Source organism: Bradyrhizobium sp. CB3481, from assembly GCF_029714305.1.
Classification (GTDB): Bacteria; Pseudomonadota; Alphaproteobacteria; order Rhizobiales; family Xanthobacteraceae; genus Bradyrhizobium.
Window position 1 is genome coordinate 3838144 of the sequence record NZ_CP121647.1, and the last position, 56416, is coordinate 3894559.

Annotated in this window: 55 protein-coding genes, 3 tRNA genes and 1 pseudogene (2 of these 59 running past the window's edge); 45 read left to right on the plus strand and 14 right to left on the minus strand. The window is 62.8% G+C overall.

The window, feature by feature from the left end:
• The 5 genes from QA643_RS18645 to QA643_RS18665 form a co-directional block, all read left to right on the plus strand.
• A protein-coding gene (locus QA643_RS18645) for a PAS domain-containing sensor histidine kinase (RefSeq protein WP_283034534.1) crosses the window boundary here: on the plus strand, positions 1 to 865 show its 3' portion. Its footprint begins 1010 nt before the window's first position; 865 of the gene's 1875 nt are visible here — the last part of the coding sequence; its start codon lies beyond the left edge, outside the window; the stop codon is at positions 863 to 865.
• 894 nt (positions 866 to 1759) lie between these two features.
• Complete coding sequence (locus tag QA643_RS18650) at positions 1760 to 3241, plus strand: DUF4118 domain-containing protein (RefSeq protein WP_283034535.1); 1482 nt, start codon at positions 1760 to 1762, stop codon at positions 3239 to 3241.
• The gene (locus tag QA643_RS18655) at positions 3238 to 3936 is read left to right on the plus strand and encodes a response regulator (RefSeq protein WP_283034536.1); all 699 of its coding nucleotides are present in this window, start codon (positions 3238 to 3240) and stop codon (positions 3934 to 3936) included. Before QA643_RS18650 ends, QA643_RS18655 begins: the two co-directional genes overlap by 4 nt.
• A 32-nt stretch (positions 3937 to 3968) precedes the next feature.
• On the plus strand, positions 3969 to 4391 hold the full coding sequence (locus tag QA643_RS18660) for a hypothetical protein (protein ID WP_283034537.1): 423 nt from the start codon (positions 3969 to 3971) through the stop codon (positions 4389 to 4391).
• Between the two features lie 26 nt (positions 4392 to 4417).
• Positions 4418 to 6316 (plus strand): potassium transporter Kup, encoded by a 1899-nt coding sequence (locus QA643_RS18665; RefSeq protein ID WP_349253290.1) that lies wholly within the window; start codon positions 4418 to 4420, stop codon positions 6314 to 6316.
• A 188-nt stretch (positions 6317 to 6504) separates the two neighbouring features.
• On the opposite strand, the gene QA643_RS18670 is transcribed toward QA643_RS18665, so the two are convergent.
• From QA643_RS18670 to QA643_RS18685, 4 genes are all read right to left on the minus strand, one after another.
• Entirely contained in the window at positions 6505 to 7293 is a 789-nt protein-coding gene (locus tag QA643_RS18670; RefSeq protein ID WP_283034539.1) for a hypothetical protein, read from the minus strand.
• Positions 7294 to 7476: 183 nt separating this feature from the next.
• The gene (locus QA643_RS18675) at positions 7477 to 8007 is read right to left on the minus strand and encodes a DUF992 domain-containing protein (RefSeq protein ID WP_283034540.1); all 531 of its coding nucleotides are present in this window, start codon (positions 8005 to 8007) and stop codon (positions 7477 to 7479) included.
• Positions 8008 to 8198: 191 nt separating this feature from the next.
• Positions 8199 to 9608 (minus strand): type I glutamate--ammonia ligase, encoded by a 1410-nt coding sequence (gene glnA, locus QA643_RS18680; protein WP_283034541.1) that lies wholly within the window; start codon positions 9606 to 9608, stop codon positions 8199 to 8201.
• Between the two features lie 138 nt (positions 9609 to 9746).
• Entirely contained in the window at positions 9747 to 10085 is a 339-nt protein-coding gene (locus QA643_RS18685; protein WP_027537227.1) for a P-II family nitrogen regulator, read from the minus strand.
• 107 nt (positions 10086 to 10192) lie between these two features.
• Here QA643_RS18685 and QA643_RS18690 point away from each other — a divergent pair, with 107 nt between their 5' ends.
• Positions 10193 to 10372 (plus strand): hypothetical protein, encoded by a 180-nt coding sequence (locus tag QA643_RS18690; RefSeq protein ID WP_283034542.1) that lies wholly within the window; start codon positions 10193 to 10195, stop codon positions 10370 to 10372.
• 115 nt (positions 10373 to 10487) lie between these two features.
• Positions 10488 to 11987 carry an NAD(P)H-hydrate dehydratase gene (locus tag QA643_RS18695; protein WP_283034543.1) on the plus strand — a complete coding sequence of 500 codons (1500 nt, stop codon included), beginning with the start codon at positions 10488 to 10490 and terminating at the stop codon, positions 11985 to 11987.
• 147 nt (positions 11988 to 12134) lie between these two features.
• On the opposite strand, the gene QA643_RS18700 is transcribed toward QA643_RS18695, so the two are convergent.
• Together QA643_RS18700 and QA643_RS18705 are read right to left on the minus strand one after the other, a co-directional pair.
• A complete protein-coding gene (locus tag QA643_RS18700) occupies positions 12135 to 13223 on the minus strand; it encodes an enolase C-terminal domain-like protein (RefSeq protein ID WP_283034544.1) in 1089 nt (362 codons plus the stop codon).
• A gap of 9 nt (positions 13224 to 13232) precedes the next feature.
• Positions 13233 to 14465, minus strand: a complete 1233-nt coding sequence (locus tag QA643_RS18705) for a multicopper oxidase domain-containing protein (RefSeq protein ID WP_283034545.1) — start codon at positions 14463 to 14465, stop codon at positions 13233 to 13235.
• 225 nt (positions 14466 to 14690) lie between these two features.
• On the opposite strand from QA643_RS18705, the gene QA643_RS18710 reads away from it, so the two are divergent.
• From QA643_RS18710 to QA643_RS18740, 7 genes are all read left to right on the plus strand, one after another.
• Positions 14691 to 14775: transfer RNA gene (locus QA643_RS18710), tRNA-Leu, on the plus strand.
• A 167-nt stretch (positions 14776 to 14942) separates the two neighbouring features.
• A complete protein-coding gene (gene tig / locus QA643_RS18715; RefSeq protein WP_283034546.1) occupies positions 14943 to 16307 on the plus strand; it encodes a trigger factor in 1365 nt (454 codons plus the stop codon).
• Between the two features lie 292 nt (positions 16308 to 16599).
• Positions 16600 to 17232: an ATP-dependent Clp protease proteolytic subunit gene (locus QA643_RS18720; protein ID WP_283034547.1), complete on the plus strand. Its 633-nt coding sequence runs from the start codon at positions 16600 to 16602 to the stop codon at positions 17230 to 17232.
• Positions 17233 to 17679: 447 nt separating this feature from the next.
• On the plus strand, positions 17680 to 18954 hold the full coding sequence (gene clpX, locus QA643_RS18725; protein ID WP_283034548.1) for an ATP-dependent Clp protease ATP-binding subunit ClpX: 1275 nt from the start codon (positions 17680 to 17682) through the stop codon (positions 18952 to 18954).
• Between the two features lie 302 nt (positions 18955 to 19256).
• Positions 19257 to 21683 (plus strand): endopeptidase La, encoded by a 2427-nt coding sequence (gene lon / locus QA643_RS18730; RefSeq protein ID WP_283034549.1) that lies wholly within the window; start codon positions 19257 to 19259, stop codon positions 21681 to 21683.
• 88 nt (positions 21684 to 21771) lie between these two features.
• The gene (locus QA643_RS18735) at positions 21772 to 22173 is read left to right on the plus strand and encodes a GFA family protein (protein WP_283034550.1); all 402 of its coding nucleotides are present in this window, start codon (positions 21772 to 21774) and stop codon (positions 22171 to 22173) included.
• Positions 22174 to 22301: 128 nt separating this feature from the next.
• Positions 22302 to 22378 (plus strand) — tRNA-Val (locus QA643_RS18740).
• Between the two features lie 322 nt (positions 22379 to 22700).
• On the opposite strand, the gene QA643_RS18745 is transcribed toward QA643_RS18740, so the two are convergent.
• Complete coding sequence (locus QA643_RS18745) at positions 22701 to 23357, minus strand: hypothetical protein (protein WP_349253280.1); 657 nt, start codon at positions 23355 to 23357, stop codon at positions 22701 to 22703.
• 773 nt (positions 23358 to 24130) lie between these two features.
• Here QA643_RS18745 and QA643_RS18750 point away from each other — a divergent pair.
• Together QA643_RS18750 and QA643_RS18755 are read left to right on the plus strand one after the other, a co-directional pair.
• On the plus strand, positions 24131 to 24991 hold the full coding sequence (locus QA643_RS18750) for a methyltransferase domain-containing protein (RefSeq protein WP_283034552.1): 861 nt from the start codon (positions 24131 to 24133) through the stop codon (positions 24989 to 24991).
• Between the two features lie 266 nt (positions 24992 to 25257).
• Positions 25258 to 25473 (plus strand): hypothetical protein, encoded by a 216-nt coding sequence (locus QA643_RS18755; RefSeq protein WP_283034553.1) that lies wholly within the window; start codon positions 25258 to 25260, stop codon positions 25471 to 25473.
• Between the two features lie 31 nt (positions 25474 to 25504).
• Here QA643_RS18755 and pepT read toward each other — a convergent pair whose 3' ends face one another.
• Positions 25505 to 26761: a peptidase T gene (pepT, locus tag QA643_RS18760; RefSeq protein WP_283034554.1), complete on the minus strand. Its 1257-nt coding sequence runs from the start codon at positions 26759 to 26761 to the stop codon at positions 25505 to 25507.
• Positions 26762 to 26846: 85 nt separating this feature from the next.
• Positions 26847 to 27146, minus strand: a complete 300-nt coding sequence (locus QA643_RS18765; protein ID WP_283034555.1) for an HU family DNA-binding protein — start codon at positions 27144 to 27146, stop codon at positions 26847 to 26849.
• A 280-nt stretch (positions 27147 to 27426) separates the two neighbouring features.
• Here QA643_RS18765 and QA643_RS18770 point away from each other — a divergent pair.
• Positions 27427 to 27503: transfer RNA gene (locus tag QA643_RS18770), tRNA-Asp, on the plus strand.
• Between the two features lie 96 nt (positions 27504 to 27599).
• Here the strand turns inward: QA643_RS18770 and QA643_RS18775 are convergent.
• The 3 genes from QA643_RS18775 to QA643_RS18785 form a co-directional block, all read right to left on the minus strand.
• Complete coding sequence (locus QA643_RS18775) at positions 27600 to 27794, minus strand: hypothetical protein (RefSeq protein ID WP_283034556.1); 195 nt, start codon at positions 27792 to 27794, stop codon at positions 27600 to 27602.
• 252 nt (positions 27795 to 28046) lie between these two features.
• Positions 28047 to 29339 (minus strand): MFS transporter, encoded by a 1293-nt coding sequence (locus QA643_RS18780; protein ID WP_283034557.1) that lies wholly within the window; start codon positions 29337 to 29339, stop codon positions 28047 to 28049.
• Between the two features lie 38 nt (positions 29340 to 29377).
• Positions 29378 to 30562: an aromatic ring-hydroxylating dioxygenase subunit alpha gene (locus tag QA643_RS18785; protein ID WP_283034558.1), complete on the minus strand. Its 1185-nt coding sequence runs from the start codon at positions 30560 to 30562 to the stop codon at positions 29378 to 29380.
• Between the two features lie 190 nt (positions 30563 to 30752).
• Here QA643_RS18785 and QA643_RS18790 point away from each other — a divergent pair, with 190 nt between their 5' ends.
• The 23 genes from QA643_RS18790 (at position 30753) to QA643_RS18900 (ending at position 51324) form a co-directional block, all read left to right on the plus strand.
• A complete protein-coding gene (locus tag QA643_RS18790) occupies positions 30753 to 31265 on the plus strand; it encodes a MarR family transcriptional regulator (protein WP_283034559.1) in 513 nt (170 codons plus the stop codon).
• A 199-nt stretch (positions 31266 to 31464) separates the two neighbouring features.
• Positions 31465 to 31830: an NADH-quinone oxidoreductase subunit A gene (locus tag QA643_RS18795; RefSeq protein WP_283034560.1), complete on the plus strand. Its 366-nt coding sequence runs from the start codon at positions 31465 to 31467 to the stop codon at positions 31828 to 31830.
• On the plus strand, positions 31821 to 32411 hold the full coding sequence (locus tag QA643_RS18800; RefSeq protein WP_283034561.1) for an NADH-quinone oxidoreductase subunit B: 591 nt from the start codon (positions 31821 to 31823) through the stop codon (positions 32409 to 32411). The genes QA643_RS18795 and QA643_RS18800 overlap by 10 nt, the downstream gene beginning before the upstream one ends.
• 11 nt (positions 32412 to 32422) lie before the next feature.
• Positions 32423 to 33034, plus strand: coding sequence for an NADH-quinone oxidoreductase subunit C (locus tag QA643_RS18805; protein WP_283034562.1), 612 nt, complete (start codon positions 32423 to 32425; stop codon positions 33032 to 33034).
• Positions 33035 to 33036: 2 nt separating this feature from the next.
• A complete protein-coding gene (locus QA643_RS18810) occupies positions 33037 to 34233 on the plus strand; it encodes an NADH-quinone oxidoreductase subunit D (protein WP_283034563.1) in 1197 nt (398 codons plus the stop codon).
• Positions 34233 to 35189, plus strand: a complete 957-nt coding sequence (locus QA643_RS18815) for an FkbM family methyltransferase (RefSeq protein ID WP_283034564.1) — start codon at positions 34233 to 34235, stop codon at positions 35187 to 35189. The genes QA643_RS18810 and QA643_RS18815 overlap by 1 nt, the downstream gene beginning before the upstream one ends.
• Before the next feature lie 11 nt (positions 35190 to 35200).
• The gene (gene nuoE, locus QA643_RS18820) at positions 35201 to 35812 is read left to right on the plus strand and encodes an NADH-quinone oxidoreductase subunit NuoE (RefSeq protein ID WP_283034565.1); all 612 of its coding nucleotides are present in this window, start codon (positions 35201 to 35203) and stop codon (positions 35810 to 35812) included.
• Between the two features lie 48 nt (positions 35813 to 35860).
• Positions 35861 to 36025: a hypothetical protein gene (locus tag QA643_RS18825; RefSeq protein ID WP_283034566.1), complete on the plus strand. Its 165-nt coding sequence runs from the start codon at positions 35861 to 35863 to the stop codon at positions 36023 to 36025.
• A 21-nt stretch (positions 36026 to 36046) separates the two neighbouring features.
• Positions 36047 to 37372 (plus strand): NADH-quinone oxidoreductase subunit NuoF, encoded by a 1326-nt coding sequence (gene nuoF, locus QA643_RS18830; RefSeq protein WP_283034567.1) that lies wholly within the window; start codon positions 36047 to 36049, stop codon positions 37370 to 37372.
• Positions 37373 to 37444: 72 nt separating this feature from the next.
• Positions 37445 to 39520: an NADH-quinone oxidoreductase subunit NuoG gene (gene nuoG, locus QA643_RS18835; RefSeq protein ID WP_283034568.1), complete on the plus strand. Its 2076-nt coding sequence runs from the start codon at positions 37445 to 37447 to the stop codon at positions 39518 to 39520.
• A 10-nt stretch (positions 39521 to 39530) separates the two neighbouring features.
• Positions 39531 to 40601, plus strand: coding sequence for an NADH-quinone oxidoreductase subunit NuoH (nuoH, locus tag QA643_RS18840; protein WP_283034569.1), 1071 nt, complete (start codon positions 39531 to 39533; stop codon positions 40599 to 40601).
• A gap of 7 nt (positions 40602 to 40608) precedes the next feature.
• Entirely contained in the window at positions 40609 to 41103 is a 495-nt protein-coding gene (gene nuoI / locus QA643_RS18845; RefSeq protein WP_028345787.1) for an NADH-quinone oxidoreductase subunit NuoI, read from the plus strand.
• A gap of 116 nt (positions 41104 to 41219) precedes the next feature.
• Entirely contained in the window at positions 41220 to 41858 is a 639-nt protein-coding gene (locus tag QA643_RS18850) for an NADH-quinone oxidoreductase subunit J (RefSeq protein WP_283034570.1), read from the plus strand.
• Positions 41855 to 42163: an NADH-quinone oxidoreductase subunit NuoK gene (gene nuoK, locus QA643_RS18855; RefSeq protein WP_057856672.1), complete on the plus strand. Its 309-nt coding sequence runs from the start codon at positions 41855 to 41857 to the stop codon at positions 42161 to 42163. Before QA643_RS18850 ends, nuoK begins: the two co-directional genes overlap by 4 nt.
• 10 nt (positions 42164 to 42173) lie before the next feature.
• A complete protein-coding gene (gene nuoL, locus QA643_RS18860) occupies positions 42174 to 44240 on the plus strand; it encodes an NADH-quinone oxidoreductase subunit L (RefSeq protein ID WP_283034571.1) in 2067 nt (688 codons plus the stop codon).
• Positions 44240 to 45751, plus strand: coding sequence for an NADH-quinone oxidoreductase subunit M (locus tag QA643_RS18865; RefSeq protein WP_283034572.1), 1512 nt, complete (start codon positions 44240 to 44242; stop codon positions 45749 to 45751). The genes nuoL and QA643_RS18865 overlap by 1 nt, the downstream gene beginning before the upstream one ends.
• Positions 45752 to 45762: 11 nt before the next feature.
• On the plus strand, positions 45763 to 47199 hold the full coding sequence (gene nuoN / locus QA643_RS18870; protein WP_283034573.1) for an NADH-quinone oxidoreductase subunit NuoN: 1437 nt from the start codon (positions 45763 to 45765) through the stop codon (positions 47197 to 47199).
• 60 nt (positions 47200 to 47259) lie between these two features.
• On the plus strand, positions 47260 to 48066 hold the full coding sequence (locus QA643_RS18875) for a biotin--[acetyl-CoA-carboxylase] ligase (RefSeq protein ID WP_283034574.1): 807 nt from the start codon (positions 47260 to 47262) through the stop codon (positions 48064 to 48066).
• A complete protein-coding gene (locus tag QA643_RS18880) occupies positions 48066 to 49736 on the plus strand; it encodes a ribonuclease J (protein ID WP_283034575.1) in 1671 nt (556 codons plus the stop codon). Before QA643_RS18875 ends, QA643_RS18880 begins: the two co-directional genes overlap by 1 nt.
• A 71-nt stretch (positions 49737 to 49807) precedes the next feature.
• Positions 49808 to 50212, plus strand: a complete 405-nt coding sequence (mce, locus tag QA643_RS18885; RefSeq protein WP_283034576.1) for a methylmalonyl-CoA epimerase — start codon at positions 49808 to 49810, stop codon at positions 50210 to 50212.
• A gap of 5 nt (positions 50213 to 50217) precedes the next feature.
• A complete protein-coding gene (locus tag QA643_RS18890) occupies positions 50218 to 50493 on the plus strand; it encodes a DUF1467 family protein (RefSeq protein WP_283034577.1) in 276 nt (91 codons plus the stop codon).
• Between the two features lie 280 nt (positions 50494 to 50773).
• A complete protein-coding gene (locus tag QA643_RS18895) occupies positions 50774 to 51055 on the plus strand; it encodes a hypothetical protein (RefSeq protein ID WP_283034578.1) in 282 nt (93 codons plus the stop codon).
• Positions 51056 to 51093: 38 nt separating this feature from the next.
• Positions 51094 to 51324: a hypothetical protein gene (locus tag QA643_RS18900; protein WP_283034579.1), complete on the plus strand. Its 231-nt coding sequence runs from the start codon at positions 51094 to 51096 to the stop codon at positions 51322 to 51324.
• 65 nt (positions 51325 to 51389) lie between these two features.
• On the opposite strand, the gene QA643_RS18905 is transcribed toward QA643_RS18900, so the two are convergent.
• Complete coding sequence (locus QA643_RS18905; RefSeq protein WP_283034850.1) at positions 51390 to 51629, minus strand: PilZ domain-containing protein; 240 nt, start codon at positions 51627 to 51629, stop codon at positions 51390 to 51392.
• A gap of 523 nt (positions 51630 to 52152) precedes the next feature.
• Here QA643_RS18905 and QA643_RS18910 point away from each other — a divergent pair.
• The 4 genes from QA643_RS18910 to QA643_RS18925 all read left to right on the plus strand — a co-directional run bounded on the left by QA643_RS18910 (position 52153) and on the right by QA643_RS18925 (position 55328).
• Positions 52153 to 52506, plus strand: a complete 354-nt coding sequence (locus QA643_RS18910) for a hypothetical protein (RefSeq protein ID WP_283034580.1) — start codon at positions 52153 to 52155, stop codon at positions 52504 to 52506.
• 31 nt (positions 52507 to 52537) lie between these two features.
• A complete protein-coding gene (locus tag QA643_RS18915) occupies positions 52538 to 53146 on the plus strand; it encodes a class I SAM-dependent methyltransferase (RefSeq protein WP_283034581.1) in 609 nt (202 codons plus the stop codon).
• 140 nt (positions 53147 to 53286) lie between these two features.
• Positions 53287 to 54594, plus strand: a complete 1308-nt coding sequence (gene mtnK / locus QA643_RS18920) for an S-methyl-5-thioribose kinase (RefSeq protein WP_283034582.1) — start codon at positions 53287 to 53289, stop codon at positions 54592 to 54594.
• A gap of 254 nt (positions 54595 to 54848) precedes the next feature.
• Positions 54849 to 55328: a hypothetical protein gene (locus tag QA643_RS18925; protein ID WP_283034583.1), complete on the plus strand. Its 480-nt coding sequence runs from the start codon at positions 54849 to 54851 to the stop codon at positions 55326 to 55328.
• A 20-nt stretch (positions 55329 to 55348) separates the two neighbouring features.
• On the opposite strand, the pseudogene QA643_RS18930 reads toward QA643_RS18925, so the two are convergent.
• Positions 55349 to 55485: pseudogene (locus tag QA643_RS18930) on the minus strand (ABC transporter permease); the annotation flags it as partial.
• A 95-nt stretch (positions 55486 to 55580) separates the two neighbouring features.
• Here QA643_RS18930 and QA643_RS18935 point away from each other — a divergent pair.
• On the plus strand, positions 55581 to 56416 hold the beginning of the coding sequence (locus QA643_RS18935) for an adenylate/guanylate cyclase domain-containing protein (RefSeq protein ID WP_283034584.1). The gene runs 2560 nt beyond the window's last position; 836 of the gene's 3396 nt are visible here — the first part of the coding sequence; its start codon is at positions 55581 to 55583; the stop codon falls past the right edge of the window.

A 56416-nucleotide genomic window follows, 5' to 3' on the forward strand; every position in this document is an offset into this window, starting at 1 on the left:
CAACCTCGCGATCAATGCCCGGGATGCGATGCCGGACGGCGGCAGCCTGCTGTTCCGGACGGGAAATCTCACGCGCGGCGCGCATGAGCCTGATATGGGCGGGCTCGGTGCCGGCGACTATATCGTGATCGAGGTGATCGATACCGGGGCGGGCATTCCGCCCGACGTTCGCGAACGGATTTTCGAGCCGTTCTTTTCGACCAAGCAGTTCGGCGTCGGCACCGGGCTTGGGCTGAGCATGGTATTCGGATTTGCAAAGCAGTCCGGCGGCAGCGTCGTGGTCGAGAGCGAGGAGAGCAAGGGCGCCTGTTTCCGGATACTTCTGCCTAAGGCCGAGGTGGGAGTTTTGGATGCGCCTGACGCGAGCGATGCGCCGGCGGAAGCAGACGGCGAATGGCGCGGCGGGACGGAAACCATCCTTTGCGTCGAGGACGACGACGTGGTGCGCGCACATGTCATCGGCCGGCTCGAAAGCTTGGGCTATCAGGTGATTGCCGCCGCCAATGCGGCGCAGGCGCTGGAGGTGGTCCATGCCGGCACGGCGTTCGACATGCTGTTCACCGACATCGTGATGCCCGGCGCCATGAATGGAAAGCAGCTCGCGGAGGAGGTGATGAAGCTGCGGCGGCCGCTCCGCGTGCTCTATACCTCCGGCAACACGTTCGATGCGTTTAGCGGAAGCGGACGCCTCGGCGAGGGCGTGCTGCTGCTGGCAAAGCCCTACCGCAAGGCCGAGCTGGCGCGCATGATCCGGCTCTGCCTCGACCGCGCGATCGACCACATGGGCGACCCGATCCCGCTGCCCTACTCGGTGCTGCCGGATGTCGAGCGGTTTCTGAGGGAGAATCCGCCGAAGCAGGAGTAGGGTGTTTTGGTTCGCTCCACTACACCTGCAATGATGCGGGAACGGTCCGGCGCCCTCCGCTGTCATCCTCCGCGTAGGCGGAGGATCCAGTACGCCGCGGCCTGTCGGTTCTATCACTGGCGTCTCTGGGACACTGGGTCCCCCGCCTTCGCGGAGGACGACGACTGAGTGTGAGGCGGCGTTCTCGCGACACGAATTGCCCGAGGTTTGCATCGTCTTTGCCCCCATCGAAATGAGGGCGCAGGGAAGACCGGGTGCGCGCCGCACCCGCGGTCTCGTGTGCCATTATGCGCATAGCAATAGGTGCACACGAGCATACAGGTTCGGCGGGAGCATCCCGGCCTTCCCTGCGCAATGGCTTTACGGCTTACTTCGTGCTCTTCCCGGAGAACGGCTCTTTCGCCTCCGTCGCCCGCAAGCCGCTTTCGCATCTTGAAGACTTAACGCCAGCACCACGGCGCCAGAACCACACGACTTCACCGTACGCCTCAGCCACACTCGTCCGTCATGGCATCGGCGTCCATCGCATCTCCCCGCGCGTCAGTGACGATGGCCAACGCCCCTCATGTCGCGATGAGACGGCCGCTCTTATGCCGCTGATTTGGGTGAAAACGGAAGCGAAATATTTCTGATTTTCAGTAATTCTTGGCTTGACTGCCATTTCTGTAAATCCGAAGTGATTTGCCCGTCGGATCGGAATTGGGCTTGCAACGGCAGCACGACACCTGCGATACCGCCGTTTGCGCCGGAGGAGCTTTTCTTCACGGCAGATCTTGCTAAATCTAGGATCGACGCTGGCGACAGCCAAGTCGAACCGAAAGCGAGTGTGCCTTGTTGCGGCCCCCAATGATCGAGCGAGACCGGCGGCCATCGTCGCCGAGGACACATCTTGCCGTGGCAATCCTCTCCTCGACGGTTGCCGTTGCGATCGCTACGCTTGTCGGCCGCGTATTTACGGCGATGGTACCGCTGCCGAATATCTCGATGGTCTTTCTGCTGGCCGTTCTGTTTTCTGCGGTCAGTTTCGGAAAGTGGCTTGCCATCTATACATCCCTCCTTTCCTTCCTGGCGTACGATTTCTTCTTTATCGAGCCGCTCTATACATTCCAGATCACCGAGCCTTCGGAGTTGCTGTCCTTAATCATATTCCTGATTGTTGCGGTCGTATCGGCCACCCTTGCTGGACGGATTCGCGATCAGGCCCGGGCAACAACCGAACGGATGATTGCAACGCGACGGCTCTATGAATTTACCTGGAAGCTGTCGGGACTCACCAGTATCGACGCCGTCGCTGACGGAGCTGCTGGCGAAATTCATGTGAGTCTGCGGCGTCCCGCGGTCATTCTGCTCAATCAGAAGGGTGAGCTTTCGCTGGCCGCGGCCTGGCCGCCGGAAGACAGTTTGGATCCGACGACCTGGGATGCCGCGCGGCTGGCATTCGCGCGCAACGAAGCTGCCGGCTTCGACACCGGAAGCTTGCCCGACAACCGCTGGCACTTCATTCCGCTTCGCACTCAGCGGGGATCGTTCGGCGTCGTCGGGGTCGCAAGAAGCGCGAGCAATGATCTGTTCGATGCCGAGGGCCGCGCGCTGCTCGCGACGCTCGCCGAACAAACGGCCGCGGCGTTCGATCGCATCTTTTTGGCCGAGGAGATGATGGCGGCACGCGGCGCTGCCGAGGCGGAGCGCGTACGAAACATCTTGCTTGCTTCGGTCTCCCACGATTTTCGTACTCCCCTTGCATCGATCCTGGGATCGGCAACGAGCCTGCTCGATTTTGGTGAAAAGCTGGATGCCGCCGCCAAAACTGGGCTGCTCCGGGAAATCAAGACCGAAGCTGAGGGGCTCGACGAAATGGTCCGAAATCTGCTTGCCATGACTCGGATCGATGCCGGCGCGCTGGAGATACGACGGGACTGGATCGACTTGCGGGAAGTCGTCGAACGAGTGATAAACCTCGCAAAACGGCGCGGGGCCGCCTTGACGGTCGAGGTGGAGTTACCGCGAACACTTCCGCTGATCCGCGCCGATGCAAGCTTGATTGAGCAGGCCGTGGGAAATGTGGTGAATAATGTGGTGTCACACGCCCCACAAGGAACGCGGCTCGTGGTCGATGCGATCGTCGGTCGACAATCGATTTCGGTCCGCGTCACCGATAGCGGACCGGGCATCGCCGCGGATATTCTGCCCCACGTGTTCGATAAATTTGTGCAGGGAGGCGGCGCTGGCGGGCGGCGTGGTGGAACCGGTCTTGGACTGGCAATCGCTAAAGGTATCGTCGAGGCGCATGGCGGCACGGTTGCGGCCGAGAGTCCGGTGCAGGAAGGCAGAGGAACCCGGATGACGCTGACATTTCCCGTTGGGTCGCCGCCATGACCGGCCGTATCCGCGCACTCATTGTCGATGACGAACCGGCCATCCTTCGATTGCTGAAGCCGGTACTGGAAGCCAACAATTACCAGTTCATCAGCGCCGGGACGGTCGCTGAGTCGATCAAGTGCATTGCAACTGAAAGTCCTGATATCGTTGTGCTCGATCTCGGGCTGCCCGATGGCGACGGCAAGGACGTGATCCGGCAAGTGCGGCAGTGGTCCGATGTGCCGATCATCATATTGTCGGCGCGCGACCGTGAGGCCGAGAAGATTGAAGCGCTGGATCTCGGTGCGGACGATTTCGTTAACAAGCCATTCGGAGTCGGCGAACTTCTCGCAAGAATAAGGACGGCGCTTCGACACCGAATGGAGCGTGTCGCCGAAACGCCGGTGCTGCGAACCGCGGACGTTGAAATCGACAACGTCCGCCATTGCGTCACCCGGGCCGGCGCGGAGGTCAGGCTGACCCCGAAAGAATTCGAACTGCTTTCATTTCTCGCCAAACATGCCGGCAAGGTGGTAACGCATCGGCAAATATTGGCGGCCATATGGGGTCCCGCCCACGCCACCGATACCCAATACCTGCGGGTCTACATCGGCCAGATCAGGCAAAAAATCGAGAAAGATCCCGGCGACCCCCGCATCATCATTACCGAGCCGGGCATTGGTTACCGGATCGCCGAAATCGGTACGCGATAGGCTTCTGCCCTTCAGCCAAAACGGCGCTTACCTTGACCGTGCCCGCCATCGGCGGCGTCTTTATGTGTTCTTTATGCAGCGGGCTGGATTTCCGCATTGAGAGTTTAGCCGGGTCCTTCGATATCGGAAGCATGAGCCAGCTTCTCGATGAGGACCTTCCTTCAGTGAAGCATCCTGAAAGACAGCATGAATGGTTGGACGAATCCGGCGGACTGCCGGCTGTCGGCAACGTGCTGCCGGTGGTTCTCGGCCTCATCGGAATAGGCGTAGTTGTCTGTGCGATGTGGGCGCTGGGGCCGCCCGCCGGCGGCGAGGCCGGGGAAAAGCTGACTCCCTGCGTCGCAATCGCCGACGAGCACGCACGACTGGCTTGCTACGACCAGATCGCCGCTCTTCATCAGCCTGCAAGGGGCGCTTTTGCGCCTGCTCAAATCTTCCGCGAGGGATCGCAATGACCGAGACTGTCTCCACCGCAGCAGACTTGACCGCTCCTGAACCGCAGCAGCTGGCCGCGCACGAACATCCTCGCGCAGGGTTCTGGGCGCTCACGCTCGGGGCAATCGGCGTTGTCTACGGCGATATCGGAACCAGCCCGCTATACGCTCTTCGAGAGTCGGTCATGGCCGCCGTTGGCCCCAACGCCCCTGCCAGCGAAACGGTCGTACTCGGCATCCTCTCGTTGATCATCTGGGCGCTGCTTTTGGTGGTGACCGTCAAGTACGTCGTCATCCTGCTGCGTGCGGACAATAACGGGGAGGGGGGCACGCTCGCATTGATGGCGCTGGCAAATCGCGCCGTCGGTGGCAGTGGGCTCCTGGTGCTGCTCGGCATTATCAGCGGCGCGTTGTTCTATGGCGACGCGATGATCACGCCAGCACTCTCGGTGCTGTCGGCCATCGAGGGCCTGAAGCTGGCAACTCCGGCGTTCGAACCCTATGTCGTTGCGATCACGGCGCTCATTCTCGTCAGCCTGTTTGCCGTGCAATCGCGCGGCACGGCGAAAGTTGCGGCGTTTTTCGGACCGATCACGCTCATCTGGTTCACTGCTATCGCGGCCGCAGGCGTGCCGCAAATAGTGCGAAATCCCACGGTGCTGCTGGCCTTCAATCCGCTCCATGGTTTGAGCTTTCTGCTGACCCACGGCGTGATCGGATTCATGACACTGGGTGCGGTCTTTCTCGTTGTGACCGGGGCGGAGGCGCTCTATGCGGACCTTGGTCATTTTGGCAAGCGACCGATCCGTGCCGCATGGCTCGTCGTGGCGCTACCGGCGTTGACGATCAACTACCTTGGTCAGGGTGCGCTGGTGCTCGCGGACGCCAAGGCGATCGAGAACCCCTTTTTCCTGCTCTATCCGGAATGGGCCCTGCTGCCGATGATCGCTTTGGCGACAGCAGCGACGGTTATCGCCAGCCAGGCGGTCATCACGGGCGCTTATTCGATCACGCAACAGGCAATCCAACTCGGATTGTTGCCGCGCCTTGAAATCCGGCACACTTCGGAATCATTGATCGGCCAGATCTACATGCCGAAGGTCAATACGCTGCTGCTGATCGGCGTCTTGCTGCTCGTGGGGCTGTTTCGCTCTTCAAGCGCCCTGGCATCCGCTTACGGCATCGCCGTGACGGGGACCATGGTGGTCACGGCGATGATGGCCTTCGTGGTGATCTGGAAGGTCTGGCGCTGGTCGGCGGTCGCGGCCGGCGCGATCATCGCACCGCTTCTGGCGCTTGATCTGACGTTCCTTTCGGCGAATTTGCTGAAGGTGTTCGAAGGCGGCTGGATGCCGCTGGCGTTGGGGTCGGTGGTGATGCTGCTGATGTACACCTGGCGACGCGGCAGCCGGCTGCTGTTCGAGAAATCGCGCAAGCTGGAATTCCCGCTCGCCGATCTCGTGGCGATGCTGGAAAAGCGCCCGCCGCAGCGTGTCTCCGGCACAGCGGTATTCTTGACCTCCGACCGCGAGCGCGCGCCGACCGCGCTGATGCACAGCCTGAAGCACTACAAGGTGCTGCATGAGAAGAATGTTATCCTCACCATCGAAACCGCGCCGACGCCGCGGATCGACCCGGCCGAGCGGGTGCGGATGGAGCAGCTCAGCGAGACGTTCTCGCGGGTGACGCTGCGCTTCGGCTTCATGGAATCGCCCAACGTGCCCAAGGCGCTGGTAATCGCCCGCAAGCTCGGCTGGCAGTTCGACATCATGTCGACGTCGTTCTTCCTGTCGCGCCGCGCGCTCAAGCCTGCCGCCCATTCCGGCATGCCGCGCTGGCAGGATCTGCTGTTCATCCGCCTCAGCCGCTCCGCGAACGACGCCACGGACTATTTCCAGATCCCGACCGGGCGCGTGGTCGAGGTGGGGACGCAGGTCACGATTTGATAGGGCCCTGCGCCGCATGTGTGCCCACCAATACAAAGGCGCTCCGTCGGGAGCGTCTTTTGCATTTCTCGTAAGCCGTGATGCCGGCGGGAAACCCGCACGTCCCGGGTGCAGCGATCTGCGGGTCCGGTGCAGATGCGTCGCGTCGCTCGTCCGGGGACGTTTGCGTTCGCTCCCCAACCCGCGGACTAGTTGCCCAAACCGAGGCTTTGCAGGAACGTCGGTGGCTGGGGATTTTGCACAGACGGATCCGGTAATCGCGGGTCGGTTGCGGGCGAGACTTGTCCCCGTGCATCTTGCTCCTCGCGCGCCTTGGCTCGATGGTTTCGCTGGGCCCGGATTTCCGCGCGTGCATTTTGCACGGAGCGGACCCGCCGGTGCTTCTTCCGGGCCTGCGCCGGGGCCTCTTCAGTTACTCGCACGGGGGCGGGTTGGGCGGCTGCGGCCTTTGTCCGCGCCTCTTCCTCGTCCGCCCAAGCCTGGAATTGCTTGAACAAGGCCTCGGTGATGGGCTGGCCGACCTCGGCTTGGCTCTGCTGGGCAGCTTGGCCCTGTTCGGCAACCTGACTCTGCTGGGTAGGTTCCTGGCTCTGCTGGGCAGGTTCTTGGTGCTGCTCGGCAGCCGCCGCAATTTCCTCGCGCGTCGGCGTGTCGGTTGTCGTCGTCGTCAAATCCTGCGTGCTGGCGATTGCGATCGATTGAATTGCGCGCGCCGGCGGATCGGCTTCGGGCTGAACCGCCGGCTTGTCGCTCGCCCAATCCGTCAGGTTCGCAACCAGCGTTGCCGGATTGTCGATCGATAGAACGGCGATGCCGATCGCAGTCACGGCTGCGGCCGCGATACTCGCCTTGAGAATTCGGGACGAGATGATCGCGATGTCCTGGGCCTTTCCGATATCCGGCTGCCCGGTTTCTTCCGCAGGCTCGGAGAGAAAGATTGGAGGACGATCCGGCTGGAACCCATCGTTTGTCGCCATTTGAGTGATGCCGCCTCTTGTTGATGGCCTCCACGTACCTCGCCAGCGAGGTCTAAAAGCGACAATCGCCGCCACGATTTAGGAGAAGTCTTGGCTTCACTGAGATATTGGAACCGCATCCCACGATAAAAACAAAAGGCGCCCCGGATGGAGGCGCCCTTCGCGTCTTGTGTCAGCGTGTCGTCACTGGACCGTACGACGTGCGGGCGCACTCGCCGGCCGAAGCTCAAGCGTGGATACGCCTGCGGCAATATTCACGCCCGTCTGTCCTTGCATGGACACCGGCTGCATGATCACCCTGCGGTCCGAGCCTCCAACCAGGACGTTGGCACTCGCGCCGGCCCCGACCGTGCCGCCGGCGGTCGCACCCGTATAGGTTCCCGCCAACGCCGCCCGGCGCAGCGGGGGCGGCGCAAAAACAGCCCAGGCCATCCGGCCGGCGGAGGTGGCACCGATGTCGAGGCCGAGCGTGCTGACGGTGCCCTCGTAGGCCTCGCGCGCCCTACCTCTCGCCGATGCATAGATGCAGCTCAGTTGCCGCTGCCCCCCGATAACGAGGCCGACACCGGGCGATATGTTGCAGGTGAGCGTGCCGACCCTCGCCCGACCGGCGTCCTGAGCCGTGGCCGGAGTCAGGGCGAGGGCGAGCGCCAGAGCGGCGCATGTGGCTGCGAGACTATTCAACGTTGTTCTATTCGGAGTTGCTATGTTCATGGGCGTCCCTCCCTAGACGCATTCCGGGTGGAACCCCACAACGCGCCATGACATTGCGATGTTCCGGTTCCCCTTGTCATTCCGTGCGCCTTAAGCGCAGAAGCACCAGCCGCAAGAACAAAAAAGGCGCCCCGAATGGAGGCGCCTTTCGCATCTTGCGGCAGTGCTGTCGGCGGCGAGCCGCCGACAGTTCACTGCGAATAGTACATATCGAACTCGACCGGGTGCGGGGTCATCTCAAAACGTTCGACCTCGGTCATCTTCAGTTCGATGAAGCTGTCGATGAAGTCGTCGTCGAACACGCCGCCGTTCTTCAGGAACGCGCGGTCCTTGTCGAGGTTTTCCAGCGCCTCGCGCAAGCTACCGCACACCGTCGGGATCTGCTTCAGCTCTTCCTTCGGCAGATCGTAGAGGTCCTTGTCCATCGCCGGGCCCGGATCGATCTTGTTCTTGATGCCGTCGAGGCCGGCCATCAGCATCGCGGCGAAGCCGAGATAGGGATTGGCCATCGGGTCGGGGAAGCGGACTTCGACGCGCTTGGCCTTCGGGTTTGCCGTGTAGGGGATGCGGCAGGAGGCCGAACGGTTGCGCGCGGAGTAGGCGAGCAGCACGGGGGCTTCATAGCCCGGGACCAGGCGCTTGTAGGAGTTGGTCGACGGGTTGGTGAAGGCGTTGATCGCCTTGGCGTGCTTGATGATGCCGCCGATATAGTGGAGGCAGGTCTCCGACAGGTCGGCATATTTGTTGCCGGCGAACACCGGCTTGCCTTCCTTCCAGATCGACTGGTGGCAGTGCATGCCCGAGCCGTTGTCGCCATAGACCGGCTTCGGCATGAAGGTGGCGGTCTTGCCGTAGATGTGCGCGACCTGGTGGATGCAGTATTTGTAGATCTGCATCTGGTCGGCCATCAGGGTCATGGTGTCGAACTTCATGCCAAGCTCGTGCTGGGCGGAAGCGACCTCGTGGTGATGCTTCTCGACCTTGACGCCCATCTTGGCCATGGCGCCGAGCATTTCCGAGCGCATGTCCTGCACCGAGTCCTGCGGCGGCACCGGGAAGTAGCCGCCCTTGGTGCGGATGCGGTGGCCGAGGTTGCCGCCCTCATATTCAGTGTCCGAATTGGTCGGCAATTCCGACGAATCCAGCTTGAAGCCGGTGTTGTAGGGAGTGGTCTGGAAACGGACGTCGTCGAACACGAAGAACTCGGCCTCGGGGCCGAAGAACACGGTGTCGCCGACGCCCATCGACTTGACCATGGCTTCCGCCTTCTTGGCCATGCCGCGCGGATCGCGGTTGTAGGGCTCGCCTGTGGTCGGCTCGAGCACGTCGCAGATGATGACCATGGTGGTTTCGGCGAAGAACGGGTCGATCGTCGCGGTAACCGGATCGGGCATCAGGCACATGTCGGATTCGTTGATCGCCTTCCAGCCGGCAATCGAGGAACCGTCGAACATCTGGCCTTCGGCAAAGGTGTCCTCTTCGATCATGCTGACGTCGAAGGTCACGTGCTGCCACTTGCCGCGCGGATCGGTGAAGCGCAGATCGACGTATTTTACGTCGTTGTCCTTGATCGACTTCATGACGTCTTTGGCGGTCTTCATGAGTACCCCTTTTGGCTACGGACGGTTTCCAGGACGCGACATTTCGCAGACGATCGCAACAGATGCCGCGAAGGAAATCGGGCTGCGGGAGCAGCCCTTTTCTTGATTTTTAGCCGCAAAATTCGGATACCACCGCCCTTAGATAGCGTCCAGCCCGGATTCGCCGGTTCTGATCCGGATCGCTTCCTCGATGTTCGAGACGAAGATTTTGCCGTCGCCGATGCGCCCGGTCTGGGCGGCACGGCGGATCGCATCGATCGCCTTCTCGACCAATTCGTCCGAAATCACGATCTCGATCTTCACCTTGGGCAGGAAGTCGACGATGTATTCCGCACCGCGATAGAGCTCGGCGTGGCCCTTCTGCCGGCCGAAGCCCTTGGCTTCGGTCACCGTGATGCCCTGCAGTCCAACTTCCTGAAGCGCCTCTTTCACCTCGTCGAGCTTGAATGGCTTGATGATGGCTTCAATCTTCTTCACTGAGCGCCTCCCGGGCATTTCCAAAATTGCAGATAGGTCGATGTCGCAGCCTGGTGAACTTTCCCTGGCGCTGTCTGGTTTGATCCTTGCATCCCGGAAAGCCGGAAATGATCCAGCAAAACCGGAATTGCTCATTCTCGCTGCTCACTTGCGACGATCTTGAGCTCGGTACTCCAACCGGCTTCCTCAAAAGCAGGGTCTATGCCAAGTTGTTAATGCGTCTGATTTCGGAACGTTATCAGACTTTTAACAGGCAAGTGGAAGAGGTCGGGCCGGCCAACGCATGATAGCGAAGCTTATAAAATAGGCAAATCGATCAATTCATGTGCAGCCAAGGACGGAGCAAGCCGCTAACACGGCGAAATGTGCCTCTGTAAAAGGCTGACGGATCGAGGATTCGGCATGGAAGTGTTGACCACGACGGAGATGGAGCGCGCCGACGAGCTGACAATCGCCGCCGGCACGCCCGGCTTTGCGCTGATGATGAGCGCGGGTCAGGCGGTGGCGGAAGCCGCGATGGACCTCGTCGAGGAGGGGCCGATCGTGGTGGTCGCCGGCCGCGGCAACAATGGCGGCGACGGCTTTGTCGCCGCGGCCGAGCTGGCCGCGCGCGGCCGCGACGTCTCGGTCATTCTCCTGTGCGAACGCGACAGCCTGCAGGGCGATGCGGCGCTCGCTGCACGCGGCTGGAAATATCCGGTGCTGCCGTTCAACCCACAGGCGATCGGCAAGCCGGCGCTGATCATCGACGCGCTGTTCGGCGCCGGGCTCAACCGGCCCGTGAAGGGCGATCCGCTCGAAATGATCGAGGCGATCAACGCCAACGGCGCGCCGGTGCTTGCCGTCGACCTGCCGAGCGGGATCAACGGCACCTCGGGCGCGGCGATGGGGGCTGCGATTAATGCCGCGGAGACCGTGACCTTCTTTCGCCGCAAGCCCGCGCATCTTCTGATGCCGGGACGAAAACATTGCGGCCGCGTGCGCGTCGCCGATATCGGCATCGATCCGCGCGTGCTGGAAGAGATCCGGCCGCAGACGTTCGAGAACGTCCCGGACACCTGGCAAAAATCCTTCCCGGTGCCTGATATCGATGGGCATAAATATGCCCGCGGCCATACTGTCGTGCTGTCGGGCGGGCTGGCCTCGACCGGCGCGGCGCGGCTGGCGGCGCGCGGGGCGCTACGGGCAGGGGCGGGGCTCGTGACCGTGGCCTCGCCGCGCGATGCGCTCGCCGTGAACGCCATGTCACTGACGGCGGTGATGGTTCGCGCCTTCGACACCGTGGTGGAGTTCGCCGAACTGGTCGGCGACCGGCGGCTCAATTCCATTGTGCTCGGGCCGGGTGCCGGCATCACCGAGCGCACGCGCGACCTCGTGCATACCGCACTGTCGACCAAACGCGGCCTCGTGCTCGACGCCGACGCGCTGACGAGTTTTGCCGAGGCGCCGGAGCGGCTGTTCGAACAGATCAAGGCGAGCGAGGACGCACAGGTCGTCCTCACCCCGCATGAGGGCGAGTTTCCGCGTCTGTTCAGCGATATCAGCAACAAGCATCCGGGCCGCTCCAAGCTGGAGCGGGTGCGCGACGCCGCCCAGCGCGCCGGCGCGGTGGTGCTGCTGAAGGGGCCGGATACGGTGGTGGCCTCGCCCGACGGCCGTGCGGCGATCGCCGCCAACGCACCGCCCTGGCTTGCGACCGCCGGCGCCGGCGACGTGCTGGCCGGAATGATCGCAGGGATGCTGGCGCAGGGCGTGCCGGCCTATGAGGCCGCGTGCATCGGCGTCTGGATGCACGGCGAAGCCGGCCGTGAGGCGGGACCGGGCCTGATCGCGGAAGACCTTTCCGAAACGCTGCCCGCCGTGTTCCGACGGCTCTATGACGAGTTCGGGATTGAGTATTAGTTGCTGCGTTCCCCGGATGCTGCGCAGCGCGCCGCTTGCGGCGTGATGAGCTGCTGATCCGGGGTCCACGAGTTGTCGCGTCATGTCAGGTCCCGGCTCTGCGGAGCAGCGTTTCACGCTGCACCGCGTCCGGGACACGAGACAGCGTCAGTACAAGCTCAGGTACTTCGCGACCGTCGCCTCATTCCATTCCAGCCCGAGGCCTGGGCCCCGCGCGGTCACCGTGCCATCGACGATCTCGGCGGGCTTGGCGAGGATGACGCTGGCGAAATCGAGATATTCGAGCCAATGCGCGGTCGGCGTCACCGCCAGCATGTGGGCGCTGGCTTCGGCAAACAGATGGCTCGACATCGGGATGTTGGCGGCTTGCGCTTGCGCGGCGACGGCAAGCCAGCCGGTGATGCCGCCGCACTTCATCAGGTCGGGCATGATGAAGTCGCTGGCGCCTAGCGCGATCGCTTCGGCGAAGCCGCGCGGGAACCACCAGTTTTCGCCGGCCTGGATCGGCGTCGGCGAGGTCGCGCGCACCCTGGCGTGGCCTGAGAGATTTTCCTGCGGTACCGGCTCTTCGATCCAGTGCAGATCGTAAGGCGCGAGGCGCGCGATACGGCGTGTCGCCTCCGCTGTAGCGAGCGACTGGTTGAAGTCGATCATCAGCGCGACGTCAGGGCCGATCAGCGCGCGCACGCCCTTGACGACGCGCTCGTCATTGGCGGCATCGCCGTCGCCGCCCTTGATCTTGATGCCGCGAAAACCCTGTTCGAGGGAGCGGCGCAGCGCGCGCTCGTCGGTGACCGGATCAACCACGCCATAGCTGTCATAGGCCGGAATCGGCTTTGGCGAACCGCCGAGCAATTCAACCACCGGTTTGCCGGCGATTTGTCCGAGCGCATCCCAATAGGCCATGTCGAGGCCGGATACCGCCATGCCGACCAGGCCCTGCCAGCCGAGCAGTCGGAACTTTGCATCCATCGCCGCCATCAGATCGTAGGGCACGAGAGGCTTGCCAACCAGCTCGCGCCCGATGTCCTCGAGCAGATGCACCAATGGCGCCAGTGTGATCTTGGCGTAGGCGAAGATGTAGGAGTGGCCGGTAACGCCCTGATCGGTTTCGACGTCGATCAGGACCAGCGGCCCGGCATCGATCACGCCAAACGCGTTCTTGACGGGACGCTTGAGCGGAACGACGACGCCGCGTGCCTTGACGCCGCGGATGGCGGGGACCGGTTTACTCATTTTGTTTCCTCATTCGACAGCATACCATCGCACGAAGCGCGGTGCGGCCCAATCGGTCGCAACGGATTCGATCAGCCAGTGCCCGGCATGTTCGGCCGCAAAGGCGATGCGGTGGGTCTGACCGGGCTCGATTGCCAGCGTATCCAGCCAAAACGGCTTCCAGCCGTCGTCGAGTTTGTCGAGCAGGCGGAAATGATGGCCATGCAGACGGAAGACGGTTGCGACGTCGGTGCGATTGGTCAGTGCCAGCACGACAATACGGCCCGCCTTGACGCGGAAGGCCGGCTGTGGCGACGCGGCAAGGCTTGCAATCACAGTCCACTCAGGCCCGCTCAACGCGATATCGGCGCGGAGAGCGTCCTTGAGATCAAGCCGCGCCGGCAGCCCGTTTGACGACAGGGGCGAAGGAGGCGGTAGCGGTGCCGCACGCGCCGGCGCCTCGCTCGACACGATGATAGAGCCGACGGTCCGGGCTTGCCGCCCATCGTGCAGGAGGATCTTGAGCTGTGTGCCTGGCTGTCCCGTCACGTCGACAAAAGCGTCGACCCGGCTGCCCGGTGCCAGCACCAGCGCGCCGTTGCGGGCCAGGAATGGCTCGGCGGGCTGGCTGTCGATCGCCATGACGGTGACGTCAACGGACTCCAGTTTCACGGCGACGACCGTGCGCCGGCTGCCATTGACGAAGCGAAGTCTCAAGCGCTCATTGGATCGGGCTGCGACGTCCAGTGAGGGTTTCCCATTGAGTGTGTAGAAAACCGTGGTTTCGGTCGGGTCTGTGCCGGGCACGGCGGCGGTCGCATCCGCCCGTAACCGCCATTCCTCGAGCAAAAGCACCTCGTCGTGATCGACGCTGACGGGCTCGTTTTCGGCGACCACCACGGGCTGGCCTCGGGCCGGTCGAGCGTTTTGGTTGGCGAACACGCTCATGTCGCACAGGAAGGTCCCGGCGTGGCGCAATGGAATCCGGACGTTTTCCCAGCCTGAAGCGGCCAGCAGTCGGCGGCCGGCGAGCAGCTCGATGGCAGGAACGCCGTCGATCCCGCGCCAATCGAGGCCCACCGGGACGGTTAGCTCATTGGCGAATTCGACCTGAAGATTTTCGCCGCGGCGAAAGCGTAGCTCCGGAGCCGCGAGCATCCAGACCGGCGTTTCCGGACCTTCGGAACGGAGCTTGAGGGCGCCCTCGCGGGCCTGGATCGCGACCGCCGGGCGCCCTTGCGCGGCGCTGCCGCCCGGCAGCATCAGGCCGAGTGAGGCAGCTCCAAACCCCGCCATCAATGCACGCCGATCCATCCGAAAACTCCCTTGCCATGAGGCCGATCCGGACCATTTCTAACGTAAGGTGTCCAGTTGCGGCGGTTTGGCCCAATGCGACGGGGATGCGCCATTTTTTTGCTGCGAAGGCGCGGCCCCATGCTATAAGCCGCCGCCCGCGGGCATCGCGGCCGGGCCTATGATGCACTTCACGCGGGCGTGGCGGAACTGGTAGACGCGCTGGATTTAGGTTCCAGTGACGAAAGTTGTGGGGGTTCGAGTCCCTCCGCCCGCACCAAGCGCTCTATCCAAGCGTTTGCATGACTATTCCTGGAGGGCCCGCTCCCCATTGGGGGAGCCAAGGCTCGCCGAACCACCGGCGTCAGGCTCAAAAGGCCACGCCTCTGACATTTGAACACTGCCGGGCTGCGTCCAGCCCGGCGCAAGCGGAAGAAGATTGATACCATGCAGGTCACCGAAACCCTCGCCGAGGGATTGAAGCACGAGTTCAAGGTCAGCGTTCCCGCATCGGATCTCGACGCCAAGGCCGATGCCAAGCTGGTCGATCTCAAGGACAAGGTGCGCCTCAACGGCTTCCGTCCCGGCAAGGTGCCGGTCGCCCACCTCAAGAAGGTGTATGGCCGCTCCGTGATGGCCGAGACCATCGACCAGACCATCCGCGACACCAACACCCAGATCTTCACCGACCGCGGCTTCCGTCTCGCCACCGAGCCGAAGATCACCATGCCGACCGAGACCAAAGAGGTCGAGGAGCTGCTCGCCGGCAAGACGGATTTGACTTACACGGTCGCGATCGAGGTGGTGCCGACCATCCAGCTCGCCGATTTCAAGACCTTCTCGGTCGAGAAGCCGGTGGTCGACGTGACCGACGCCGAAGTCGATGAGGCGATCAAGCGGATCGCCGATCAGAACCGCCCCTATGCGGCGAAGGCGGAGGGCGCCAAGGCCGAGAAGGGCGACCGCGTCACCATCAACTTCAAGGGCACCATCGATGGCGTGGCGTTCGACGGCGGCACCGGCGAGGGCATCCAGGTCGTGATCGGCGCCGGCCAGTTCATTCCCGGTTTTGAGGAGCAGCTCGAAGGCATTGGCGCCGGCGAGACCCGCGCGCTGAAGGTGTCATTCCCGAAGAACTACGCCAGCGAGAAGCTCGCGGGACAGCCGGCCGAGTTCGAGACAACCGCAACCGCAATCGAAGCGCCGGGCGAAACCAAGATTGATGACGAGTTCGCCAAGACGCTCGGCCTTGAATCGCTCGACAAGCTGAAGGAAGCCGCGCGCGAGCGTCTGGTCGCCGAGTTCGCCGGCGCGACGCGCCAGCGCGTCAAGCGCGCGCTGCTTGATCGTCTTGACGACAGCCACAAGTTCGAGGCGCCGCCCTCGCTGATCGAGGAAGAGTTCAGCCTGATGTGGAACTCGATCAAGGCCGAGATGGAATCTTCCGGCAAGACCTTTGCCGATGAGAACACCACCGAGGACGCGGCCAAGGAAGAATACCGCAAGATCGCCGATCGCCGCGTGCGGCTCGGCCTCGTGCTCTCGGAGATCGGCGAGAAGAACAAGATCACCGTGACCGATGACGAAGTCGGCCGCGCGGTGATCGAGCGGGCCCGTTCGATGCCCGGCCGCGAGAAGGAAGTCTGGGATTACTATCGCAACAATGCCAATGCGCTGGCTCAGCTTCGTGCGCCGATTTATGAAGACAAGGTCGTCGATTTCATTCTCGAGCTCGCCAATGTGACCGAGAAGAAGGTCTCGCGCGAGGACCTGTTCAAGGACGACGACGCCGACGAGAAGAGCGCAGCCTGATCGATCTGGCCAGGCGGATGTTAACGATGAACGCCGAAAGCGGCGGGACCCGGCATCCGCCGCTATGAGATCGCCTGCGAATCAGCTTGAACTCGGCTCAATCGGCTCTCGATTGGCCGGTCTTGTCGCCGGGAAATTGGCGCATATCTGTGAGCGGCTCGCGAAAGCGGGCTGTGAGTTGAAGTCCTGCATCACGGGACGTTCGTCCGCGCACGGCAATCATGCCGCCTGGCCTGCCTTGCCGATGGATGTTCGCCTCCGTCCAGTCCCTACCTAACCCTTGGGGTAACCAATGCGCGATCCCGTTGAAACCTACATGAATCTCGTTCCGATGGTGGTCGAGCAGACCAACCGCGGTGAACGCGCCTACGACATTTTCTCGCGCCTCTTGAAGGAACGCATCATCTTCGTAACCGGCCCGGTCGAAGACGGCATGTCGACGCTGGTTGTCGCGCAGCTTCTGTTCCTGGAAGCCGACAATCCGAAGAAGGAAATCTCGATGTACATCAACTCGCCCGGCGGCGTGGTGACATCGGGGCTTGCGATCTACGACACGATGCAGTTCATCCGTCCCGCGGTATCGACGCTGTGCACGGGGCAGGCGGCCTCGATGGGTTCGCTGCTGCTGGCGGCCGGCGAAAAGGACATGCGCTTCACGCTGCCGAACTCGCGCATCATGGTGCATCAGCCGTCCGGCGGCTTCCAGGGCCAGGCCACCGACATCATGCTGCACGCGCAGGAGATCTTGAATCTCAAGAAGCGCCTCAACGAGATCTACGTGAAGCACACCGGCCAGCCCTACAAGGCGATCGAGGATGCGCTCGAGCGCGACAAATTCCTCACCGCCGAGATGGCCCGCGACTTCGGCCTCGTCGACAAGGTGATCGACAAGCGTCCCGAAGAGGCGACGCCAGCGAAAGTTTAGTGAAGGGAAAACCCCGTAAGGTAACGGGTTGCGACACCCCGCATTGACCTTAATGGCTGGTTGAATCGGCAATTTCGGCCGAAAGCGCACGGCTATGCCCCCGCATGGGCTGAAAGTTCCGCTTTCGTGCCGGTTTTGCCGCGTGGCAATACCGCAACGCTCGGTCGATTTCGTGAACTTCGGCCCGTGCGAATGCCACAAATCACGGTATTGTCACGGGTAGCCATTCCGGCCCCGATTAGCGAATTCTTGATAGTCGGGTGTCAGCATGGTTGGCTGTGTGAACTGGGTTAAGATCGCGGGGGATTTGAGAAGCCGTGATTCGCACGGTGGGTAATTGAGTTAGGGTCTTTTCTGGTACGGAATTTGCTCTATCTACCTTCAGGTCCGGTAAAGTGCCGGAATGGGTCGATCGGGTAACGGATCGAACGGCGGACGGAGACAGGAATGAGTAAGGTTGGCACGAGCGACTCCAAGAACACGCTGTATTGCTCGTTCTGTGGAAAGAGCCAGCACGAAGTCCGCAAACTCATCGCAGGTCCAACCGTTTTCATCTGCGACGAATGCGTTGAACTTTGCATGGACATCATCCGTGAGGAGAACAAGTCCTCGCTGGTGAAGTCGCGCGACGGCATCCCGACGCCGAAGGAAATCTGCAAGGTGTTGGACGATTACGTGATCGGCCAGAACCATGCCAAGAAGGTGCTGTCGGTCGCCGTTCACAACCACTACAAGCGGCTCAATCACCAGACCAAGCACAACGACGTCGAGCTTGCGAAGTCGAACATCCTGCTGATCGGTCCGACCGGTTCGGGCAAGACGCTGCTGGCGCAGACGCTGGCGCGGATTCTCGACGTGCCGTTCACAATGGCGGATGCGACGACGCTGACCGAAGCCGGCTATGTCGGCGAGGACGTCGAGAACATCATCCTCAAGCTGCTGCAGTCGGCCGACTACAATGTCGAGCGCGCGCAGCGCGGCATCGTCTATATCGACGAAATCGACAAGATCAGCCGCAAGTCCGACAATCCCTCGATCACCCGCGACGTGTCGGGCGAGGGTGTGCAGCAGGCGCTCTTGAAGATCATGGAAGGCACGGTTGCTTCGGTGCCGCCGCAGGGCGGCCGCAAGCATCCGCAGCAGGAGTTCCTGCAGGTCGACACGACGAACATCCTGTTCATCTGCGGTGGCGCGTTCTCGGGGCTGGAGAAGATTATCTCCGCGCGCGGCCGTTCGACCTCGATCGGTTTCGCCGCCCAGGTGCTGGCGCCGGAGGATCGTCGTACCGGTGAAATCTTCCGTCACGTCGAGCCGGAAGACCTCCTGAAGTACGGCCTGATCCCGGAATTCGTCGGTCGTTTGCCTGTGGTTGCGACCCTGGAGGACCTCGACGAGAATTCGCTGAAGAAGATCCTGGTCGAGCCGAAGAACGCGCTGGTGAAACAATACCAGCGGCTGTTCGAAATGGAGAACATCGAGCTCACGTTCGCCGACGAGGCGCTTGGCGCGGTCGCCCGCAAGGCGATCGAGCGCAAGACCGGCGCGCGCGGATTGCGCTCGATTCTCGAGGCCATCCTGCTCGAGACCATGTTCGATCTGCCAGGCCTGGAAGGCGTCGAAGAGGTCGTGATCTCGCGCGAAGTGGTCGAAGGAACCGCCCGTCCGCTCTACATCTATGCGGATCGTTCGGACCGCGCCGTCGAGAGCAGCGCCAGCGCCTGAGCGCGCTCGCCAAAAGTTGTGTGAATAAAGCGGCCGCCGGACCTTCCGGCGGCCGTTTTGTTGCCGGTATTCCACACGGGTTTGGCCCGAAATAGTGGGCATTTTTCCGTGACTTGACACCCCCATACCCGATAGCCACCTAATGCTCGTGGTGGCGGAAATCACGTTCGAGATTCGTCGCAAAATCCTCCGGTAAAGGCGGCTGCGAAGCAGCTGAAATGACCGGAACTTACGGCACCTTGTGGCAGTTGCGCAGCCTTGAGCGGATTGCGTGCAAGGGGGCAAAACAAAAGGAATAGGCCATGACGACCCCAAAAACCCGGCCAACCATCGTTCTCGGCGAAAGCCATTCGTATCCGGTGCTGCCGCTCCGCGATATCGTCGTATTTCCGCACATGATCGTGCCGTTGTTCGTCGGCCGCGAGAAGTCGATCCGCGCCCTCGAAGAGGTGATGAAGAACGACGCGCTGATCCTGCTCGCGACGCAGAAGAATGCGTCCGATGATGATCCAAACCCGGAATCGATCTACGAGGTCGGCACGCTTGCCAGCGTGCTGCAGTTGCTGAAGCTGCCCGACGGGACCGTGAAGGTGCTGGTCGAGGGGCTCGAGCGCGCGCGCGTGCAAAAGTATTCGGACCGCAGCGAATACTATGAAGCGACCGCGGTCGCGCTCGCCGACACCGACGCCAATTCGGTGGAAGCCGAAGCCCTGGCACGCTCGGTCGTGTCCGACTTCGAAAGCTATGTGAAGCTGAACAAGAAGATCTCCGCCGAAGTCGTCGGCGTGGTTCAGGCGATCACTGACTTCGCCAAGCTGAGCGACCAGGTCGCGCAGCATCTGGCCGTCAAGATCGCGGACCGTCAGGGTATCCTGGAGACGTTGTCCGTCACGCAGCGCCTGGAGAAGGTGCTGGGGCTGATGGAGAGCGAAATCTCGGTGCTGCAGGTCGAGAAGCGCATCCGCTCGCGCGTCAAGCGCCAGATGGAGAAGACCCAGCGCGAGTATTACCTGAACGAGCAGATGAAGGCGATCCAGAAGGAGCTCGGCGACGACGAAGGTCGCGACGAGCTGGCCGATCTGGAGGAGAAGATTGCCAAGACCAAGCTTTCCAAGGAAGCGCGGGAGAAGGCGCAGCACGAGCTGAAGAAGCTGCGCCAGATGTCGCCGATGTCCGCGGAAGCGACCGTCGTGCGCAACTATCTCGACTGGCTGCTGTCGATCCCGTGGAACAAGAAGTCCAAGGTCAAGAAGGATCTCGAGCAGGCGCAGGCCGTGCTGGACTCCGATCACTACGGGCTCGAGAAGGTCAAGGACCGCATCGTCGAGTATCTCGCGGTGCAGTCGCGCGCCAACAAGCTGACCGGACCGATCCTGTGCCTCGTCGGACCTCCCGGCGTCGGCAAGACCTCGCTCGGCAAGTCGATCGCGAAGGCGACAGGGCGCGAGTTCGTGCGCGTCTCGCTCGGCGGCGTGCGCGACGAAGCTGAGATCCGCGGTCACCGCCGCACCTATATCGGTTCGATGCCCGGCAAGATCATCCAGTCGATGCGCAAGGCGAAGACCTCGAATCCGCTGTTCCTCTTGGACGAGATCGACAAGATGGGCGCCGATTTCCGCGGCGATCCGTCATCGGCGCTGCTCGAGGTTTTGGACCCCGAGCAGAACTCGACCTTCAACGACCACTATCTGGAGGTCGACTACGATCTGTCGAACGTCATGTTCATCACGACCGCGAATACGCTCAATATTCCGGGCCCGCTGATGGACCGCATGGAGATCATCCGGATCGCCGGCTACACCGAGAACGAGAAGGTCGAGATCGCGCGCAAGCACCTGATCCCGAACGCCATCTCCAAGCATGGCCTCGACTCGAAGGAATGGTCGATCGACGACGATGCCTTGCTCTTGATGATCCGCCGTTACACCCGCGAAGCGGGCGTGCGTAACCTGGAGCGTGAGCTCTCCACACTCGCCCGCAAGGCGGTGAAGGAGCTGATGATCTCCAAGAAGAAGTCGGTCAAGGTCACCGAGAAGACCCTGGAGGACTTCCTCGGCGTGCCGAAGTACCGCTTCGGCGAGATCGAGAGCGAGCCGCAGGTCGGTATCGTCACCGGCCTTGCCTGGACCGATGTCGGCGGCGAGCTCTTGACCATCGAAGGCGTCATGATGCCCGGCAAGGGCAAGATGACGGTCACGGGCAATCTGCGCGACGTGATGAAGGAATCGATCTCGGCGGCGGCATCCTATGTCCGCTCGCGGGCGATCAACTACGGCGTCGAGCCGCCGTTGTTCGACCGGCGCGACATCCACGTCCACGTGCCGGAGGGGGCAACCCCGAAGGACGGACCGTCGGCGGGTGTCGCGATGGCCACCGCGATCATCTCGGTCATGACCGGCATTCCGGTCCGCCACGATGTCGCGATGACCGGCGAAATCACGCTGCGCGGCCGCGTGCTGCCGATCGGCGGTCTGAAGGAGAAGCTGCTGGCTGCGGCCCGCGGCGGCATCAAGACGGTGCTGATCCCCGAGGACAACGCCAAGGATCTCACGGAGATTTCCGATGCGATCAAGGGCGGCATGGAGATCATCCCGGTCGGACGGCTGGATGAGGTGGTCGCCAGGGCACTGGTTCGCACGCCCACGCCGATCGTCTGGGAAGAGGATACCAAGGTGGCCGTGAAGCCCGACGCGGGCGACGAAGCCGGCGGCGGCCTGACCGCCCACTAAGGATCGAACTTGGAAAGTGATAAAACGGCGCCTTCGGGCGCCGTTTTTGTTGCTGCGGATCGGGTCTGAGCCAGCGGAGTTGACGGAGATGGAAATCGACGGGCAATGCCATTGCGGACGGGTGACCTATCGGGCCGAGATCGACCCGGCGAAGGTTTCGATCTGCCACTGCACCGACTGCCAGAGGCTCACCGGCTCGCCGTACCGCGTCACCGTGCTCTGCTCCGCCGAACAGATCCGGCTGACCGGCGCGAAGCCGAAGATCTATCCAAAGAAGGGCGACAACGGCCGCACGCGCTTCCAGCACTTTTGCGAGGCCTGTGGCTCGCCGCTGTTCTCGAGCGGCGAGGGCGGGGCGGACGATTGGGGCATCCGCTGGGGCAGCATCCGCCAGCGCGGCGAGCTCAAGCCGGCGCGGCAGATCTGGTGCCGCTCCGCCGCGCCATGGATCGACGAGATCGGCACATTGCCGGGGCGGCCGGCAGACTGAACAGGGGTTTCGCGCGCTGCCGTCGTGGCTCAGCGGTTTCGCGGCAAATCTGCCGGTTTCGGGCCATTTGTCGGCACCAGCCTCGCTTGCGTTCACACCTTCCGGCGCTGTAGATAGGGGCGGCTCACGGGCGGCTAGCTCAGCTGGTTAGAGCATCTCGTTTACACCGAGAGGGTCGGGAGTTCGAATCTCTCGCCGCCTACCAGCCTTCGCCCTGCGGGCTACGGCTCGGCAAGCCAGCCTTCGCGGCACGGGTGTCGCGAATACTACTCCGCAGGGCGAAGGCTGTCGCGCCGAAGCTCGAAGAGCGTAGGCGGACCGATGCCTTCCGCCCTCTTCTTCAGCTCTGTGGGGCTCGCGTTGCGGAGCTCGGCTCGGCCAGCCAACCTTCGCGGCAGTGGTGCCGTGTCAGGACAAGAAAAGGCGCCGCTGCTGTTACTTCGCCGCGCGATCTGTGCCCGGAGACCTGGCACAAGAATCAAAACGCGGGGCCGAAGCCCCGCGCGCTATCCTCTCTCCGTCCTCAATCAGCCTTGCGGACTGTGCGTGGTTGCCGGGGAGGTTAACGGGGCTCCGCCGAGCGAAATGGGTCCGAAGGGTTGAGGCTGCCGAACCATCTTTTTCCGCATCGTGCGGGATAGCCGGTTACGCGCGTGCTCGGTTCGAATGGAGGAGGTCACTTCCGGGGTGATTGCATTCTGCAGCGTGTCGACCTTCGCCATCAGCTTGGAAATCTGCGCGGAGATCTTCTTCACGTCTTCATGTTGATCCGTGATCTGAGAAGATATCTTCTTCACGCCGGCCTGCTCGTCGCCGACGCTCTGGCGCAGCGAGGCAAGCGCAATGGAGTCCTGCTGCAGGAGAGCGGTGTTTTGCTGCAGCAGGAGGTTATTATCTTGCAGCGCGGCAACGTGCTGCTGCTGGGTCGACTGAATATCCCTCAATGCAGCCACAGCGGGATCCGGCGTCGGATCGGAGGCTTTCGGAAGCGGAAGCAGTTCGGCCAAATGGCTGATGTCAGGCAGGGAGAACTCGGACGGCGACAGGGTATAGATGGCCGCACTGGTGTTTATTCCGAGAGCGAAGATGGCGAGCGCCAGGACCGACTTCCGGCCCGTCTGCTTGGTCGACGCGGTGGAGTTGGATTGTTCGATGTTGTCCTGCTTTTCCGATGTCGTGGTCACGTGCACTAACCCCCAATGAGCGAAACAAAAAAAGGAGCCGTCGCTGGATCGTCCGTTGCGACGGCTCCTTTACGCGACACTCAACGAGAACTGTCCGGGATAATAAGCTGATGAGATTAATTCCACGTTACGGCGCTTCGGCCCGGCAAGAGCCAGCCGGGTCGTAGCGCGGGGCGGTGCCGAGCGATGTCGCACCACCCCGCAACTCCTAACCTCTACAGTCGGCCTCTGCACGTCTCGCGATACCGGCGGCAATTTCCTTCGCCGCGTTCGCCAAGCTGATCCTTGTTGAGGCAAGCAGATCTCAATTCGGCGCACACGTCCCGCCGGACCGGCCGTCCGCAGGCCTCCCGATATCTGCGGCAATTTCCTTCGCCCCGCTCTCCCAGTGCGTCCTTGTTTTCGCAGGCGCGCCTCAATTGCTCGCATTGCCCACCTCCTCGATCCACGCGGACGCCTCCCGGTCCAATCTCTATGGATTGAGAAAAGGCTGAAACCGGAATTACAAAAAGAGCGGCTGCCGCCGCGGCTCCAAATGCATATTTGCGCATTCCATTCATCTTGGTCCCTCCAGGTGCTAGTGCCGGTCGATTGCCTTGCGGCAATAGATCACGCGAAAGGCGGGATATCGTTCCGAACTAAATGCACGAAGGTATAGTTATGACCCAAAATCTTGGGATAGATAAACGAACATAGCGGCATCACGGCAACGATACGGCGGTGATGCGGCGTCAATGGTCACGATGAACGTTCGAAGTCAAAGGGAGCGTGAAATGGATACACCGGCAAGCCACGATCAGAACGCCGATCAGGTCGCCTACTGGAATGGTCCTGCCGGCCAGCGCTGGGCGGACCGGCAGGTGGCGCAGGACGTGCTGCTGAGGCCCGTTGCCGATCTTCTCATCAATCGCGCCGGCTTCGAGCCGGGCGAGCGGGTGATCGATGTCGGTTGCGGCAGTGGCGCCACCGCGATTGCGTTCGCGCGAGCGGTCGAGCCGACAGGCTATGTGCTGGGTATCGACGTGTCGGGCCCGATGCTGGAGCGGGCGCGGCAGGCGGTGCCGAAGGATCTGCCGATCGATTTCGTGCTGGCCGACGCCACCGTCTATCCGTTCGAACCGGCGAGCTTCGACGTGCTGGCCTCGCGGTTCGGCGTGATGTTCTTCGCTGACCCCGTGCTGTCGTTTGCGAACATGCGCAAGGCGCTGCGGCCTACGGGACGGCTGGCGTTCGCGTGCTGGCGCGAGCCGCGCGAAAATCCGTTCTTCATGGCGCCGCTTGCGGCCGCCTACAAGCACGTGCCGAAGCTGCCGCAACAGGGACCGGAAGACCCCGGGCCGTTCGCGTTTGCCTCGGAAGAACGCGTGCGCCGCATCCTCGGCGAGGCCGGCTTTACCGGGGTTGAGATGGAAGCGTGTCCGCTGCTGCTGGATGCTGCGATCGGCCGCGGCCTCGACGGCGCGGTGCAGAGCGCATTCGAAATCGGCCCGGTCAGCCGCGCGCTGGAGGGGCAGCCGGAAGATGCCCGCGCCGCCGTTGCGGCGTCGATCCGCGAAGCGTTGACGCCGTTTGTGAAGGGAGACGCGGTGCTGCTGCCGGCCTCGGTGTGGATCGTGACGGCGCGGGCCTCGTAACCGTCGCGCCGTCATTGCGAGCCAACGGGTCGCGAATGCGCGCCCGATGACAGGCTCCGCGAAGCAGTCCATGCCTCGGCGCACGCAGAAGCATGGATTGCTTCGTCGCTGTCGCTCCTCGCAATGACGGGGTGAGAGTTGCGCGCACCCGGATGCACGAGGGTCTCTGCGGGCCTTGCAATTAAACGCCGGATCGCCACCGCTGCGCCACCAAATTGCCTGACGACTCAACGATGCTGTTGCTCAAGGCGGGCTGAAGGATGCGCATGGGTGCAACAGTGATGCGCGTACCCGATCCAAATCTGACGCCAGCCCGGGCCGGGTTGATCATGATCGGTGTGCTGGTGCTCGGCGTGATCTTCGTACGCGTCCTCACGATGTCCGAGCAGAGTGAGGTCCGCACGGACACCACGTCCGGGAACGCTGGTCGAGCCACCGTGGACGTCGGGGGGATCAAAGGCCTGCGAGGATCGCTGCCGTAAAAGAAGTCGGTGGCGTTGGAAGTGCGGGCCGCTACGCCCGCTCTTCCCAGATCATGGCGAGATGCACGATCGTCTCCGCTGCCTTTTCCATGTCCTGGCGACTGACCCATTCGAGGCGCGAGTGGAAGGCGTGTTCGCCGGCGAAGATGTTGGGGCAGGGCAGGCCCATGAACGAGAGCCGCGAGCCGTCGGTGCCGCCGCGGATCGAGCTTCGCGCCGGCGTAAGTCCCGCGCGCTTGATCGCCTCGATCGCGTAATCGACAGTTTCAGGGTGACGGTCGATCACCTGCTTCATGTTGCGGTATTGCGGCTTGACCTCCATCCGGTAGCTGGAGTGCGGATAGTCTTTCATCACGGTTTTGACGATGTCTTCCAGCAGGGCTTCCTTCTGCTGCAGGCCTTCGTCGGTGAAGTCGCGGACGATGAAGCCGATGGTGGTCTTCTCTAGCTCGCCCTTGATGCCGATCGGATGCAGGAAGCCTTCCTTGCCCTCCGTCGTCTCCGGTGAACAGGTGTCCTTGGGCAGGCGGTCGATGACGGCAGCCGCAATCTTGATGGCATGCTCCATCTTGCCCTTGGCAAAGCCCGGATGGGTCGAGACGCCCTCGATGGTGATGGTGGCGCCGTCGGCCGAAAAGGTCTCGTCCTCGATATTCCCCGCGCTTTCGCCGTCCATCGTATAGGCGAAGTCGGCGCCGAGCTTTTTCAGGTCGACCTTGTCGACGCCGCGGCCGATCTCTTCATCCGGTGTGAACAGAATCTTGATCGTGCCGTGCTTGATCTGCGGGTTCTGGACCAGGAACTGCGCGGCATCCATGATCTCGGCAACGCCCGCCTTGTTGTCGGCCCCGAGCAGCGTGGTGCCGTCGGTCGTGATGATGTCATGCCCGATCTGGCCTTTGAGCGCCGGATGGTCGGCGGCGCGGATCACCTGGGTGGGATCGGCTGGCAGCACGATGTCGCCGCCCTGATAGTTCTTGACGATCTGCGGCTTGACGTCGGCGCCGGAACAGTCCGGGGAGGTATCCATGTGCGAGCAGAAGCAGATCACCGGCACCTTCTTGTCGGAAGTGGCCGGGATGGTCGCATAGACATAGCCGTGCCCGTCGAGATGGGCGTCGGTAAGCCCCAGCGCCTGCAGCTCCGACGCCAGCAGGCGGCCGAGATTCTTCTGCTTCTCGGTGGAAGGGCAGCTCGGCGAATTCGGGTCGGACTGGGTGTCAATCACGACATAGCGCAGGAAACGCTCGGTGACGTCGTGGGTGAAGGCGAGGGAGGAAGCGGGCATGACGATCCGGAAAAAGTAAGCGACAGGAAGGCTCTATAGCAGAAAGTGCCGCGCCGGGCGGAACCACTATTCCGCTACCGATGCCTCAGATCGCTTCCTTGAGTTCCTTGACCGGACGGAAGGTGACCTTCTTGCTGGCCTTGATCGGAAGCGGTTCCCCGGTGGCGGGGTTGCGGCCCATGCGGGCGGCGCGCTTGCGGACCTGGAGGATGCCGAGCCCGACGATCCTGATCCGGTCGCCCTTCTTCAGGTGCCTCGTGATGGTGTCGACCATGTCGGTCAGAAACGCCTCGGCGGCCTTCTTCGATAATTCATGGGGCTCGGCGAGCGCGGCGGCCAGATGCTTGAGGGTGATGGTGGCCGGAGCCGCTGCCTTCTTCGCCATGTCTGGCTTCTCCTCGTTGCCGGGAATAACTTCTGAGCGCGTTTGGCGCGCCGGAAATGCCTCGTGGGGTGACGTGAAACCCCTGAAATCCACGGAGGGTTTCATGAAACCGGGATGATGCCGGGCTTTAACGATTCGATAAATTGCCGCCACCGCGGTTTTGCCCCGAAAACAGGCCGTTATTCGTGTCTGGTGCGGATATTCGCAACGTCCTTGACTAAGCGGAAGCGGCCCTTTATGCCCTCGGTCCTGCGCGGATCAGGATCTGATTACGGCATCCGCGGGAGTAGCTCAGTTGGTTAGAGCGCCGCCCTGTCACGGCGGAGGCCGCGGGTTCGAGTCCCGTCTCTCGCGCCATTTCTCGATGGCTTGATACTAGTCTCCCGAAGACCGCCGCAAACAAAAAGGCCGCCCCGAAGGCGGCCGTTTTTATTCCGATCGCTTCGATATCGATTAACGAACCGTCGAGGTGCTCGAGCTGGTGACGACCACCGGCTTGCCGGCCTTCACGACCTGGGCGGTCTGCTCGTAATTCGCGCCGGTCCGGGCGGTGATGCCGAAGGCGGCAACCGCAATGCCTGCCACCAGCGCGACGACCACGATCTTCAAATGGGTAGCGCGATCTGCCGAATGAATGGAGTGGTTCATAATATGCCTCCCGGACGCCTTTGACGTCCTGTGTTGGCGAGAGAAGTACGCCGCGTGTGTTTCAGGATCGTTTCGCGGTTTCGGCAAAATGGTTTCATTCGGCCGGTTTTTTGGCCGGTTTCTTGCCAAATCATCCGTGATGTAGATCACATACGGGCGTGTAGCCGGCGTCGATGCGGGCCAGCCGGAAGGCCTGGCGTGATAAAAACAGCAATAAAAACAAGATTTAAGCTGGAAGGGCGAGCCTTTGTTTCAGCTCGCCCGCTCGATATCGCCGCGGATCGACCGGGCGGCCCAGATGAAAAGCAGCGCGCCGACCGTGGAGGTGACCGCGGCGGAGAGCAGCGAATACCGCACGGCCTCGGCGCCAAAATCGTTCTTCATGATGTCGTTGAGCATGCCGACCGCGAGCGGGCCGATACCTTGGCCGAAGCCGGCGGCGGTGAGCAGCATGATGGCGGAGGCCAGCGCCCGCATGCTGGGTTTGGCGACGGTCTGCGCGATCGCGAAGATCGGGCCGAGCTGGAAGCCGACCAGGAACGAGGTCGCCGCCAGCGTCGCCACCATCGTGGTGAAATCAGGTGTCAGCATGCACAGCGCAAACACCGGCCCGGCGAGGCCCGAGGTGACCGCAGGCGCCCACAACTTCCAGCGATCGTCGCGGCGGCTGATCTGGGCGACGACGACCCCGCCGAGCAATGTGCCGGCGATGCCGCACAGTCCCTTGAAGGTGCCGGCATAGGTGCCGATCTCGGCGCTGGAGAGGTGATGCACGCGCGCCAGGAACGGCGGAATCCAGGCCGAGGTCGCGTAGTTGGTGTAGGTGGTGAGACAAAAGCCGACCAGCAGGATGACGAAGGTCTGCTGCGAGGCGAGGAAGGAAAGCGTCGGCCCGAACGGCTCCGGCGTGAACGTCTCGGCCATCGCACCGCGCTTCGGCTCGGACACCGTCAGCCACAATATCGCGGCCAGCGCGAGGCCGGGCAGGCCGGCGACATAGAACGCCATCCGCCAGCCATAGTACTGGTTGACGTAGCCGCCGATGAAATAGCCGAGGAAGACGCCGAGATAGGTGCCGATGGCATAGATGCCGAGCGCGCGCGGGCGCTCGTTCTTGCTGAAGAGGTCGGCGATGATCGATTGCGAGGCTGGCGTGCCGCCGGATTCGCCGATCCCGACGCCGATCCGTGCCAGCGCCAGTGTCGCCACGCTTTGCGCCATGCCGCAGAACACCGTCATCGCGCTCCAGAATGCCAGCGCGATCGAGACGATGTTGCGGCGGTTGAAGCGGTCGGCAATGCGCGCGATGGGAATGCCCAGCACCGAATAGAACAGCACGAAGCCGAAGCCCGCGAGCAGGCCCATCGTGGTGTCGCTGAGCGCAAACTCCTTTTTGATTGGCTCGATCAGGACGTTGAAGATGGTGCGGTCGAGGAAGTTCAGCGCATAGACGGTGGTGAGCAGCGCCAGCACGTAATAGCGCCGGATCGACGGCCGGGCAGTGGCTTCGTTCTGCAGGGTGACCTGCGGCGCGACATCGACCATGCTTCCCCCCCGATGTTTGTTTTTTTGACCGGCCGCCTTCAGGCGTCGCGGATGAAATTGCCTGCCTCGAACTCGACCGGCGGCCCATTTGAATCGAAGGAGACGCCGATCGGGTCGCGTCCCGCAGCGATCGCTTCCAATTGGTCGCTGAGCATCCGGCGGATCATCAGGATGCCGCGGTCGCTCTGGCCGAAATGCTCTTCGGAATGGATCGTCATCGGGCCCTGGCCGACCTGCGCCTCGTAATCCCCGGGGAATTGCTGGTGCTCCCGTTCGGTCATGTCCCACCAGAACTTGCCGTTGAATTTGGAGCGCATGCGGCCGATGTCGCCTGAATTCTTGACGCGGCCGGCGACATAGATGCGGAACGAGGTGTCGTCGATCGGCAGCGTCCAGCCGATCGACTCGATGCGGGCGAATTGCGCAACACGCGGGTTCGGCACGACACGCAGCGTGGGGAGGGCGGCTTCCGTGACGCGGTAAAATACCTTGCCGTCGTCCTGGTGCCGGATCGAGCGCACGGTGACGCCGCGCGGCGACATCTCGAACTTCACCTCCGGCATCGACGCCATCAAGGTGGTGAATTGCGGGCCTGAGAACGAGCCGTGCAGCACCGGCACGTGATAGGGATCGACCACGTTTTCGAAATGCTGCAGCCAGTTGCAGGGAATGATCGCAGGTCCGCCGCCGCCGATCGATGAGTCGTCCGCCTCGACGAACTCGCCTTCGTCCATGTTTTCCAGGCATTCGTAGCGCGGCAGCACCGGCTTTTTCTCTGCCGGGCCGAGATAGGCGAAGATCAGGCCGTAGCGCTCCTCCAGCGGATACCAGGGCTGGCGCACTTTGTCCTTGAACAGGCCGCCTTCGGGCTCGCAGGGCTGTTCGAGGCAGTGGCCCTCGGTGCCGAACTTCCAGCCGTGATAGCAGCAGCGGATGCCGTCTTCCTCGACCTTGCCGTAATAAAGCGTGGTGCCGCGATGGCAGCAGCGCGCGTGCAGCAGGCCAGCGCGGCCGCTTCCATCGCGAAACAGCACGAGGTCTTCGCCGAGCACGCGCACTTTTCTGGGGATATCGGTGGCGTCGGAAACGAGGCCGACCGGGTGCCAGTAGCGCCGCAGCAATTCGCCCATCGGTGTGCCGCGGCCGACCGAGGTCAGCTCGGTCCGGGTGCTGGACGGCTTCATGGCGTAGCCGGTCCCGAGATCGCGCGGCGTGATGGTCATCCGTTTCCTCCCGCCACGGCATTGGCGCCGCGGTCGTTGATCTATTCCAGGCAGTGAAAGCACAATCGATGACAATGTCAACGAATTTCGATTAGCATATCCAATGGCCCTATTCGGCGGTCTTATTCGCGGGGGCTCACGGGAAGCATCGGCCTTGGCACCGGGCCGCTTTGTTGGCAGAGGTTTGCAAATGAGCCGGAAGCTGGAAAAAAAGACGGCGGCTTCGCCTGCGGACGATGTCGCGGAGCTGGCGCCGATAACCGCAATGATGTCGTCGCGGCTGATGGTGCTGGCGAACGTGCTGAAGCGCGGCGCGATCCTGCGCTACAAGCGGCTGACAGGGCTGTCCTCGGTGGAGTTCGGCCTGGTCGCCTCGCTCGGACGGCGGCCGCCGATGAGCGTGATACGGCTCGCCGAAGCGGTTGGCATGGACAAGGGGCAGATCAGCCGGGCGCTGGCGGAACTGGTCGCGCGCAAGCTGGTCGCCAAGGAGGTCAACCCGCGGGATAACCGCGAGACGCTGGTCTGCCTCACCAAGGCCGGGCTGGCTGCGCATGACGCCATTGTGGCGGGCGCGCAGGAGCGCAATCGGCGGCTCCTGGAACAGCTCGGCGAGGACGAGGTGGCGGTGCTGCTCGACCAGATCGATCGGCTCACCGATACGGCCGCCCAGATGCTCACGGACGAGAAGCATTTGAACTGAAATTTGGGCACCATTCCGCCGGCCCTGCGTTGATCGGGAGAGGCAGGAACGCAACACTTTTTGGTGTTCTGCCGACGCATCGGGGGCAGGTCGGGGCGTCAGGGCGGCTCGTCTTGCGCCCTCTGTTGCGCTGCGCTAAGCCAAGAATAATTCCAATCCAACGAATCTGCGGTCGAAATCCGCGGGAAAAGGCACGCCGATGTCCGGCATCCTGCAGAACTATCTTCCACTTGTCGTGTTTATCGGGGTGGCGAGCCTGATCGGTCTGGCGCTCCTGGTCGCCCCGTTCCTGGTCGCGTTCCAGCAGCCGGATCCGGAGAAACTCTCCGCCTATGAATGCGGATTCAACGCATTCGACGACGCCCGCATGAAGTTCGACGTCCGCTTCTACCTGGTCGCGATCCTCTTCATCATTTTCGACCTCGAAGTGGCGTTTCTATTCCCGTGGGCGGTCGCGTTCGGCAAGCTCGGTGCCACCGGCTTCTGGTCGATGATGGTGTTTCTGGCCGTCCTCACGGTCGGCTTTGCTTATGAGTGGAAGAAAGGCGCGCTCGAATGGGATTGAGCCAGACAATAAAAGGCTCTTCGCCTGATATCGCGCAGGCGCCGAAGGGCATTCTTGATCCCTCGACCGGCAAGCCGGTCGGGGCCAATGATCCGTTTTTTCTCGAGGTCAATCACGAGCTGTCCGACAAGGGCTTCTTCGTTGCCGCTGCCGACGACCTGATCACCTGGGCGCGCACCGGCTCGCTGATGTGGATGACGTTCGGTCTCGCCTGCTGCGCGGTCGAGATGATGCAGGTGTCGATGCCGCGCTACGACGTCGAGCGTTTCGGCTTTGCGCCACGCGCCTCGCCGCGGCAGTCCGACGTCATGATCGTGGCGGGTACCCTGACCAACAAGATGGCGCCGGCGCTGCGCAAGGTCTACGACCAGATGCCCGAGCCGCGCTACGTGATCTCGATGGGCTCGTGCGCCAATGGCGGCGGCTACTATCACTATTCCTACTCGGTCGTGCGCGGCTGTGACCGTATCGTGCCGATCGACATCTACGTGCCCGGATGTCCGCCGACGGCGGAGGCGCTGCTCTACGGCATATTGCTGCTGCAGAAGAAGATCCGCCGCATCGGGACCATCGAACGCTAAGGTTTTAGGTAATGGACGACGGCAAGCTCGAGGCCCTTGGGCAGACGATTGTTAGCGCGCTTGGCGGTGCGGCCACGGCCCATGCGGTCGCGTTCAAACAGCTCACCATTACGGTCGATGCGGCGAAAATCGTCGAAGTGATGAAGCACCTGCGCGACGATCCCGCGCTGCGCTTCGTCAACATCATCGATGTCACCGCGGTGGACTATCCGGCCCGCGAGAAGCGTTTCGACGTGGTCTATCATCTGTTGTCGCCGACCCTGAACGAGCGCATCCGCGTCCGCGCCGAGGCCGACGAGACCACGCAGGTGCCCTCGATCATCGACGTGTTTCCCGGCGCCGACTGGTTCGAGCGCGAGACCTACGATCTCTACGGCGTGATCTTCACGGGCCATCCCGACATGCGCCGGCTCTTGACCGATTACGGCTTCGACGGCCATCCGCTGCGCAAGGACTTTCCGCTCACCGGCTTCGTCGAAGTCCGCTACGACGACCAGGAGAAGCGGGTGCTCTACGAGCCCGTCCGCCTCAACCAGGAATTCCGCAAATTCGATTTCCTCTCGCCTTGGGAAGGCGCGGACTATCCGCTTCCCGGCGATGAGAAGGCTGAGCCGAAGGCCTGACCATGAACGAGCAAAGCCAGAACCTCCGTAATTTTACGATCAACTTTGGGCCGCAACACCCGGCGGCACACGGCGTGCTTCGTTTGGTCCTCGAATTGGACGGCGAAGTGGTCGAGCGTGTCGATCCGCATATCGGTCTCTTGCATCGCGGCACCGAGAAGCTGATCGAAGCGAAGACCTATCTGCAGGCGATCCCGTATTTCGATCGTCTGGACTACGTCGCGCCGATGAACCAGGAGCATGCATTCTGCCTGGCGGCGGAAAAGCTGCTCGGCATCACGGTGCCGCGTCGCGGCCAATTGATTCGTGTGCTCTATTGCGAGATCGGCCGCATCCTGTCGCATCTGCTCAATGTGACGACGCAGGCGATGGACGTCGGCGCGCTCACCCCGCCGCTGTGGGGCTTCGAGGAGCGCGAAAAGCTGATGCAATTTTACGAGCGCGCCTCCGGCTCTCGTATGCATGCGGCCTATTTCCGCGTCGGCGGCGTGCACCAGGATCTGCCGCAGAAGCTGATCGACGATATCGACGCCTGGTGCGAACCGTTCCTGCAGGTCGTCGCCGATCTCGACACACTGCTGACCGGCAACCGCATCTTCAAGCAGCGCAACGTCGACATCGGCGTGGTGTCGCTGAAGGAAGCCTGGGAATGGGGCTTTTCAGGCGTGATGGTGCGCGGCTCGGGCGCCGCCTGGGATCTGCGCAAGGCGCAGCCCTATGAGTGCTACGCCGAAATGGATTTCGATATCCCGATCGGTAAGAACGGCGACTGCTACGATCGTTATTTGATCCGCATGGAAGAGATGCGCCAGTCCGTGCGCATCATGAAGCAGTGCATCGCCAAGCTGAACTCGCCTGACGGGCAGGGCCCGGTCGTGGTCGAGGACAACAAGATCGCGCCGCCCCGCCGCGGCGAGATGAAGCGGTCGATGGAAGCGCTGATCCATCACTTCAAGCTCTATACCGAAGGCGTGCACGTGCCGGCCGGCGAGGTCTACGCCGCAGTGGAAGCGCCGAAGGGCGAGTTCGGCGTCTATCTGGTTTCCGACGGCAGCAACAAGCCCTACAAGTGCAAGATCCGCGCGCCGGGATTTGCCCATCTGCAGGCGATGCATCACATCTGCAAGGGCCATCTGCTCGCCGACGTCTCGGCCATTCTCGGCTCGCTCGACATCGTGTTCGGAGAGGTCGATCGGTGATGGCGCAGGCGCCCATCCAGTTTGACCGGGCATCGGGCGCACTCGAAGGTGCGAACGCGTGGGAGCGTTTGGCCGCCGTGGCGCTGGTGCTGGGCTCGAAGGTGGCGTCGAACTTCTCGCATCGCGGCTACAACATGTGCGCCAACCTGTTGCGCACGACGCTCCCCGAGCGCGACATCCAGGTCAAACTCAACGACGACGCCGTGTTCGAGTTTCCCTATGGCGACGGCTATTGGAGCAAGCTGCTTAACCGCTCCTACACTTACGAGAACGAGCTCGAGCTGCTGTTCGAGGATTCGGCCGAGGTCGATTACACGCTGCTCGATTGCGGCGCCAATTACGGCTACTGGTCGGTACTGGTGTCGAGCAGGCCGTTCGGGTCGCACAAGGCGATCGCGATCGAGCCGTCGGGACAGAATTTTCCAAAGCTCGCCAACAATGCCCGCATCAACGGCAATCGCTTCGAAACGATGAAGTGCGCGATCGGTGCCGCGCGCGGTACCGCGCGGCTCTCAGGCACCAAGCACGAGGCCTTCAGCATCGCCGGCGACCAGGTCGATGGCGAGGAGGTGCCGGTCATCGCACTGGATAACCTCTTGGACGACGGCAAGGTCGTGCCCGGCGGCAAATACCTGATCAAGCTCGACGTCGAAGGCGTCGAGATCGAGGCCATGAAGGGCGGCACCCGGCTGATGCAGGGCGACAGCGTTTTGCTGTGCGAGGAGCACGGCAACGATCCCAGGCATACCGTCTCGCGCTACATCCTCGACCAATCGCTGACGCTGATCGTCTACGATCCGCGCAGCCATCGCCTGGAAACCGTGACCGATCTGTCGATCCTCGACCGGATCAAGGTTTCAACCCATGTCGGCTACAACGTGTTCGGCACCGCAAGCGCTTTCTGGCTCGCCCGGATCGAAGCGCTCAATGCGAAAGCCGCGCGCCGCGTGCAATGAGAGACTGAACGATGTCGGTACGTCGCCTCGCCCCGAAGGAACAGCAGCCCGCGAGCTTTGCGTTCACGGACGAGAATCTCGCCTGGGCCAAGGCGCAGATCGCAAAATATCCGCCGGGCCGGCAGGCCTCGGCCGTGATCGCGATCCTGTGGCGCGCGCAGGAGCAGCATGAAGGGTGGGTGCCGGAAGCCGCGATCCGCGTCGTCGCCGACATGCTCGACATGCCCTACATCCGCGTGCTGGAGGTTGTGACCTTCTACACCATGTTCCAGCTCCAGCCGGTCGGAAAGAAGGCCCATGTGCAGGTCTGCGGCACCACGCCGTGCCGCCTGCGCGGCGCCGGCGACCTGATCGACGTCTGCCAGAGCCGCATTCACCATGAGCCTTTCCATCTGTCGAAAGACGGCAATTTCAGCTGGGAAGAGGTCGAGTGCCTGGGCGCCTGCGTGAATGCGCCGATGGTGCAGATCTGGAAGGACACCTACGAGGACCTGACCAAGGAAACCTTCGGCAAGGTGCTGGACGGCTTCGCCTCGGGCAATCCGCCCAAGCCAGGACCGCAGGTTGACCGTCAGTTCTCGGCGCCCGCCGGCGGGCCGACGACGCTGAAGGAATCGACATGAGGCGTGACGGCACGTTGCCCGTGAGCGGGCCGGGGAGGGGTCAGTGCGATGAAGAACTGGCGCTATATCGGCATGCACGCCGTCGCGGCGGCGGCCTTCATTTTTCTGCTGCAGCGTTACGGGCTGAACGCGACGCTCGAATCCAGCCTGTTGTGGGCACTGACCTTCGGCGGATGCGCCGCGGGCCTTGCCTATGCGCAGTCCAACCGTTGATCCGCTAGGAAGCTTCAAGTCATGCTCGACGACAAGGATCGCATCTTCAAGAACCTCTACGGCCTCCATGATTGGGGGCTCGAGGGCGCGCGCCGCCGCGGCGCGTGGGACGGCACGAAAGCGATCATCGACAAGGGCCGCGACTGGATCATCAACGAGATGAAGGCCTCCGGCCTGCGCGGCCGCGGCGGGGCAGGCTTTCCGACCGGCCTGAAATGGTCGTTCATGCCGAAGGAATCCACCGACGGCAGGCCGAGCTACCTCGTCGTCAACGCCGACGAGTCCGAGCCCGGCACCTGTAAGGACCGCGAGATCATGCGGCACGATCCGCACCTGCTCGTGGAGGGCTGCCTGCTCGCCAGCTTCGCGATGGGCGCGCATGCCTGCTACATCTATGTCCGCGGCGAGTTCATCCGCGAGCGCGAGCGCCTGCAGGCCGCGATCGACCAGGCCTATGATGCGAAACTGGTCGGCAAGGACAACGTCAATGGCTGGCCGTTCGACATCTACGTCGCGCATGGCGCCGGGGCCTATATTTGCGGCGAGGAAACCGCGCTGCTGGAAAGCCTCGAAGGCAAGAAGGGCCAGCCGCGGCTGAAGCCGCCATTCCCGGCCAATGTCGGCCTCTATGGCTGCCCGACCACCGTCAACAACGTCGAGTCCATTGCGGTCGCACCCGACATCCTGCGCCGCGGCGCGGCATGGTTCGCCGCGATCGGCCGGCCCAACAATGTCGGCACAAAGCTGTTCTGCGTGTCCGGCCATGTCGAGCGGCCCTGCAACGTCGAAGAGGCGATGGGCCTGACGTTCCGCGAACTGATCGAGCGTCACTGCGGCGGCATCCGCGGCGGCTGGGACAATCTGAAGGCCGTGATCCCCGGCGGTTCGTCGGTGCGCATGGTGCCGGCCGAGCAGATCATCGACACGCCGATGGATTTTGACTCTTTGAGCAAGCTGCGCTCCGGCCTCGGCACCGCCGCCGTGATCGTGATGGACAAGTCGACCGACCTGATCCGGGCGATCGCGCGCATCTCCTATTTCTATAAGCATGAGAGCTGCGGCCAGTGCACGCCGTGCCGCGAAGGCACCGGGTGGATGTGGCGCGTGCTGTCGCGCATGGCCGAGGGCCGCGCCCACAAGCGCGAGATCGACATGCTGCTGGAGGTGACCAAGCAGGTCGAGGGACACACCATCTGTGCGCTCGGCGACGCTGCGGCGTGGCCGATCCAGGGCCTGATCGCGCATTTCCGTCACGAGATCGAGGCGCGCATCGACCAGTATTCGCACAAGGCCGACGTCGACGATATCGGCGTACGCGATCCCGTGAACATGGTCGCGGCGGAGTAAGGGCGATGGCAGACGACAAGACCGCCAGCGTTACACCGCCAGACTGCAAGCTGGGAAAGACTTGAGACAACAATGACCAAACTCATCATCGACGGCAAAGAGATCGATGTGCCCGCGGAGTATACGCTACTGCAGGCGTGCGAGGCCGCGGGCGCCGAAATCCCGCGCTTCTGCTACCACGAGCGGCTGTCGATCGCCGGCAATTGCCGGATGTGCCTCGTCGAGATCAAGGGTGGCCCGAAGCCGGTCGCAAGCTGCGCCTGGGGCGTGCGCGACTGCCGGCCGGGCCCGAAGGGCGAGCCGCCGGAAATCTCCACGCGTTCGCCGATGGTCAAGAAGGCGCGCGAAGGCGTGATGGAATTCCTCTTGATCAACCATCCGCTGGACTGCCCGATCTGCGATCAGGGCGGCGAGTGCGACCTGCAGGACCAGGCGATGGGTTACGGCGTCGACACTTCGCGCTTCGCCGAAAACAAGCGCGCGGTCGAGGACAAATATCTGGGCGCGCTGGTCAAGACGTCGATGAACCGATGCATCCAATGCACGCGCTGCGTCCGCTTCTCGGCCGAAGTCGCAGGCGCCCCGGAAATGGGCGCCACCGGCCGCGGCGAGGATATGGAGATCACGACCTATCTCGAGCAGGCGCTGACCTCCGAGCTGCAGGGCAACCTCGTCGACATCTGCCCGGTCGGCGCGCTGACCTCGAAGCCATACGCATTCGCCGCCCGCCCGTGGGAGCTCGGCAAGACGCAGTCGGTCGACGTCATGGACGGTCTCGGCTCTGCGATCCGCGTCGATACGCGCGGCCGCGAGGTGATGCGCATTTTGCCGCGCATCAACGAGGCCGTGAACGAGGAATGGATTTCCGACAAGACCCGCCACATCGTTGACGGCCTGCGCACGCAGCGGCTCGATCGGCCCTATGTCCGGCTGAACGAGAAGCTTCGCCCTGCCTCGTGGCAGGAGGCTTTTGCGGCCATCGCCGCCAAGCTCCGGATGACCGACGGCAAGCGGATCGGGGCCATCGCCGGCGATCTCGCCGCGGTCGAGGAGATGTTCGCGTTCAAGGATCTGCTTGGCCGATACGGCTCGACCAATCTGGCGGTGCAGGGCGGCGACGCCTTCGACCCAAAACTCGGCCGCGCCGGCTATATCTTCAACCCGACCATCGCCGGGATCGAGCAGGCCGACGCGCTGCTGATTATCGGCTCTAACCCGCGCAAGGAAGCTGCCGTTCTCAACGCGCGCATCCGCAAGCGTTGGCGCACCGGCCAGCTCAAGGTCGGCGTGATCGGCCCGAAGGCCGATCTCACCTATGATTACGACTATCTCGGCGCGGGTACCGATACGCTGAACGATCTCGCGGGCGGCAAGCATTCCTTCACCGAGGTGCTGAAGGGCGCCAAGAACCCGATCGTGCTGGTCGGCGCCGGATCGTTGTCGCGGCACGATGGCGCGGGGGTGCTGGCGCTGGCGGCGAAGATTGCGACGAGTGTCGGCGCGCTCAAGGACGGCTGGAACGGCTTTGCCGTGCTGCAGGATACGGCCTCGCGCGCGGGCGCGCTCGATATCGGCTTTGCCGCCGACAAGGGCGGGCTCAACCTGGCGCAGATGACGACCTTCGGCACGCTCGACGTGCTGTTTTTGGTCGGCGCAGACGAGGTGAAGGTGCCGGAGGGCACGTTTGTGGTTTATATCGGCACGCATGGCGACCGCGGCGCGCACCGCGCCGACGTCATCCTGCCGGGCGCGGCCTACACCGAAAAATCCGGCCTCTTCGTCAACACCGAGGGCAGGGTGCAGATCGCCGCCCGCGCGGCGTTTCCACCCGGCGAGGCGCGCGAGGACTGGGCGATCGCCCGTGCGCTGTCGGATGTGCTCGGCAAGAAGCTGCCTTACGATTCGCTGCAGGCGTTACGCCAGGCGCTGTTCAAGGCGGTGCCGCATCTGATGCGGATCGACCAGATCGAGCCGGGCACGGCCGAGCAGGTCAAGGCGGTGGCGGGCAAGGACGGCAAGGTCGACAAGAGCCCGCTGAAATCGTCCGTTGAGGATTTCTACCTGACCAACCCGATCGCACGGGCATCAGCGGTGATGGCGGAATGTTCCCGGCTGGCGGCCGGGCGAATGCTGACGGCAGCGGAGTGAGCGTGATCTGATGGCTGAATTCTTCGCAAGCTCGTTCTGGACCGGCTTTCTCTGGCCGCTGATCATCATGGTCGCGCAGAGCCTGTTGCTGCTGGTCGTGCTGCTGATCGCGATCGCCTACATTCTGCTCGCCGACCGCAAGATCTGGGCGGCGGTGCAGATCCGCCGCGGCCCCAACGTGGTCGGGCCATGGGGCCTCTTACAGTCCTTCGCGGACCTCCTGAAGTTCGTCTTGAAGGAGCCGGTCATTCCGTCCGGCTCCAACAAGGGCGTGTTCCTGCTGGCGCCGCTGGTGTCGTGCGTGCTGGCGCTGGCCGCCTGGGCCGTCATTCCGATGGATGCCGGCTGGGTGATCGCCAATATCAACGTCGGCGTGCTCTACATCTTCGCGATCTCGTCGCTGTCGATCTACGGCATCATCATGGCCGGCTGGTCGTCGAACTCGAAATACCCGTTCCTGGCGGCGCTTCGCTCCGCGGCGCAGATGGTGTCCTACGAAGTCTCGATCGGCTTCGTCATCATCACGGTCTTGTTGTGCGCCGGCTCGCTCAACCTGTCGGCCGTGGTGGAGGCACAGAACACGCGCGGTTTCGCCAGCCTGATCGGGCTGCCGCAACTCACCATCTTGAACTGGTATGTGTGGCCACTGTTCCCGATGTTCGTGGTGTTCTACGTCTCGGCGCTGGCCGAGACCAACCGTCCGCCGTTCGACCTCGTGGAAGCGGAATCCGAACTGGTCGCCGGCTTCATGGTCGAATACGGCTCGACGCCGTATCTGTTGTTCATGCTCGGCGAATACGTCGCGATCACCACGATGTGCGCGATGGCGACGATCCTGTTCCTCGGCGGCTGGCTGCCGCCGGTGGCGCTGCCGCCGTTCACCTGGATCCCGGGTGTGGTTTGGTTCGCGCTGAAACTCTTTTTCATGTTCTTCCTGTTCGCGATGGCGAAGGCGATCGTGCCGCGCTACCGCTACGATCAACTGATGCGGCTCGGCTGGAAGGTGTTTCTGCCGCTGTCGCTGGCGATGGTGGTGATTGTGGCCGGAGTGCTGCAGTTCGCCGGCATTGCGCCGAAGTGAGGCCGTCATGAGTGTCAACGTCAACGCAACCGCCCGGGCGCTTCTGCTATCCGAATTCGTATCGGCGTTCTTTCTCGCCATGCGTTACTTCTTCAAGCCGAAGCCGACCATCAACTATCCGTTCGAGAAGAACCCGATCTCGCCGCGCTTCCGCGGCGAGCACGCGCTGCGCCGCTATCCCAACGGCGAGGAACGCTGCATCGCCTGCAAGCTGTGCGAGGCGATCTGCCCGGCGCAGGCGATCACGATCGAGGCCGGCCCGCGCCGCAACGACGGCACCCGCCGCACCGTGCGCTACGACATCGACATGGTGAAATGCATCTATTGCGGCCTGTGCCAGGAAGCCTGCCCAGTCGATGCCATCGTCGAAGGCCCGAATTTCGAATTCGCGACCGAGACCCGCGAGGAGCTCTACTATGACAAGGCCAAGCTGCTCGCCAATGGCGACCGCTGGGAGCGCGAGATTGCGAAAGCAATCGAGCTCGACGCGCCGTACCGGTGAGGTGAGGGCATGATTCAGATTTTCAGGTCATTCCGGGGCACGCGAAGCGTGAACCCGGAATCTCGAGATTCCGGGTCTGGTCCTTCGGACCATCCCGGAATGACGGGGGCTGCCCGATGATCCTTCCCGCGCTGTTTTTCTATCTGTTCGCCGGCGTCTGCGTGGCCTCGGCGGTGATGGTGATTGTCTCGCGCAATCCTGTGCACTCCGTGCTGTATCTGATCCTGGCCTTCGTCAACGCCTCCGGCCTGTTCGTGCTGATGGGCGCCGAATTCCTCGGCATGATGCTGATCGTGGTCTATGTCGGCGCGGTCGCCGTGCTGTTCCTGTTCGTGATCATGATGCTCGACGTTGACTTCACCGAGCTGCGCGAGGGCTTCATCGAATATCTGCCGATCGGCCTTGTGATCGGCGGCATATTCCTCGCCGAGCTGCTGCTGGTCGCTGGCGGCTGGGTCATGAATCCGGCGACCACCAAGCAGATTACGGCGGCGATCCCGGCCAATGTCAGCAACACCGAGGCGCTCGGCCTCGTGCTCTATACGAAGTACATCCATTACTTCCAGATCGCAGGGCTCGTGCTGCTGGTCGCCATGATCGGCGCCATCGTGCTGACGCTGCGCCACAAGGCCAAGGTCAAGCGGCAGGACATCAACGTGCAGAACGCGCGCACACCAGAAATCGCGATGGCCATCCGCAAGGTGGCATCGGGGCAGGGGCTGCAGGATTCCGACGCGGCGGAGTGGGTGAAATGACGATTGGTCTGGGCCACTACCTCGCGGTCGCCGCCATCCTGTTCACGACCGGGATCCTCGGCATCTTCCTGAACCGCAAGAACATCATCGTCATCCTGATGTCGATCGAGCTGATCCTGCTCGCCGTCAACATCAACCTCGTCGCGTTCTCGACTTTCCTCGGCGACATCGTGGGCCAGGTGTTCGCGCTGCTGGTGCTGACGGTCGCAGCCGCTGAGGCCGCGATCGGTCTTGCCGTGCTGGTCGTGTATTTCCGCAACCGCGGTTCGATCGCGGTTGAAGACGTCAATCTGATGAAGGGCTAAGGGCGCCACCATGGTTCAGGCAATCGTCTTTCTGCCGCTGCTGGGCGCCATCCTGGCCGGCCTGATCGCCTTGTTCGGGGCGCATGCGCGCAACCCGGGCGGCGATGAGGTCGAGCATCACGATCATGGCGATCACGCGCATGCGTCTCACGCCCATGACGACCATGGCCGTGACGATCACGGCCACGACGACCACCACGTCTCCGAGCCGCCGGCGCAGGGCTCGCGCGCGGCCGAGCTGATCACGACGGGACTGCTGTTCGTGTCCGCGGCGCTGTCCTGGGTGGTGCTGGTCAATGTCGGCTTCATGCACCAGGACGCGCGGATCGCGCTGTTCCCCTGGATCAATTCCGGCGACCTGCAGGTGTCCTGGGCGCTGCGCGTCGACACGCTGACCGCCGTGATGCTGGTGGTGGTCAACACCGTGTCCTCGCTCGTGCACCTCTATTCCATCGGCTACATGGACGAGGACCCGTACCGCCCGCGCTTCTTCGGCTATCTTTCGCTGTTCACCTTCGCGATGCTGATGCTGGTGACCGCGGACAATCTGGTCCAGCTTTTCTTCGGCTGGGAAGGCGTCGGTCTCGCCAGCTATCTGCTGATTGGCTTCTGGTACCAGAAGCCGTCGGCGAACGCGGCGGCGATCAAGGCTTTCGTGGTCAACCGCGTCGGCGACTTTGGTTTTGCGCTCGGCATCTTCGCCGTGTTCATGCTGCTCAATACCACCGATTTCGAGACGATCTTCGCCGGCGCACAGGGGCTGACCGGCAAAACCATCAACTTCTTCGGCTGGCACGCCGATGCGCTGACGCTGATCTGCCTGCTATTGTTCATGGGTGCGATGGGCAAGTCGGCGCAGTTCCTGCTGCACACCTGGTTGCCGGACGCGATGGAAGGCCCGACGCCGGTCTCGGCGCTGATCCACGCTGCGACCATGGTGACCGCCGGCGTGTTCATGGTGGCGCGGCTGTCGCCGCTGTTCGAGCTGGCGCCGAACGCGCAGGCCGTCGTGATGTTCTTCGGCGCCACCACCGCGTTCTTCGCCGCCACCGTCGGCCTGGTCCAGAACGACATCAAGCGCATCGTCGCCTATTCGACCTGTTCACAGCTCGGCTACATGTTCGTGGCGATGGGAGCAGGGGCCTATTCGGTCGGCATGTTCCATTTGTTCACCCACGCCTTCTTCAAGGCGCTGCTGTTCCTAGGCTCCGGTTCGGTGATCTACGCGATGCACCACGAGCAGGATATCCGCAACATGGGCGGGCTGTGGCGCAAGATCCCCTACACGTACAGTGTGATGCTGGTCGGCACATTGGCGCTGACCGGCTTCCCGCTCACCGCCGGCTATTTCTCCAAGGACGCGATCATCGAGTCCGCCTACGTCGCGCATAATCCGTTTGCCTATTACGGCTTCGTGATGACCGTGATCGCGGCAGGCCTGACTTCGTTCTATTCGTGGCGCCTGATCTTCAAGACGTTCCACGGCGAGCCGCACGACCAGCACCACTACGAAGCCGCCCATGAAGCGCCGATGTGGATGCTGGTGCCGATCGGCATCCTCGCCGCGGGATCAATCCTGGCCGGCTTCCCATTCAAGGAACTGTTCGCCGGCCATGGCGTGGAAGAGTTCTTCCGCGAGTCGCTCAAGATGCATCCGCACATCATCGAAGAAATGCACCACATCTCGCCGGTGGTCGCCTTCCTGCCGACCGTGATGATGGCCGGAGGCTTCCTGGTATCATTGCTGTTCTACATTCGCCGGCCCTACATCCCGGTCGAACTCGCGAACCAGCACCAGATGCTCTACCAGTTCCTGCTCAACAAATGGTATTTTGACGAGCTCTATGACCTCATCTTCGTGCGTCCGGCGAAGTGGCTCGGTTATCAGCTCTGGAAAAAGGGCGACGGCTTCGTTATCGACGGCTTCGGTCCGGACGGCGTCTCGGCGCGCGTGCTCGATGTCACCCGCAACGTGGTGAAGATCCAGACCGGCTACCTCTATCACTATGCCTTCGCGATGCTGATCGGCGTCGCCGGGCTGATCACCTGGTTCATGTTCGGCTTGGGAGCCCAGTAATGACTACCTGGCCGATTCTTTCCGTCGTTACCTTCCTGCCGGTCATCGGCGCGCTGGCGATCTACATCACCCGCGGCGACGACGAGGCGGCACGGCGCAATGCGCGCTGGATCGCGCTGTGGACCACGCTCGTCACCTTCGCGGTGTCGCTGATCCTGGTCTGGCGCTTCGACGCGTCGAGCGCGGATTTCCAGTTCGTCGAAAAGGCGAGCTGGCTTGCCAGCGGCATCACCTATCACATGGGCGTTGACGGCATCTCGCTGCCCTTCGTGATCCTGACCACCGCTTTGATGCCGTTCTGCATCATCGCGAGCTGGAAGTCGGTCACAGTGCGCGTGCGCGAATACATGATGGCGTTTCTGCTCCTGGAAACGCTGATGGTCGGCACCTTCTCGGCGCTCGATCTCGTGCTGTTCTACCTGTTCTTCGAAGGCGGCCTGATCCCGATGTTCCTGATCATCGGCGTCTGGGGCGGCCCGCGGCGGGTCTATGCGTCGTTCAAGTTCTTCCTCTACACGCTGCTCGGCTCGGTGCTGATGCTGCTGGCGATCATGGCGCTGTACTGGAATGCCGGTACCACCGACATCCCGACGCTGATGACTACCGCGGTGCCGCGTAGCTTGCAGACCTGGGCATGGCTGGCGTTCTTTGCCTCCTTTGCCGTGAAGATGCCGATGTGGCCGGTGCACACCTGGCTGCCGGACGCGCACGTCGAGGCGCCGACCGCGGGCTCGGTGATCCTGGCCGCGATCCTCCTGAAGATGGGCGGCTACGGCTTCCTGCGGTTCTCGCTGCCGATGTTCCCGCTGGCCTCGCACGATTTCGCGCCGCTGATCTTCTCGCTGTCCGTCATCGCCATCGTCTACACTTCGCTGGTGGCGTTGATGCAGGAGGACATCAAGAAGCTGATCGCCTATTCGTCGGTCGCCCATATGGGCTTCGTCACCATGGGCATCTTCGCAGGTAGCACGCAGGGCGTCGCCGGCGGCGTGTTCCAGATGGTGTCGCACGGCATCGTCTCCGGTGCGCTGTTCCTCTGCGTCGGCATCGTCTACGACCGCATGCATACCCGCGAGATCGCGGCCTATGGCGGCCTGGTCAACCGGATGCCGCTGTATGCGATGGTGTTCATGGTCTTCACCATGGCCAACGTCGGGCTGCCCGGCACCTCCGGCTTCGTCGGCGAATTCATGACGCTGCTCGGCACCTTCAAGGTCTCGATCGCGACCGCGACCTTCGCCACCCTCGGCGTCATCCTGTCGGCGGCTTACGCGCTCTGGCTCTATCGCAAGGTAGTGTTCGGCGCACTGACCAAGCCGTCGCTCGCCAGCATCAAGGACCTGACGCCCCGCGAATGCCTGACGTTGATGCCGCTGGTGGCGCTGACCATCCTGTTCGGCGTCTATCCGAAGCCGGTGCTCGACATGTCGGCGGCCTCGGTCCAGCAACTCGTCAATAACTACAATTCCGCCGTGACTGCCGTGAAGGCAGCCGCGCTGGTCGTCCAATAAGGCCCGCCGCAATGAGCTTTTCCAGTGCAGGATATCAGTTGCTCCCGGTGCTGCCGGAGTTGGTGCTGGCCGTCGGCGCCATGGCGCTGTTGATGCTCGGCGCCTATCGCGGACAGGAGACGACCCGGATCGTCAACATCGTTGCAGTGGTTCTGCTAGTCGTGACCGGCGTGCTGGTGCTGATGCTGCCGGCCGGCAAGCTGACCACCTTCGGCGGCAGCTTCATCGTCGACGACTTTGCCCGCTTCCTGAAGGTCCTGGCGATCATCGGCTCGGCGGCGACGCTGATCCTCTCAGCGGAATTCCTGTCCGATCCGTCGCGGCGGATTTTCGAATATCCGATACTGGTGTTGCTCTCGACGCTTGGCATGATGGTGCTGATCTCGGCCGGCGACCTCATCATGCTCTATCTCGGGCTCGAGCTGATGTCCCTCGCGCTCTATGTCGTCGCCACCTCCAACCGTGACAATGCCAAGTCCACGGAAGCTGGCCTGAAGTATTTCGTGCTCGGCGCGTTGTCCTCCGGCATGCTGCTCTACGGCGCCTCGCTGGTCTACGGCTTCACCGGCACGGTCGATTTCGCCGGCATCGCAGCGGCGGTCAAGACCGGCAGCGTCGGCATCGTGTTCGGCCTCGTGTTCCTGCTGGCCGGGCTCTGCTTCAAGGTGTCGGCCGTGCCGTTCCACATGTGGACGCCGGACGTCTATGAAGGCGCGCCGACGCCGGTCACGGCATTCTTTGCCTCCGCGCCGAAGGTCGCGGCTCTTGCGGTGTTCACCCGCGTGACGCTGACCGCGTTCCCCGGAATCGTACCGCAATGGCAGCAGATCCTGGTGTTCGTCGCGATCGCCTCGATGGCGCTGGGCTCGTTCGCCGCCATCGGGCAGAAGAACATCAAGCGCCTGATGGCCTATTCCTCGATCGGTCATATGGGCTTTGCGCTGGTCGGCCTTGCCTCCGGCACGGTGGAAGGCGCGCAGGGCGTGCTGGTCTACATCGCCATCTATGTCGCGATGACGCTCGGCTCATTCGCCGTGATCCTCGCCATGAAGCGGAGCGGCCAGCCGATGGAAGAGATCAGCGATTTCGCCGGGCTTTCGCGCACCAACCCGCTGCTTGCGTTCTTCTTCGCCATGCTTCTGTTCTCGCTGGCCGGCGTTCCGCCGCTCGCCGGCTTCTTCGCCAAATGGTACGTGTTCGTCGCCGCGATCAAAGCGGGGCTGTTCACGCTCGCCGTCATCGGAGTGCTGACCAGCGTCGTGGGCGCGTTCTACTACCTCACCATCGTCAAGGTGATGTATTTCGACGAGCCGACCGGCCAGATCGAACCGATGCGCATCGAATTGCGCACGGTGCTGGCAGTCGCGGGCATCTTCAACATCTTCTTCTTCGTCTATCCGGGGCCGCTGGTCAGCGTCGCCACGGCGGCGGCGAAGTCGCTCTTTTAGGCGCATGCTCCCGAGAGCCGACATTCGGTTTTCGCAGCGGATCATGCGCAGAAACTGGAAATGACCTTCTCGCTCGGTCCCAAAGCCACATCGGCGGGCTACAGGCTCGCCGCCTTCGACAAGATCGGTTCCACCAACACCGAAGCCATGGCGCGCGTCCGTCAGGGCGAGCGCGGGCCGATGTGGTTCGTCACCACGGAACAGACGGCAGGGCGCGGCCGCCGGCAGCGGGCCTGGGTCGCGCCGCGCGGCAACCTCGCCAGCAGCATTCTCGAAGTCATGGACATTTCCCCGGCGGTGGCGGCGACGCTCGGCTTTGCCGCCGGGCTATCGCTGGAAGGCGCGCTACAGAAGCTCAGCGTCGAGGCCAATCTGCGCCGGGCCGAGCCGCTGAAATTCGCCTTGAAGTGGCCGAACGACGTGCTGGCGGAGCGCCAGAAGCTCACCGGCATCCTGCTGGAAGCGGAGGCTGTGGCCGGTGACCGGCTCGCCGTCGTGGTCGGGATCGGCACCAATGTCATCGCTGCGCCGGAGGGGACGCCGACGCCGGCGACTTCGCTGGCGGCCCTCGGGGTCCATGTCGGCGCCGAAGAACTGTTCAAGGCGCTGGCGGAAGCCTGGGTCGAGTTCCGCGGCATCTGGGACAATGGCCGCGGCTTTGGCGATATTCGCAAGGCGTGGCTGGAACGCGCTTTCGGCGTCGGCGAGCGGGTGGCGATCAAGACCGGAACCACAACGGTTGAAGGCACGTTCGATACGATCGATGACACCGGCTGCCTGATCGTCCGCACCGCGGAGGGCAAGCGCATGCCGATCACGGCCGGCGAGGTCTATTTCGGCACCGCGGCATCTGTGGGAGCGGCCTGATGGCGCGGCCGGACGAACTGACCTTTGCCCCGCTTGGCGGCGTCGGCGAGATCGGCATGAACCTGTCGATCTATGGTCTCGGCAACCGCCACCAGCGGTCCTGGCTGGCGGTCGATCTCGGCGTCTCCTTCGGCGACGAGGAGCACCTGCCGGGCATCGACCTGATCATGCCCGACATCGGTTTCCTGGAGAAGGAACGCGACAACCTGATGGGCCTGGTGCTGACGCATGCCCATGAGGACCATTTCGGCGCCATCATCGATCTCTGGCCGAAGCTGCAATGCAAGGTCTACGCGACCAAGTTCAGTGCCGCCCTGTTCGAGGCCAAATGCGCCGCCGAGCGCAATGCGCCAAAAATTCCGGTCACGGTGGTGCCCTCAGGCGGCCGGATCAATCTCGGACCGTTCACGGTCGAATTCATCCCGGTCGCGCATTCAATTCCGGAATCGCATGCGCTGGCGATCCACACTTCCGCGGGCACCGTGCTGCATACCGGCGACTGGAAGATCGATCCGACGCCGCTGATAGGCCTTCCGACCGACGAGCGGCGGCTGCGCGAGCTCGGCGATGAAGGCGTAATGGCGCTGGTCGGTGATTCCACCAATGCGGTGCGGGACGGGCGCTCGCCCTCGGAGACCGAGGTAGCCGCCACCATCAAGAAGCTGGTCGGCGCCGCCAAGGGCCGCGTCGCCGTCACCACCTTTGCGTCCAACGTCGCGCGCGTGAGGGCGGTGGCGGACGCCGCCAGGGATGCCGGCCGCGAGGTGGTCGTGGTCGGGCGCGCCATGGAGCGCGTGGTGCAGGTCGCGCGCGAAACCGGCTATCTCGACGGCGTGCAGAATTTCCGCGGCGCCGATTATTACGGCCATTTCCCGCCGGACAAGGTGCTGGCGCTGTGCACGGGAAGCCAGGGCGAGCCGCGCGCGGCGCTGGCGCGCATCGCCAACGACGACCATCCGCAGGTGACGCTGAACAAGGGCGATACCGTGATCTTTTCCTCGCGCACCATCCCCGGCAACGAGAAGGCGGTGGGCGCCATCATCAACGGGCTGGTGGTGCAGGGCATCGAGGTCATCACTGACCGCACCGATCTCGTCCACGTCTCCGGCCATCCGCGCCGCGACGAACTGCGCGACATGATCTCCTGGGTGCGGCCGCAGATTCTGATCCCCGTCCATGGCGAGGCGCTGCATTTGTCCGAGCACGCCAAGCTGGCGCGCGCCGCCGGCGTGCCGAAAGTGCTGACCTGCCGCAACGGCGACCTGGTCAAGCTCGGGCCCGGCGAGCCCGGCATCATCGACGAATTGCCGGCGGGGCGGCTCTACAAGGATGGCGCCATCCTCGAGGATTCAAAATCCCGCGCCGTGGTCGAGCGGCGGCGGATGGGCTTTGCCGGCTGCGCCTTCGTCGCCATTGCCATGACCGACAAGGGCGAGCTCGCCGACGATCCCGAGGTCGATCTGGTCGGCATCCCCGAGAAGAATACCGCCGGCGAGATCATCGACGAGATCGTGTTCGACACGGTGGTCTCGACGGTCGAGAGCCTGCCGCGGCCGCGGCGGCGCGACCCGGATGCGACAGCGGAATCGGTGCGCCGCGCCGTGCGGGCGGTGATCAACGAGCACTGGGGCAAGAAGCCGATTTGCGTCGTTCATGTTCTGGTGGTTTGAGGTAATAAAAGGGTTCAGGCGGGCACTGGTCGTAGGCCGGGAAACGCGCTGAAGGCAGGGAGTAGAGTGTCATGCTGGGCCGGCTCAATCACGTTGCGATCGCCGTCAAGGATGCGGAAAAGGCCGCCAGGATTTATGGCAGCGCGTTCGGCGCCGAAATCTCCGGCGCGGTGCCGCTGCCGGAGCATGGCGTCATCACCGTCTTCGTGACACTCCCCAACACCAAGATCGAGTTCATCCAGCCGTTCGGCGACGCCTCGCCGATCGCCAAATTCGTCGAGCGCAATGCCGACGGCGGCATCCATCACATCTGCTACGACGTGCCTGATATCATCGCCGCCCGCGATACCTTGATCGCGCAGGGCGCGCGCGTGCTTGGCAATGGCGAGCCGAAGATCGGCGCGCACGGCAAGCCGGTGTTGTTTTTCCATCCGAAGGATTTTTCCGGCGCGCTCGTCGAAATCGAACAGGCTTGAACCTGATGGCCTACAGCCTCTCTACGGCGCTCGCGATCTACTTCGTGGTCTGGTGGGTCGTGCTGTTCCTGACGCTGCCGTTCGGCGTCCGCAGCCAGCATGAGGACGGCGAGGGCGCGCCCGGCACCGATCCGGGCGCGCCGGTGATGGCACGGATGGGCTGGAAGCTGCTCTGGACCACGATCATCTCGGCCGTGCTGTTTGGCATCGGGATGTGGGCCTATCAGCAGGGCTATCTGAACATCGAGCGGCTGTCGAAGCTGATGGGGCTGCCGTTCTGATCCGGCGCCATCGCATTCAGATTTAGGCCATGTTCCCATAAGCTATTCTAGTCTAGCTGGTGGCGCGGCGGCCGACGCAATTTCTGCAGTTCCATTTCTAAGGGAACATCTGCCCTAAATACCCACTGAGTAACCGACTGCGTCGTGAGCGTGCCGACCGCAGCCTCGACATCGCACGCGTGCAGTACGCGTTGCGGTGCAGCTACGGAACAGCGTTACACCTCGGAAATTTGCGGAACGAACCGCCTCCTCAGTCTTTCTCGACACTTGGGAGGTGCCCATGAATTCTCAGGCCATCGAAGGTGCTTGTGCGTTCGCTTGGCGGAACTACCTGCTGCGACACAGCAGTATCAGTGAGAGCGATAGCAGGCGTTCCGCCCTTTACAGGTACGTCACCAATCTTCGTGACACCGGCGAATATGATTTCGATCTCTTGCAAATCGCGGCGGTCGCTTACTTGAGAAAACTTGACGAGTTGCATGATGACCGAGGCGCGAGACTAGCGGCAGATCAAGCTTTGGCCGATTGTCTGGAGACACGGCGTGCGGTAGCCGAGACTTAGCGTTTCGACCATGCACGAGAGCAGAGGGAGCGAACAGCATGGAAGACAACACCACCAACGCAAATCGTTTCGTAAGTGACCAACAAAGGCGCATCATGGCAACAACGACAATCGGCATGGATGCCTTGAAGCCCATCCTGCATTTTCAGGTCTCAATGCTGAGGTTGTGGGCCGACGGCATCGAGAGGCTTGCAGGCAACTACGAAAAGGCGCTGGACGAAACCGTGACCACGGTCAAGGAACAGTCGGACAAGCAACGTGCCGCCTAGATTCGCGCCCGGCGATTCCGAGTTGGGTCAAGATACCGCCTCGCTGATGCGCTCGACGAACAGCTCTAGTCGAACGCGACGCCGATGCGCTTGTCGTTTCGCCAGGCGACCCGGCAGTGGCGCGGCGTGTGGCTGCCGGAGATGACCAGCCAGAAATTATCGGGAATGCCGATCTGGCTGGCGACCTCGAGCTGGGCACCGGTATCCGATATGTTTCGGACGGTGCAGTCGATGATGCCACCATTGAACTCGATCGATCCTGCCTTCAATACCCGGTGCCGGGGCGCGACGCGATGATTATCCAGAACCTGAAGCGGCTCAGGTGCCTTGGGCTTGGCTTCCTTCGGCGCTTGTTCCTGCAGCAGCCCTTCAGCGTGCCGCGTTGCCGTCAGGATGGCTTCGTCGGTCAGGATCGGCCTGATCCTGGCCCAGGCGAGCCGGAAGCGGACCTGGCAATCCTTGAAATTGATGGCGGGTCCCCGGTCATTGGGGCTCGGCGGCAAGCCGTAGACCGCACAAGCCCACCACCAGTGTGGACTATCGATCTGCTTCATAATTCGTCCGACCGGAAAGCCGCGCCAAATCACCTCATAGTCGTCGTCCTGACGGGCGCCGCCAATGACGGTGGGTCGCAACGCAATCGTTTCAAGGTCGTCAGTCATCGGATGTCCCCGATCCGATCTCAAAGGCCGTAAAATACCGTTATTCACATCCGACCTGTCGGGACAATAGCCCGCCCACGGGATTCGTTGGTTAACATTCAACTTCTGACAAACTCGGCGGGATCGGCTAATTGTTCCCTTGGCAGTTTCGGCTTTGGGGAAATGCATGAATTTTCAGCGAATTTTATTGTTCCTAATGGTTCTGCTCGCCGCCGGCCTTGCCGGGGCGTTTTACATGAACTGGAAAACCCTTGGGCAGCTTCGAACCGTCAAGGCCTTTGTCGAGGCTGCGTTTCTTGCCGACGCGGTCGCCGCCTGCGAGAGGGCGCCGAGCACGACGCCATTCAAATGGACCGACGGCAAGCGGACCGCCGTGATCGGCCTAGGCTCGGTCAAGCTGGACAAGGACACGATCATCCCGAGCTACACGTTGGTCGCCGACAGCGTGTTTTGCGACTACGACCCGATCAAGAAAAGGGCCGATATCGGCTCGAACTTCCTGGAACGGGAAACATTTTAGGCGCGGGGCAGCAGTGCACGTGAGCTTTTGAATGGCATCGGAAGAAGCCGACGGAATCATCGACCTCTATCAGCGCAAGGCGGCGGACTGGATCGACGCTCGCGCGCGCACCAGGCTGATCCAAAAAAGCTGGCTCGACCGGTTTCAGGCGCTGCTGCCGTCGTCCGGCGTAGTCCTTGATCTCGGCTGTGGTTCGGCCGTGCCGATGGCAGCGTACCTGATCGGCCTCGGCCATCCCGTCACTGGTGTGGATGCCTCGCCGGCCATGATCGACGCCTGCGGAAAGCATTTTCCCGGGCAGGAATGGATCGTCGGCGACATGCGCCAGCTTGCCTTGCAGCGCACCTTTTCCGGCATCCTGGCGTGGGACAGTTTCTTCCATCTCCGTTACGACGATCAGCGCCTGATGTTTTCGGTGTTTCGCGCGCATGCCGCGCCGAACGCGGCCTTGATGTTCACCAGCGGCCCGGCGCATGGCGAGGCGATCGGAGAATTCGGCGGCGAGCCGCTGTACCATGCGAGCCTCGATATGGTCGAATATCGTTCGCTGCTTGATCGGAACGGTTTTCGCGTGGTGTCGCATGTCGTGGAGGACCCCGACTGCGGCGGCCACACCATCTGGCTGGCGCAGCACATGTGAGGCGCTGGGTTGGGGCAAGGGGCGGACGGTAAACAGGCTGGCCGCGGGCTGCGCGTTGCGGCTATGATCCGGCGAAGAACAGGCCGGTCCAAATTTCTAAAACGGGATTGAACTCCCACGCCGGCAAGGGGGAGACCGGCATGAGTTCACAGCGTCGATCATCGGCCGACCAGCGGCAGGATCAATACCGCATCCTGCATGAAGCCGATCTGCGGGATTATCTCGCCGGGCTTCCCGCAATCGCGGCCCGGCTTGGCGGTGTCCCGGATTCATGGTCGATCGTCGAGGTCGGCGACGGCAACCTCAACCTCGTTTTTATCGTCAAGGGCGCGTCGGGCGGCATCGCCGTCAAGCAGGCGCTGCCCTACGTGCGGCTCGTCGGCGAGAGCTGGCCGCTGCCGCTGTCGCGCTCGCATTACGAATATCTGGCGCTGACGCGCCAGGCGCAGCTGGCGCCCGCGCTGGTGCCCGATGTGCTGCATCATAACGAGCCGCTCGCGCTTGTCGTCATGGAGCTGCTCGAGCGGCACATCATCATGCGCAAGGGGCTGGTGGCCGGAACGACCTATCCGCGTTTCGTCGATGACATCACGACCTTTCTGGCGCGGACGCTGTTCCTGTCGTCCGATCTCGCGGTATCCGCCGCCGAGAAGAAGGAGGGGATCGCCGCCTTCGCCGGCAACCATGCGCTTTGCAAGATCACTGAGGATCTGATCTTTACCGATCCCTACCGCATTGCCGAGCAGAACCGCTGGACAGCGCCCTGGCTCGATGCCACGGCGGCCGCGTTCCGCGAGGACCTCGACCTCCACGTCGCGATCTCGCACCTGAAGCTGAAATTCCTGAGCGCGCCGGAAGCGCTGATCCATGGCGACCTACACACCGGCTCGATCATGGTGACCGATAACTCGACCATGGTGATCGATCCCGAATTCGCGTTCTACGGCCCGATGGGCTTTGATATCGGCGCCGTCATCGCCAATCTCTTGATGGCCTATCTCGCGTCATCAGGCCATGAGCGTTCGCCCGGCGATCGCCGCGCATTCGAGGCCTGGGTGCTGGAGGCGGTCGAGGGCGTCTGGACGGAGTTTGCGCGCAAGTTCCTCGCGCTATGGCGCGGCGAGGCCAAGGGCGACGCCTATCCTGTGACGCTGTTTGAAGGCGAGGCGGGCGCGGCGCGCCTGGAAGCTGAACGACAGCGCTATATGGAACGACTGTTCCAGGAGACGGTCGGCTTCTCGGCCGCAAAGATCATCCGCCGCATTCTCGGGCTGGCGCACAACATCGACTTCGAATTGATCGAAGATGCGAAACGGCGTGCCGTCTGCGAGGCGCGCAGCCTTCGGTTGGCACGGGCCATGATGGTGGATGCCGCTTCATTCCGCAGCATCGGCGATGTGACAAAAGCGGCGTGCCAGGTGCGCGATTGGCAGCCGGATTTTGCCTGATTGCCGCGGGTCACCCACCGCGTCGTACCGCCAGCCCTGCCGGCCACCCGCGTTGTTAACGATTGCCGCCACTATCGGCAGCCTGGCGTCGCAATCGGTTCCAGATTTAACCTCCAGCGCGGACATCAAGGTTAACTAACAAGCATACCAGAGGGTTTCGGTTGCCCGCTTCCACAGGCAGGCTAACCGTCAAGACTGCATTTTTTCGAGAGAGCTTGGTCTCTGCTCGCAGTTTTGATTAAGGGAGCATTCCCATGGTACGTGCAGTAAAACCGCCGATTCTGGACGCGCTCGATCTTGAGCGCGAGATCGAAAAAGAGTTTCGCAAGCTGGATCATCACGAGTCCCTCCCGACCGAGTTCGCACCGCCCTCCGTGCGTGCGCCGGATCTGGGAATGCCTGATTATGTGGAGCATAGCGATGGCGCCACCGAGATCGGCAAGCTGTCGGCCGAAGCTGTTGTCCGCGAATATGAGGCGGCAGCGAAAGACATCGAGACGCTGGGCGAGGAACTGACCGAGCGGGCCAAGCAATGCGAAGCCATGATGCGCGAGGCGCTAGTGGTGACCGACGAGCTGAAGGAAACCGCGAAACGCTACCGCGCAGAGGCCAAACGCGTCTTCGATCAGATCGAGAGCTGTTCGCTGCTGACGGCGGAAGTCCGAAAGATCTGCGAAGACATGAAGGACAGGCTCGCTGCTCCGGCCAAGGCCGAAGCCAAATCCGACATGTAGGACGGGCCTGCCCGGCCTCTCTACTCGGCTATGCGCTCCCGCAATCGCTGCGCATAGACGTTGATGATCAGCGCCGCGAGCAGGATCAGGCCGCGGATCAAGGTTTTCAGAAACTCTCGATGGTGACGTGTTCGAGCCGGTTGTCGAGGACGCCGACACGAGCCGGCTGTGATATTTCTCCGTGCCATCTCGGCCATTTTGCAGTAGGCTTTAAGCACCTGGTGCTCTGAAGGCGAGAGCCGGGAGGCGCCCATGGACGTCGCGGCCTGGCTGTGTGGTCTGGGGCTAGGACAGTACGAACAGGCGTTCCGGGAGAACGACATCGATGCCGAGGTCCTCATGGACCTTACGGCTGAGGATCTGATCGGACTCGGCATCGCCTCGATCGGCCATCGCCGCAAACTGCTCGCCGCCATTGCAGCCTTGCGCGCGACCTCGCCTGCCACGGCCGCATCCGCCGCAGTTTCGGAGAAGGCCTGGTTGGCACCCGAGGCGGAGCGCCGCCAGCTCACCGTGATGTTTGTCGACCTGGTCGATTCGACTGCGCTTGCGGCGCGGCTCGATCCGGAGGAAATGGCCGACGTACTGCGGACCTATCAGAACGCGGTGGCGGGCGCGATCGCGCGGTTCGAAGGGCACGTGGCGAAGTACATGGGAGATGGTGTGCTGGCCTATTTCGGCTATCCGCGCGCCCATGAGGATGAAGCCGAACGCGCGATGCGGGCCGGTCTCGCCGCGGTCGCGGCGGTGCACAGCCTGGGACCTGCGCATGGCGAGACGTTGGCGACCCGTGTCGGGATCGCGACCGGCCCGGTGGTTGTCGGCGAGTTGATCGGCGAAGGCGCTGCGCGCGAGGAGACGGTGGTCGGCGACACCCCGAACCTCGCGGCGCGGCTGCAAACCCTGGCCGAGCCAGATACGGTGGTGATTTCCGCCCGCACCCGGGAGCTCGTTGGCGGCCTATTCGTACTGGATGAGCTTGGCCTGCAGATCTTAAAGGGCTTTCCCGTTCCGGTGCGAGCATGGCGGGTGATCGGGGAGGGTGCCGCCGAGAGTCGGTTCGAGGCGTTGCATGGCGCAGGCCTGAC

What these genes read in the sequence shown, in the direction of transcription:
- nuoK (WP_057856672.1), top strand. Translation starts at nt 41,855, where the DNA reads ATGACGATTGGTCTGGGCCACTACCTCGCGGTCGCCGCCATCCTGTTC.
- QA643_RS18670 (WP_283034539.1), bottom strand. Translation starts at nt 7,293, where the DNA reads ATGGCGACAAACGATGGGTTCCAGCCGGATCGTCCTCCAATCTTTCTC.
- QA643_RS18735 (WP_283034550.1), top strand. Translation starts at nt 21,772, where the DNA reads ATGGAAATCGACGGGCAATGCCATTGCGGACGGGTGACCTATCGGGCC.
- QA643_RS18755 (WP_283034553.1), top strand. Translation starts at nt 25,258, where the DNA reads ATGGGTGCAACAGTGATGCGCGTACCCGATCCAAATCTGACGCCAGCC.
- lon (WP_283034549.1), top strand. Translation starts at nt 19,257, where the DNA reads ATGACGACCCCAAAAACCCGGCCAACCATCGTTCTCGGCGAAAGCCAT.
- QA643_RS18695 (WP_283034543.1), top strand. Translation starts at nt 10,488, where the DNA reads ATGGAAGTGTTGACCACGACGGAGATGGAGCGCGCCGACGAGCTGACA.
- QA643_RS18875 (WP_283034574.1), top strand. Translation starts at nt 47,260, where the DNA reads ATGACCTTCTCGCTCGGTCCCAAAGCCACATCGGCGGGCTACAGGCTC.
- pepT (WP_283034554.1), bottom strand. Translation starts at nt 26,761, where the DNA reads ATGCCCGCTTCCTCCCTCGCCTTCACCCACGACGTCACCGAGCGTTTC.
- QA643_RS18850 (WP_283034570.1), top strand. Translation starts at nt 41,220, where the DNA reads ATGATCCTTCCCGCGCTGTTTTTCTATCTGTTCGCCGGCGTCTGCGTG.
- QA643_RS18765 (WP_283034555.1), bottom strand. Translation starts at nt 27,146, where the DNA reads ATGGCGAAGAAGGCAGCGGCTCCGGCCACCATCACCCTCAAGCATCTG.
- QA643_RS18750 (WP_283034552.1), top strand. Translation starts at nt 24,131, where the DNA reads ATGGATACACCGGCAAGCCACGATCAGAACGCCGATCAGGTCGCCTAC.
- QA643_RS18810 (WP_283034563.1), top strand. Translation starts at nt 33,037, where the DNA reads ATGAACGAGCAAAGCCAGAACCTCCGTAATTTTACGATCAACTTTGGG.
- glnA (WP_283034541.1), bottom strand. Translation starts at nt 9,608, where the DNA reads ATGAAGACCGCCAAAGACGTCATGAAGTCGATCAAGGACAACGACGTA.
- nuoI (WP_028345787.1), top strand. Translation starts at nt 40,609, where the DNA reads ATGAGTGTCAACGTCAACGCAACCGCCCGGGCGCTTCTGCTATCCGAA.
- QA643_RS18675 (WP_283034540.1), bottom strand. Translation starts at nt 8,007, where the DNA reads ATGAACATAGCAACTCCGAATAGAACAACGTTGAATAGTCTCGCAGCC.
- QA643_RS18805 (WP_283034562.1), top strand. Translation starts at nt 32,423, where the DNA reads ATGGACGACGGCAAGCTCGAGGCCCTTGGGCAGACGATTGTTAGCGCG.
- QA643_RS18690 (WP_283034542.1), top strand. Translation starts at nt 10,193, where the DNA reads ATGATCCAGCAAAACCGGAATTGCTCATTCTCGCTGCTCACTTGCGAC.
- QA643_RS18775 (WP_283034556.1), bottom strand. Translation starts at nt 27,794, where the DNA reads ATGAACCACTCCATTCATTCGGCAGATCGCGCTACCCATTTGAAGATC.
- QA643_RS18890 (WP_283034577.1), top strand. Translation starts at nt 50,218, where the DNA reads ATGGCCTACAGCCTCTCTACGGCGCTCGCGATCTACTTCGTGGTCTGG.
- QA643_RS18910 (WP_283034580.1), top strand. Translation starts at nt 52,153, where the DNA reads ATGAATTTTCAGCGAATTTTATTGTTCCTAATGGTTCTGCTCGCCGCC.
- QA643_RS18790 (WP_283034559.1), top strand. Translation starts at nt 30,753, where the DNA reads ATGAGCCGGAAGCTGGAAAAAAAGACGGCGGCTTCGCCTGCGGACGAT.
- mtnK (WP_283034582.1), top strand. Translation starts at nt 53,287, where the DNA reads ATGAGTTCACAGCGTCGATCATCGGCCGACCAGCGGCAGGATCAATAC.
- nuoF (WP_283034567.1), top strand. Translation starts at nt 36,047, where the DNA reads ATGCTCGACGACAAGGATCGCATCTTCAAGAACCTCTACGGCCTCCAT.
- QA643_RS18900 (WP_283034579.1), top strand. Translation starts at nt 51,094, where the DNA reads ATGGAAGACAACACCACCAACGCAAATCGTTTCGTAAGTGACCAACAA.
- nuoG (WP_283034568.1), top strand. Translation starts at nt 37,445, where the DNA reads ATGACCAAACTCATCATCGACGGCAAAGAGATCGATGTGCCCGCGGAG.
- mce (WP_283034576.1), top strand. Translation starts at nt 49,808, where the DNA reads ATGCTGGGCCGGCTCAATCACGTTGCGATCGCCGTCAAGGATGCGGAA.
- QA643_RS18780 (WP_283034557.1), bottom strand. Translation starts at nt 29,339, where the DNA reads ATGGTCGATGTCGCGCCGCAGGTCACCCTGCAGAACGAAGCCACTGCC.
- QA643_RS18915 (WP_283034581.1), top strand. Translation starts at nt 52,538, where the DNA reads ATGGCATCGGAAGAAGCCGACGGAATCATCGACCTCTATCAGCGCAAG.
- QA643_RS18865 (WP_283034572.1), top strand. Translation starts at nt 44,240, where the DNA reads ATGACTACCTGGCCGATTCTTTCCGTCGTTACCTTCCTGCCGGTCATC.
- QA643_RS18795 (WP_283034560.1), top strand. Translation starts at nt 31,465, where the DNA reads ATGTCCGGCATCCTGCAGAACTATCTTCCACTTGTCGTGTTTATCGGG.
- nuoN (WP_283034573.1), top strand. Translation starts at nt 45,763, where the DNA reads ATGAGCTTTTCCAGTGCAGGATATCAGTTGCTCCCGGTGCTGCCGGAG.
- nuoL (WP_283034571.1), top strand. Translation starts at nt 42,174, where the DNA reads ATGGTTCAGGCAATCGTCTTTCTGCCGCTGCTGGGCGCCATCCTGGCC.
- QA643_RS18880 (WP_283034575.1), top strand. Translation starts at nt 48,066, where the DNA reads ATGGCGCGGCCGGACGAACTGACCTTTGCCCCGCTTGGCGGCGTCGGC.
- QA643_RS18700 (WP_283034544.1), bottom strand. Translation starts at nt 13,223, where the DNA reads ATGAGTAAACCGGTCCCCGCCATCCGCGGCGTCAAGGCACGCGGCGTC.
- QA643_RS18800 (WP_283034561.1), top strand. Translation starts at nt 31,821, where the DNA reads ATGGGATTGAGCCAGACAATAAAAGGCTCTTCGCCTGATATCGCGCAG.
- QA643_RS18925 (WP_283034583.1), top strand. Translation starts at nt 54,849, where the DNA reads ATGGTACGTGCAGTAAAACCGCCGATTCTGGACGCGCTCGATCTTGAG.
- tig (WP_283034546.1), top strand. Translation starts at nt 14,943, where the DNA reads ATGCAGGTCACCGAAACCCTCGCCGAGGGATTGAAGCACGAGTTCAAG.
- QA643_RS18655 (WP_283034536.1), top strand. Translation starts at nt 3,238, where the DNA reads ATGACCGGCCGTATCCGCGCACTCATTGTCGATGACGAACCGGCCATC.
- QA643_RS18825 (WP_283034566.1), top strand. Translation starts at nt 35,861, where the DNA reads ATGAAGAACTGGCGCTATATCGGCATGCACGCCGTCGCGGCGGCGGCC.
- QA643_RS18705 (WP_283034545.1), bottom strand. Translation starts at nt 14,465, where the DNA reads ATGCTGCCGGGCGGCAGCGCCGCGCAAGGGCGCCCGGCGGTCGCGATC.
- QA643_RS18785 (WP_283034558.1), bottom strand. Translation starts at nt 30,562, where the DNA reads ATGACCATCACGCCGCGCGATCTCGGGACCGGCTACGCCATGAAGCCG.
- nuoE (WP_283034565.1), top strand. Translation starts at nt 35,201, where the DNA reads ATGTCGGTACGTCGCCTCGCCCCGAAGGAACAGCAGCCCGCGAGCTTT.
- QA643_RS18815 (WP_283034564.1), top strand. Translation starts at nt 34,233, where the DNA reads ATGGCGCAGGCGCCCATCCAGTTTGACCGGGCATCGGGCGCACTCGAA.
- clpX (WP_283034548.1), top strand. Translation starts at nt 17,680, where the DNA reads ATGAGTAAGGTTGGCACGAGCGACTCCAAGAACACGCTGTATTGCTCG.
- QA643_RS18895 (WP_283034578.1), top strand. Translation starts at nt 50,774, where the DNA reads ATGAATTCTCAGGCCATCGAAGGTGCTTGTGCGTTCGCTTGGCGGAAC.
- QA643_RS18720 (WP_283034547.1), top strand. Translation starts at nt 16,600, where the DNA reads ATGCGCGATCCCGTTGAAACCTACATGAATCTCGTTCCGATGGTGGTC.
- nuoH (WP_283034569.1), top strand. Translation starts at nt 39,531, where the DNA reads ATGGCTGAATTCTTCGCAAGCTCGTTCTGGACCGGCTTTCTCTGGCCG.